This is a genomic window from Pseudomonas sp. H3_E07 (assembly GCF_054668895.1).
Genome location: NZ_CP162795.1, coordinates 1,231,791 through 1,288,543, shown reverse-complemented (window position 1 = coordinate 1,288,543; position 56,753 = coordinate 1,231,791). Strand labels below are relative to the sequence as shown.

51 protein-coding genes (2 of these 51 cut by a window edge) are annotated in these 56,753 nt (G+C 60.7%); 26 read left to right on the top strand and 25 right to left on the bottom strand.

The genetic code is table 11. The annotated features are described in order from the left end of the window. From AB4O08_RS05855 to AB4O08_RS05845, 3 genes are all read right to left on the bottom strand, one after another. Nucleotides 1-1,182, bottom strand: partial view of a high-affinity branched-chain amino acid ABC transporter permease LivM gene (locus AB4O08_RS05855; RefSeq protein ID WP_010212364.1) — the 5' portion only. 72 nt of this gene lie to the left of the window's left edge; 1,182 of the gene's 1,254 nt are visible here — the first part of the coding sequence; the start codon lies at nt 1,180-1,182; its stop codon lies off the left edge, out of view. After that, on the bottom strand, nt 1,179-2,102 hold the full coding sequence (gene livH / locus AB4O08_RS05850) for a high-affinity branched-chain amino acid ABC transporter permease LivH (protein ID WP_003172375.1): 924 nt from the start codon (nt 2,100-2,102) through the stop codon (nt 1,179-1,181). Before livH ends, AB4O08_RS05855 begins: the two co-directional genes overlap by 4 nt. Before the next feature lie 229 nt (nt 2,103-2,331). Further along, nucleotides 2,332-3,459 (bottom strand): branched-chain amino acid ABC transporter substrate-binding protein, encoded by a 1,128-nt coding sequence (locus AB4O08_RS05845; RefSeq protein ID WP_010212361.1) that lies wholly within the window; start codon nt 3,457-3,459, stop codon nt 2,332-2,334. 341 nt (nt 3,460-3,800) lie between these two features. On the opposite strand from AB4O08_RS05845, the gene AB4O08_RS05840 reads away from it, so the two are divergent. After that, complete coding sequence (locus tag AB4O08_RS05840) at nt 3,801-4,103, top strand: DUF2288 domain-containing protein (RefSeq protein ID WP_010212359.1); 303 nt, start codon at nt 3,801-3,803, stop codon at nt 4,101-4,103. 309 nt (nt 4,104-4,412) lie between these two features. Here the strand turns inward: AB4O08_RS05840 and AB4O08_RS05835 are convergent, their stop codons facing one another. The 3 genes from AB4O08_RS05835 to AB4O08_RS05825 all read right to left on the bottom strand — a co-directional run bounded on the left by AB4O08_RS05835 (nt 4,413) and on the right by AB4O08_RS05825 (nt 9,565). After that, nucleotides 4,413-6,590 carry a hypothetical protein gene (locus AB4O08_RS05835; protein ID WP_021492386.1) on the bottom strand — a complete coding sequence of 726 codons (2,178 nt, stop codon included), beginning with the start codon at nt 6,588-6,590 and terminating at the stop codon, nt 4,413-4,415. Nucleotides 6,591-6,794: 204 nt separating this feature from the next. After that, the gene (locus tag AB4O08_RS05830) at nt 6,795-9,059 is read right to left on the bottom strand and encodes a putative bifunctional diguanylate cyclase/phosphodiesterase (protein WP_010212354.1); all 2,265 of its coding nucleotides are present in this window, start codon (nt 9,057-9,059) and stop codon (nt 6,795-6,797) included. 140 nt (nt 9,060-9,199) lie between these two features. After that, nucleotides 9,200-9,565 (bottom strand): YkgJ family cysteine cluster protein, encoded by a 366-nt coding sequence (locus AB4O08_RS05825; RefSeq protein ID WP_021492384.1) that lies wholly within the window; start codon nt 9,563-9,565, stop codon nt 9,200-9,202. A gap of 251 nt (nt 9,566-9,816) precedes the next feature. On the opposite strand from AB4O08_RS05825, the gene AB4O08_RS05820 reads away from it, so the two are divergent. Next, the gene (locus tag AB4O08_RS05820; RefSeq protein ID WP_021492383.1) at nt 9,817-11,163 is read left to right on the top strand and encodes a spinster family MFS transporter; all 1,347 of its coding nucleotides are present in this window, start codon (nt 9,817-9,819) and stop codon (nt 11,161-11,163) included. 179 nt (nt 11,164-11,342) lie between these two features. Here AB4O08_RS05820 and rapA read toward each other — a convergent pair whose 3' ends face one another. After that, nucleotides 11,343-14,189, bottom strand: a complete 2,847-nt coding sequence (rapA, locus tag AB4O08_RS05815) for an RNA polymerase-associated protein RapA (protein ID WP_010212351.1) — start codon at nt 14,187-14,189, stop codon at nt 11,343-11,345. A gap of 219 nt (nt 14,190-14,408) precedes the next feature. On the opposite strand from rapA, the gene AB4O08_RS05810 reads away from it, so the two are divergent. Continuing rightward, entirely contained in the window at nt 14,409-14,750 is a 342-nt protein-coding gene (locus tag AB4O08_RS05810; RefSeq protein WP_010212350.1) for a hypothetical protein, read from the top strand. On the opposite strand, the gene AB4O08_RS05805 is transcribed toward AB4O08_RS05810, so the two are convergent. From AB4O08_RS05805 to AB4O08_RS05795, 3 genes are all read right to left on the bottom strand, one after another. Next, nucleotides 14,747-15,928, bottom strand: a complete 1,182-nt coding sequence (locus AB4O08_RS05805) for an aminotransferase class V-fold PLP-dependent enzyme (RefSeq protein WP_042570686.1) — start codon at nt 15,926-15,928, stop codon at nt 14,747-14,749. The two genes, AB4O08_RS05810 and AB4O08_RS05805, sit on opposite strands and share 4 nt — an antisense overlap. Next, on the bottom strand, nt 15,925-16,395 hold the full coding sequence (locus tag AB4O08_RS05800; protein WP_010212347.1) for a RidA family protein: 471 nt from the start codon (nt 16,393-16,395) through the stop codon (nt 15,925-15,927). The genes AB4O08_RS05805 and AB4O08_RS05800 overlap by 4 nt, the downstream gene beginning before the upstream one ends. Before the next feature lie 90 nt (nt 16,396-16,485). Then, a complete protein-coding gene (locus tag AB4O08_RS05795; RefSeq protein WP_010212345.1) occupies nt 16,486-17,352 on the bottom strand; it encodes a LysR substrate-binding domain-containing protein in 867 nt (288 codons plus the stop codon). Between the two features lie 131 nt (nt 17,353-17,483). Between AB4O08_RS05795 and AB4O08_RS05790 the strand changes: the two genes are divergently transcribed. Both AB4O08_RS05790 and ccoM read left to right on the top strand, forming a co-directional pair. Beyond that, entirely contained in the window at nt 17,484-17,645 is a 162-nt protein-coding gene (locus tag AB4O08_RS05790) for a hypothetical protein (protein WP_010212343.1), read from the top strand. Nucleotides 17,646-17,788: 143 nt separating this feature from the next. Further along, the gene (ccoM, locus tag AB4O08_RS05785) at nt 17,789-17,905 is read left to right on the top strand and encodes a cytochrome c oxidase subunit CcoM (protein ID WP_010212341.1); all 117 of its coding nucleotides are present in this window, start codon (nt 17,789-17,791) and stop codon (nt 17,903-17,905) included. Between the two features lie 169 nt (nt 17,906-18,074). On the opposite strand, the gene AB4O08_RS05780 is transcribed toward ccoM, so the two are convergent. Together AB4O08_RS05780 and AB4O08_RS05775 are read right to left on the bottom strand one after the other, a co-directional pair. Beyond that, nucleotides 18,075-19,550, bottom strand: coding sequence for an inorganic phosphate transporter (locus tag AB4O08_RS05780; RefSeq protein ID WP_010212339.1), 1,476 nt, complete (start codon nt 19,548-19,550; stop codon nt 18,075-18,077). A 313-nt stretch (nt 19,551-19,863) separates the two neighbouring features. Beyond that, nucleotides 19,864-20,064: a hypothetical protein gene (locus AB4O08_RS05775; RefSeq protein ID WP_003189295.1), complete on the bottom strand. Its 201-nt coding sequence runs from the start codon at nt 20,062-20,064 to the stop codon at nt 19,864-19,866. A 547-nt stretch (nt 20,065-20,611) separates the two neighbouring features. On the opposite strand from AB4O08_RS05775, the gene pcaR reads away from it, so the two are divergent. The 11 genes from pcaR to pcaC all read left to right on the top strand — a co-directional run bounded on the left by pcaR (nt 20,612) and on the right by pcaC (nt 31,306). After that, nucleotides 20,612-21,454 (top strand): pca regulon transcriptional regulator PcaR, encoded by an 843-nt coding sequence (gene pcaR / locus AB4O08_RS05770; RefSeq protein WP_010212335.1) that lies wholly within the window; start codon nt 20,612-20,614, stop codon nt 21,452-21,454. 145 nt (nt 21,455-21,599) lie between these two features. Beyond that, nucleotides 21,600-22,940: a 4-hydroxybenzoate transporter PcaK gene (locus AB4O08_RS05765; RefSeq protein ID WP_010212334.1), complete on the top strand. Its 1,341-nt coding sequence runs from the start codon at nt 21,600-21,602 to the stop codon at nt 22,938-22,940. A gap of 227 nt (nt 22,941-23,167) precedes the next feature. Continuing rightward, entirely contained in the window at nt 23,168-24,025 is an 858-nt protein-coding gene (locus AB4O08_RS05760) for a CoA transferase subunit A (RefSeq protein WP_010212331.1), read from the top strand. Then, complete coding sequence (locus AB4O08_RS05755) at nt 24,022-24,804, top strand: CoA-transferase subunit beta (protein ID WP_175439627.1); 783 nt, start codon at nt 24,022-24,024, stop codon at nt 24,802-24,804. Before AB4O08_RS05760 ends, AB4O08_RS05755 begins: the two co-directional genes overlap by 4 nt. Further along, nucleotides 24,801-26,006: a 3-oxoadipyl-CoA thiolase gene (gene pcaF, locus AB4O08_RS05750; protein WP_175439626.1), complete on the top strand. Its 1,206-nt coding sequence runs from the start codon at nt 24,801-24,803 to the stop codon at nt 26,004-26,006. The genes AB4O08_RS05755 and pcaF overlap by 4 nt, the downstream gene beginning before the upstream one ends. Before the next feature lie 17 nt (nt 26,007-26,023). Next, nucleotides 26,024-26,728 carry a protocatechuate 3,4-dioxygenase subunit beta gene (gene pcaH, locus AB4O08_RS05745; protein ID WP_010212326.1) on the top strand — a complete coding sequence of 235 codons (705 nt, stop codon included), beginning with the start codon at nt 26,024-26,026 and terminating at the stop codon, nt 26,726-26,728. 1 nt (nt 26,729) lies between these two features. Then, nucleotides 26,730-27,296 (top strand): protocatechuate 3,4-dioxygenase subunit alpha, encoded by a 567-nt coding sequence (gene pcaG, locus AB4O08_RS05740; RefSeq protein WP_021492379.1) that lies wholly within the window; start codon nt 26,730-26,732, stop codon nt 27,294-27,296. Nucleotides 27,297-27,433: 137 nt separating this feature from the next. Further along, nucleotides 27,434-28,729: an MFS family transporter gene (locus tag AB4O08_RS05735; RefSeq protein ID WP_010212323.1), complete on the top strand. Its 1,296-nt coding sequence runs from the start codon at nt 27,434-27,436 to the stop codon at nt 28,727-28,729. A gap of 10 nt (nt 28,730-28,739) precedes the next feature. Further along, nucleotides 28,740-30,095 carry a 3-carboxy-cis,cis-muconate cycloisomerase gene (locus AB4O08_RS05730; RefSeq protein ID WP_042570688.1) on the top strand — a complete coding sequence of 452 codons (1,356 nt, stop codon included), beginning with the start codon at nt 28,740-28,742 and terminating at the stop codon, nt 30,093-30,095. A gap of 10 nt (nt 30,096-30,105) precedes the next feature. Further along, nucleotides 30,106-30,897 (top strand): 3-oxoadipate enol-lactonase, encoded by a 792-nt coding sequence (pcaD, locus tag AB4O08_RS05725; RefSeq protein WP_137206105.1) that lies wholly within the window; start codon nt 30,106-30,108, stop codon nt 30,895-30,897. Nucleotides 30,898-30,907: 10 nt separating this feature from the next. Next, on the top strand, nt 30,908-31,306 hold the full coding sequence (gene pcaC, locus AB4O08_RS05720) for a 4-carboxymuconolactone decarboxylase (RefSeq protein WP_010212318.1): 399 nt from the start codon (nt 30,908-30,910) through the stop codon (nt 31,304-31,306). Nucleotides 31,307-31,439: 133 nt separating this feature from the next. Here pcaC and AB4O08_RS05715 read toward each other — a convergent pair whose 3' ends face one another. The 6 genes from AB4O08_RS05715 to AB4O08_RS05690 all read right to left on the bottom strand — a co-directional run bounded on the left by AB4O08_RS05715 (nt 31,440) and on the right by AB4O08_RS05690 (nt 41,274). After that, on the bottom strand, nt 31,440-32,339 hold the full coding sequence (locus AB4O08_RS05715) for a polysaccharide deacetylase family protein (protein WP_021492377.1): 900 nt from the start codon (nt 32,337-32,339) through the stop codon (nt 31,440-31,442). Between the two features lie 118 nt (nt 32,340-32,457). Then, entirely contained in the window at nt 32,458-33,960 is a 1,503-nt protein-coding gene (locus AB4O08_RS05710; RefSeq protein WP_256454756.1) for a M91 family zinc metallopeptidase, read from the bottom strand. Between the two features lie 90 nt (nt 33,961-34,050). Beyond that, nucleotides 34,051-35,301 carry an OprD family porin gene (locus AB4O08_RS05705; RefSeq protein ID WP_047541414.1) on the bottom strand — a complete coding sequence of 417 codons (1,251 nt, stop codon included), beginning with the start codon at nt 35,299-35,301 and terminating at the stop codon, nt 34,051-34,053. 199 nt (nt 35,302-35,500) lie between these two features. Next, nucleotides 35,501-36,958, bottom strand: a complete 1,458-nt coding sequence (adeC, locus tag AB4O08_RS05700) for an AdeC/AdeK/OprM family multidrug efflux complex outer membrane factor (RefSeq protein ID WP_010212314.1) — start codon at nt 36,956-36,958, stop codon at nt 35,501-35,503. Next, nucleotides 36,955-40,116, bottom strand: a complete 3,162-nt coding sequence (locus AB4O08_RS05695; RefSeq protein ID WP_010212313.1) for an efflux RND transporter permease subunit — start codon at nt 40,114-40,116, stop codon at nt 36,955-36,957. Before AB4O08_RS05695 ends, adeC begins: the two co-directional genes overlap by 4 nt. 3 nt (nt 40,117-40,119) lie before the next feature. Next, nucleotides 40,120-41,274, bottom strand: a complete 1,155-nt coding sequence (locus AB4O08_RS05690; RefSeq protein ID WP_010212312.1) for an efflux RND transporter periplasmic adaptor subunit — start codon at nt 41,272-41,274, stop codon at nt 40,120-40,122. Nucleotides 41,275-41,560: 286 nt separating this feature from the next. On the opposite strand from AB4O08_RS05690, the gene AB4O08_RS05685 reads away from it, so the two are divergent. After that, the gene (locus tag AB4O08_RS05685) at nt 41,561-42,193 is read left to right on the top strand and encodes a TetR family transcriptional regulator (protein ID WP_010212311.1); all 633 of its coding nucleotides are present in this window, start codon (nt 41,561-41,563) and stop codon (nt 42,191-42,193) included. Between the two features lie 256 nt (nt 42,194-42,449). Here AB4O08_RS05685 and AB4O08_RS05680 read toward each other — a convergent pair whose 3' ends face one another. Genes AB4O08_RS05680 through AB4O08_RS05670 form a run of 3 tightly spaced genes read right to left on the bottom strand, consistent with a single transcriptional unit; the run spans nt 42,450 to nt 45,041 of the window. After that, entirely contained in the window at nt 42,450-43,505 is a 1,056-nt protein-coding gene (locus AB4O08_RS05680) for an alkene reductase (protein WP_010212309.1), read from the bottom strand. 29 nt (nt 43,506-43,534) lie between these two features. Beyond that, nucleotides 43,535-44,701, bottom strand: coding sequence for an MFS transporter (locus tag AB4O08_RS05675; protein WP_010212307.1), 1,167 nt, complete (start codon nt 44,699-44,701; stop codon nt 43,535-43,537). A 13-nt stretch (nt 44,702-44,714) separates the two neighbouring features. After that, nucleotides 44,715-45,041 carry an ArsR/SmtB family transcription factor gene (locus AB4O08_RS05670; RefSeq protein WP_010212305.1) on the bottom strand — a complete coding sequence of 109 codons (327 nt, stop codon included), beginning with the start codon at nt 45,039-45,041 and terminating at the stop codon, nt 44,715-44,717. A 154-nt stretch (nt 45,042-45,195) separates the two neighbouring features. On the opposite strand from AB4O08_RS05670, the gene AB4O08_RS05665 reads away from it, so the two are divergent. After that, complete coding sequence (locus tag AB4O08_RS05665; RefSeq protein WP_460114750.1) at nt 45,196-45,780, top strand: acyl carrier protein phosphodiesterase; 585 nt, start codon at nt 45,196-45,198, stop codon at nt 45,778-45,780. Between the two features lie 106 nt (nt 45,781-45,886). Here AB4O08_RS05665 and AB4O08_RS05660 read toward each other — a convergent pair whose 3' ends face one another. After that, nucleotides 45,887-46,678 (bottom strand): lysophospholipid acyltransferase family protein, encoded by a 792-nt coding sequence (locus tag AB4O08_RS05660; RefSeq protein ID WP_010212301.1) that lies wholly within the window; start codon nt 46,676-46,678, stop codon nt 45,887-45,889. Next, complete coding sequence (gene olsB, locus AB4O08_RS05655; protein ID WP_003172415.1) at nt 46,678-47,433, bottom strand: L-ornithine N(alpha)-acyltransferase; 756 nt, start codon at nt 47,431-47,433, stop codon at nt 46,678-46,680. The genes AB4O08_RS05660 and olsB overlap by 1 nt, the downstream gene beginning before the upstream one ends. A 186-nt stretch (nt 47,434-47,619) precedes the next feature. On the opposite strand from olsB, the gene AB4O08_RS05650 reads away from it, so the two are divergent. Both AB4O08_RS05650 and AB4O08_RS05645 read left to right on the top strand, forming a co-directional pair. After that, complete coding sequence (locus AB4O08_RS05650) at nt 47,620-48,693, top strand: serine hydrolase domain-containing protein (protein ID WP_183701301.1); 1,074 nt, start codon at nt 47,620-47,622, stop codon at nt 48,691-48,693. Then, the gene (locus AB4O08_RS05645) at nt 48,690-49,004 is read left to right on the top strand and encodes a hypothetical protein (RefSeq protein WP_010212295.1); all 315 of its coding nucleotides are present in this window, start codon (nt 48,690-48,692) and stop codon (nt 49,002-49,004) included. The genes AB4O08_RS05650 and AB4O08_RS05645 overlap by 4 nt, the downstream gene beginning before the upstream one ends. Nucleotides 49,005-49,187: 183 nt before the next feature. On the opposite strand, the gene AB4O08_RS05640 is transcribed toward AB4O08_RS05645, so the two are convergent. Continuing rightward, the gene (locus AB4O08_RS05640; RefSeq protein WP_187516977.1) at nt 49,188-49,478 is read right to left on the bottom strand and encodes a DUF3077 domain-containing protein; all 291 of its coding nucleotides are present in this window, start codon (nt 49,476-49,478) and stop codon (nt 49,188-49,190) included. Between the two features lie 288 nt (nt 49,479-49,766). On the opposite strand from AB4O08_RS05640, the gene AB4O08_RS05635 reads away from it, so the two are divergent. Then, a complete protein-coding gene (locus AB4O08_RS05635; protein ID WP_010212292.1) occupies nt 49,767-50,357 on the top strand; it encodes a YceI family protein in 591 nt (196 codons plus the stop codon). 1 nt (nt 50,358) lies between these two features. Then, nucleotides 50,359-51,516: a phospholipase D-like domain-containing protein gene (locus AB4O08_RS05630; protein WP_010212290.1), complete on the top strand. Its 1,158-nt coding sequence runs from the start codon at nt 50,359-50,361 to the stop codon at nt 51,514-51,516. Between the two features lie 130 nt (nt 51,517-51,646). Here the strand turns inward: AB4O08_RS05630 and bglX are convergent, their stop codons facing one another. After that, the gene (gene bglX, locus AB4O08_RS05625) at nt 51,647-53,938 is read right to left on the bottom strand and encodes a beta-glucosidase BglX (protein WP_010212288.1); all 2,292 of its coding nucleotides are present in this window, start codon (nt 53,936-53,938) and stop codon (nt 51,647-51,649) included. 238 nt (nt 53,939-54,176) lie between these two features. Here bglX and AB4O08_RS05620 point away from each other — a divergent pair, with 238 nt between their 5' ends. The 4 genes from AB4O08_RS05620 to AB4O08_RS05605 all read left to right on the top strand — a co-directional run. Continuing rightward, nucleotides 54,177-54,788 (top strand): LemA family protein, encoded by a 612-nt coding sequence (locus AB4O08_RS05620; protein ID WP_010212287.1) that lies wholly within the window; start codon nt 54,177-54,179, stop codon nt 54,786-54,788. 18 nt (nt 54,789-54,806) lie between these two features. Continuing rightward, nucleotides 54,807-55,535, top strand: coding sequence for a TPM domain-containing protein (locus AB4O08_RS05615; RefSeq protein ID WP_010212285.1), 729 nt, complete (start codon nt 54,807-54,809; stop codon nt 55,533-55,535). A 28-nt stretch (nt 55,536-55,563) separates the two neighbouring features. Further along, nucleotides 55,564-56,181: a TPM domain-containing protein gene (locus AB4O08_RS05610; protein WP_010212282.1), complete on the top strand. Its 618-nt coding sequence runs from the start codon at nt 55,564-55,566 to the stop codon at nt 56,179-56,181. 130 nt (nt 56,182-56,311) lie between these two features. Next, nucleotides 56,312-56,753: the start of a class I SAM-dependent methyltransferase gene (locus AB4O08_RS05605; RefSeq protein WP_010212281.1), read on the top strand. Its footprint extends 776 nt past the window's final position; the window shows 442 of its 1,218 coding nt (coding positions 1-442); the start codon lies at nt 56,312-56,314; its stop codon lies beyond the right edge, outside the window.

The window sequence follows — 56,753 nt, the reverse complement described above, 5'->3', positions numbered from 1 at the left end:
CATCATGGCGCCGAACATCAACATGCGGTATTCGCTGAACTCACGCATCATTTCCGGCAGCAGGATCATCACGATCGCCGCCAGGATCACGCCCAGTTGCGAGCCCATGCCACCCAATACCACGATGGCGAGGATGATCGCCGACTCGATGAAGGTGAACGACTCCGGGGTCACCAGGCCTTGGCGAGCGGCGAAGAAGCTGCCGGCGAAACCGGCGAACGCAGCCCCCAGGGTGAACGCGGAGAGTTTGATGATGGTCGGGTTCAGGCCCAGTGCGCGGCAGGCGATCTCATCTTCGCGCAACGCTTCCCACGCGCGGCCGATCGGCATGCGCAGCAGGCGGTTGATCACGAACAAGGCGGCCAATGCCAGTAACAGCGCCACCAGGTACAGGAACACCACTTTGCTCACGGGGTTGTAGTCGATCCCGAAGTATTCGTGGAAGGTCTGCATGCCTTCAGCGGCGGTACGGTCGAACGACAGCCCGAAGAACGTCGGCTTGGGGATGCTGCTGATACCGTTGGGGCCGCCGGTGATGTCGGTGAGGTTACGCAGGAACAGACGGATGATTTCACCGAAGCCCAGGGTCACGATCGCCAGGTAGTCACCGCGCAGGCGCAGTACCGGGAAGCCCAGCAGGAAGCCGAACGTGGCCGCCGCCATGCCCGCCAATGGCAGGCAGATCCAGAAACTCCAGCCCAGGTAATGCGAGAGCAGTGCGTAGGTGTAGGCACCCACGGCATAGAAGCCCACGTAACCCAGATCGAGCAGGCCGGCCAGGCCGACCACGATGTTCAGGCCAAGGCCCAGCAACACGTAGATCAGGATCAGGGTGGCGATATCGACCGCGCCGCGCGAGCCGAAGAACGGCCAAATGAGTGCGGCGATGATCAGGGCAATGATGATGTAGCGCTGCGTGCGTGGCAGGGTCAGGAATTGGCTGACCTTGGGCGACACCAACGGACCACGGTTGCTCTTGAACAGGGCACCGACCTGCTGGGTGAACAGCACGCGCAGGAACATCAGCACCGAGCAGAGGGCAATGATGGTCAGGGTCACGGGACCGGTGCCATGCACTTCCAGATTGATGCCGACAATGCTCAGCTTGAGACCGAGTACCGGAAAGGCCACGGCCCATACCAGCAAGGCGCTGAAGAACGCCGATTTAAGATATCTGCTCATACTTTCTCAACCTCCGGACGGCCCAGGATTCCGGTCGGACGGAACAACAGCACCAGAACCAACAGGCCGAACGCCACGACGTCCTTGTACTGGTCGCCGAAGATATCGGCGCCAAAGGCTTCGGCCACACCCAGCACCAGGCCACCGAGCATCGCGCCCGGAATACTGCCGATGCCGCCCAATACCGCCGCGGTAAAGGCCTTGAGGCCTACCAGGAAACCGGCGTTAGGGTTGATCACGCCGTACTGCATGCTCAGCAGCACCGCTGCAACGGCGGCCAGCGCGGCGCCGATCACGAAGGTCAGGGCGATGATGTTGTTGGTGTTGATGCCCAGCAGGTTGGCCATCTTGATGTCTTCGGCGCAGGCCCGACAGGCGCGCCCCAGACGGGAGCGGGAGATGAACAGGGTCAGGCCCAGCATCGCCACTAGGGTGACGACGAAAACCAGGATCTGCATGTAGGAAATCAGGACTTCTTCCGCACCACCCGGACCGAAGGAGAAGCTCCCCGGGATCAGGTTGGGAATGGACTTGTCCTTGGAATCCTGGGACAGCAATACGGTGTTCTGTAGGAAAATCGACATGCCAATGGCGGAAATCAGCGGGATCAAACGGTTGCTGCCACGCAAGGGGCGATAGGCAACGCGCTCGATACTGTAGCCATAGGCACTGGTTACGACGATCGACGCAAGGAACGCAGCGGTCATCAACAGCGGCAGGGAGTGGATACCCATCATGGCCAACCCGGCAAGGGCGATAAAGGCCACGTAGGAACCAATCATGTAGACCTCGCCATGGGCGAAGTTGATCATTCCAATGATGCCGTAAACCATTGTGTAGCCAATGGCTATCAAGGCATAGGTGCTGCCAATGGTCAGGCCATTAACCAGCTGTTGGAAAAAATGATAGATCTCAGGCATTACAGCGCTCCTAAAAACCCGATACGCATTTCACTGGTGGAGTCATGTTCCGGCCCCGTGCTGTGTTCTGTGAGCACATTTGCACAAAGCGTTTGCCAGCGAACCGCTGGTGACGGTTTTAAGATTTTCAGGTGAGCCAGCGCCCGGATCGCGGGTGTCAGGCCCATAAACCTCGTAAAACAAAGCCCACTGCTCTCACAGTGGGCTTGTTGGACCAGTAATGCCTGGCTTACTGAGGGGAAACTTCGGTTTTTGGTTTACCGAAGTGCCATTCGTAGACCACGAACTTGAAGTCCTTCAGGTCGCCCTTGGCGTCGAAGCTCAGGTCGCCGGTAGGGGTCTTGAAGGTGCCCGCGTGGATGGCTTCGGCCACCTTGGCGGTGTCTTCGCTCTTCGCAGCCTTGATACCGCCGGCGATCACTTCAATGGCCGAGTAGGCTGGGAACACGAATGGACCGGTTGGGTCCTGCTTGTTCTTGGCGAACTCTTCAACGATGGCTTTGTTGGCCGGGTCGGTGTCGAAGGATTTAGGCAGGGTCACCAGCAGGCCTTCGGAAGCGCCCTGGGCGATTTGCGAGATGGAGTCGTTGCCGACGCCTTCTGGCCCCATGAACTTGGCGTTCAGGCCTTTTTCCTTGGCTTGGCGCAGGATCAGGCCCAGCTCTGGGTGGTAGCCGCCGTAGTAGACGAAGTCGACGTTGGCTTGCTTGAGTTTCTGGATGATCGAGGAGAAGTCTTTGTCGCCGGCGTTCAGGCCTTCGAAGACGGCAACCTTGGTGCCTTTCTTCTCGAGGGTCTGTTTGACGGCGGTGGCGATGCCTTCACCGTATTGCTGCTTGTCGTGCAGTACGGCCACGATCTTCGGCTTCACGTGGTCGGCGATGTAGTTGCCGGCGGCTGGGCCTTGAGCGCTGTCCAGGCCGATGGTGCGGAAGATCAGCTTGTAGCCACGCGCGGTGATTTCCGGGCTGGTGGCAGCCGGGGTAATCATGATCACGCCTTCATCTTCATAGATGTCGGAGGCAGGTTGAGTGGAGCTGGAGCAGAGGTGACCGACCACGAACTTGACGCCGTCGTTGACCACTTTGTTGGCGACGGCAACGGCTTGTTTAGGATCGCAAGCGTCGTCGTATTCCTTGGCTTCAAGCATTTTTCCGTCGACGCCGCCTTTGGCGTTGATGTCGGCGATGGCTTGCTTGGCACCCATGAATTGCATGTCGCCGTATTGCGTCACTGGACCGGTCTTAGGACCTGCGATACCGATCTTGATGGTGTCGGCTGCGAACGAATGGCCGGCAACCCCAGCCAGGACCATAGCGGCAAACAGTTTGGAAATCTGCTTAGTAGCCTTATTCATAGTGCTCCACTCTTACTGTTGTATTTTTTATAGTTCTAGCGGCCTTGTGAGCTGCAGAACCGGATCAGATATCTCGGATATCCCCCCGGCAGTGCCCTGGCAACTGTACCGGTACAGTGTAGAGCGCCGGTTGATCGCTTGAAAAGCTGGCTGCTGGGGGCAAAACCCGGGTATGTCGCTTAAATGAAAGAAAAAGACAGAATTGCGGCGGGGTTATGCCGGAGTTTCAGGCAATCCTTGGCTTTCCTGACACTTTCTATCGGTGACTCATTTGCAACTGGGTTTTTCTGCTTGAGGTGTGACGCTATGATTGCGCCGATTTTTTCCCAAGGTGAACTCCCATGACGCAAGAACCTAGCACCCTCTATGCCAAGCTGCTCGGTGAAACCGCCGAAATATCCTGGAAGGAGCTTGAGCCGTTCTTTGCCAAGGGTGCCCTATTGTGGGTCGACGCCGGCCTGGATTTGATCGAGGCCGCCGAAGGCATGGCCGAAGATAATCGCGACAAAGTCGCTGCCTGGCTGGCTGCCGGGAGCCTTGGCGAAGTGTCTGCGACGCGGGCATTGGACCTGGTTGAGCGTGATCCGAGCCTGTGGGCGGTGGTGGTATCGCCGTGGATTCTGATCCAGGAAAGGGCAGTGTAAGAAAAGATTGCACGAAAAAGGTGCGTGGTTTTTGCTGTCTTAAGTGTGTAGCGGAGTAACTGCTGACGCCGTGATGGCACGTTGCCGTAGAGAAAGGTCACAGGTGAGGGTGACGTGCACGTCATGGGAACAGTTAGGGCGCTGGCCGAATCGCTGCGCAATTGTTTCCAGGTGTGCCAGGACTGAAGGTATCTGTTGTCTGGACTGCCGCATTCGCGAGCAAGCCCGCTCCCACATGCGACCGCATTTGTGCAGGATGCACACGGTCAACTGTGGGAGCGGGCTTGCTCGCGAAGAGGGCAACGCGGCCTAGGCGGTTTTCCCGGTATGGTTATTCAACGAAATAACCTTGGTCTTGCCAATCCGGTGACGGTAAATCTCGCGCAGGTACTTGATCGCCTTCTTCACGCAATCCCGTGACAGGCGGATGTCATTGATCGACACAAACTTCTCTTTGTCGTTGATCAACTCGCGGTACTTCTTCTCATACATCGGTTTGATCGCGTACCAGTTGGTATCGAGGATCTTCGCCGGGTTTTCGAACTCGTTGAGCAGCTCGTCGATACGGTCTTCGTCGAAGTCCTCGTGGATGATGAAGTCCAGGATCGAATTGTCCAGCGTGTCATCGAAGCGGTACGGGTTGCGCGCAAAGCAACGTTTGATGAATGCCACGATCAGCGTAAGAAAGTCGTCCGACAGGCACGGGCTCTTGGCGATCAGGGTGGTCAGCGACAAGTTGGCCGAAGCGCCGATCACCAGGGCATAGCGCTTGAGGGTGGTATTGGGGAACAGGCTGTTGAGGTGGGTCTTGAGCCGGTTCAGGTCCATGTAGGACAGCTTGTAGTCCTTGGGCAATGAAACGATCGACACCACCGACGAACAGTTTTTGAAGAAGTGCAGGTCGTGCAACGCGGCCGCGTCGTAGCCCGAATTCTTGTACTGCTCCAGCGACGCCTTGTAGCGCTTGGACTCGATCGGCAGCAGGCTGATGCCTTCGATGGCTTGGGTGACCTTGTTGAAGTGCGGCAGGTCGATGGAGCGGAAGAACAGGTCGTCGATGTTCAGGCGCTGCGGCTCTTTGTCGAATACCTTGAACTTGTCGCTCGACGGCGCCGGGGTTTCCGGGACGACGGATTCGGCATAGGCAATCGCCACCGGGCCGGCCAGGCTCATGAACAGGTCGTTGGCATCCAGGCGAATGGTTTCGCCGATGTCGATACCGGCACGACGGAAGTAGTTCTGGTCGTAGTCGGTGGTCACGGCCTGGGCCGTGAGGATGTTGAAGATCTGCTGGGAAATGTACTGGTTGGCGTGTTTTTCCATCGCATTGACGTCAATGTTCTGGATATTGCCGTCATCGCTTTCTTCGGCATAACGCATGATGTCGTTGGAGATCAGCATCATCGCGTTCCACGGCCGGATACGCCCCTTCACGCTGGCTTCGCTGCTGTCTTCGTTGGCAAAGTTGTACGAGAAATCCCATTCTTCCGACAGGTATTTGCACAGCAGTCGCCCGGCGTTGATGTGCAGCGCCTCGGACATTTCACTGCGGTGGTCGGAAATATTCGGCAGCACGCAGATGCCGCTGGTGAAGATCGGCTCGAACACAAAGGCATGGCCGCTTTTGCTGTCGTGCTCGTCGGCGGGCTTGGTGTCGAACGTTTTGTTCATGTACGAGTGCTGCTGGGCCAGGCCGAATTCGGAGGCCATGCCCGAACCGGTGCCGCCGCCGGCGCTGAAGATCGAGAAGTACAGGCGCGACTGGTTGGCTTTGATACCGCAAGAGTCGATCAGGTACGAGTGGATCATCTTCCAATCGGGGCTGGAAAAGCGCTGGGTGTCTTTGTTGAGGATGATCTTGGCCAGGTACTGGCCGAGGATCGGCGCGTTACCGGCACCACCGGCATGGACCTCCGACAAGTCCATGATCTTCATTTTGCTGTAGTCGCGCAGGAAGCCGCTTTTTTCGCCCTTGCGCGAGAAACGGATGCGCCCGGCGATGTCCTTGTCCAGGTCGCCGAGCATGACCAGCGGCTCCACCAGGAACACAGGTTTGCTGGCCTTGCCGCCGCCCAGGCGCAGATTGTTGCGGATCCACTGGGCCGGGCTGTAGCCCTTGTCCTGCGATTTGTCTTCGTTGCTGAATTCGTTCAGGTAGAACTTGCGCGCGTTGTACACCAACTCCGCCACGTCCAGTGCGATGTTCGAACCGCAGCGGCCCAGGCCGATCAGGCATACCGAGGGAAATTCCTGCTCGTTGCGCGGGTCGGTATCGCCTTCCAAGTGGGGCGGGCGCGGGAACACCATGTCGCGCAGGCCGTCGAGGTTGTCGAGAATGCGGTCGGTATTGGTTTCGGTGAAGTACAGGTATTGCTGGGTGGCCGACGGGCGGGTGGTGCTCAATGACGTTGAACCTGAGGGTTTGTCCGCAGGCGCTGGGGGCAACACGTCGGATACCAGGGTGGCAGAGTTATTTTTAGAGGTCATTGTGCGCCATGTGCCTGGGCGGACGGCTAAAGAGTATCAAGTAGCCATCACGGAGTGGGAGTTCGCGACTTTACTGCGCGTCCTTGTCCTGGGCGAGTGGGCTAAACCCGAGTGTTTTCAGGGAAAACCTGGCCGGACTCTGATGAATCGGCCGTTTGTCGGGGTTCTTTAGGCAAATGATGGCTAAATGCCAAGGATTCGACGTCAACGAATTGGCCTGACGATCGACGTGGAGCTGCCACGGTTTGGGGAGGGGTCTTTCGTCGAACTGCTGTCCTTGCTGCCCACCCCTCTGTGCGCAGGGAGAGGGTTGCGCTGGTTGATGCCCTGCATCACGCCGATGATCTCACTGGCCGGCACCGCCGGACTTAGCAGGTAACCCTGCACGAAATCGCAGCCATGCTTGAGTAGCACCTCGAATTGGGCCTGGGTTTCCACGCCTTCGGTCACCACCTGCAAGTGCAGGGTGTGAGCCATGCCGATCACCGCCTGGACGATCTCGATATCGGCGGTGGACTTGGGAATGTCCTGGATAAACGAGCGGTCTATCTTCAGGGTGTTGAGTGGCAAGCGTTTGAGATAAGCGAGGGACGAGTAGCCCGTGCCGAAGTCGTCGATGGCCAGCGACACGCCCAGCGCGCGGATCTGCCGCAGCAACGCCAAGGTGCTGCTGATGTTGCCCATCAGTGCGTTTTCGGTGACTTCCAGCTCCAGGCGGTTGGCGCCGATCCCGCTGAAGCGCAACGCGTCTTCGATTTCATCCGCCAGCTCATCGCGCGCCAGGTTAAGGGCCGAGCAGTTCACTGACATGGTCAAGTCGGTGTAGCCGCGGTCAGCCAGCAGGCTCAGGTCATGACAGGCTTGGCGCAACACCCAATGGTCCAGTTCGGCAATCAGGCCGTTGCTTTCGGCGATGCCGATAAAGCGGTCCGGGGCCAGCAAGCCGTGCTGTGGATGTTGCCAGCGCACTAGGGCTTCGAGCCGCGTGACCTTGCCCAATTTCATGTCGAAGATCGGTTGATAGAACAACACCAGTTGGTTATGGGTGCGCAGCGCTCCGCGTAATTCCTCTTCCAGTTGCAGTTCGAGGAAGGCGCGAGTTTTCAGGTTGGAACTGAAAAAGTTGAGATTGTTGCGCCCGGCATCCTTGGACTGGTACAGCGCCAGATCGGCGGTTTTCAGCAGTTCTTCGCAAGTCAGGCCGTCGTCGGGGAACAGGCTGATACCAATGCTAGTGGTCATCACCATGCGTCGGCCGGCCAATTCGATGGGCTCTTTCATCTGTTGCATGATGCGCTGGGCCAGGTGCCGGGCTTCGTCGCGGTGGTGAATGCTGATCAGGATGCAAAACTCATCGCCGCCAAACCGTGCGACCACATCCGCGTGGCTGCGCACCGAGCCCTTGATATGCCCGGCCAGCACGCTGAGTAACTGGTCGCCGGCGTCATGCCCGAGGCTGTCATTGATGCGCTTGAAGTGATCAATATCGAGGAATATCACGGCCATCATGCCGTTGGAGGCGGTTTTTTCGGCGAGCTTCTCCGCAAAAATCTGGTTGAACCCTCGGCGATTGAGCAGGCTGGTCAGGGCGTCGTAATGGGCTACTTGTTGCAGCGAGGCGCGAGCCTGGTCCAGTTCGCTGAGCAGTGCATTGACCCGGCGCAGGTCACGTTCCTTGTGCTGCAGTTTCTTGTCGGCCAGAGCGGCGCTGATGCTGCTGCCGATCACCAGCAGGGTGATGACGGCCACCGACAGGCCCAGTTGAATGGGGTTGTTATCCACTGCCAGTGAGAGGTCAGCGCCGGTGGGGACGATTAATTGCAGAGCGGCCATGCCCGTAAAATGCATGCTCAGGATCCCCGCGCCCAAGACCAGGCTGGCGGCGTATTTGAGCAGTTGATGGAACACGCCCGTGCCCGTGCGCAGGTAACTCGACAGCAACAACGCCGCGAGGCTGGCACCCATGGCAATGCCAACCGAGGCCAGGAACAGTCCCGAATCGAAATACATCTGGGCCTGGGAGCGCATGGCCGACATGCCAACGTAATGCATCAAGGCGATGCCGATGCCCATCCAGATGGACGCCAGCAAATACTGGTGAAAGCGCAGGTTGGAGTGACTGAGGGTTTGCATGGCGATCAACGACGCGATCAGCGCGATCAGCAAGGATGCGAACGTCATGAACAGTTCGTAATGGATCACAATCGGGGCCTGGAAGGCCAGCATGCTGATGAAATGGGTGGACCAGATCCCGCCTGCCAGGCAACCGGCACCGAGCCAGCGCCAATGGCGCCGCGCGGTAGGGTCTTCGACATGGCCGACGCGTTCGGCCATGTCCAGTGTGCCAAAGCCCGCCGCACACGCAACCAGGTAGGCGAGCAACACCAGGAAGGGGTTATGACTGCAATTGAGTAATAAGTGCCCGCTCGCTGGAAGTTCGGTAAAAAAATGCAGACCCAGCCATTCCATAGCATGTCCCGTCATAGCGTCACGTCACTGCCTACGGCGATGACCAATGAGGACGAGTGTAGACGGCTAGGAGAATTCGCCAAGGAGTAATGGCACTTTGATTCTCTACGATTTTGGCATGCCACCCATAGCGTTTGATGCTAAGCGCTGATGGGCAGGTCCAGTTCGAACGGTGCTTCCAGAGGCGCCAGGCCAAACGCGGCGCGGGCTGCATCGCAATCGGCGTTGTGTTCGCCCCCATACCAGGAGGCCTCGAATTCGCGGCACACACTGGAGCGTTGTTCGTAAATCGTGCAGCGGGTGCCTTGGCCCACTTCTCCTTCAAGGCTGCAGCAGCGCGCCGGCTTCTGATCGGTGCCGATCATCGCCACGCGGGTGGGGTTGATCTGCACCACCAGGTCATCGGGCACCGTGCCCCCCGACGAGGCGCACTCTCCCCAAAAGAAAGACACACGAAAGTGTGAACAGCAGGCACCGCAATTCAGACACGGACTGGCTTCGGACATGGGCGTCATCGATAAGAAAAGTAGGGTTGGGGTGTTACGGAAGGCTCGCCATTCTATCCGGGCCATGGCCGTTGGGAAGGGGGGCAGGCACTTATATTTTTGTGGGCGAAGTCCCGTGCTGCCGGGCGAAATCATGCCCTATCAGCTTTACGAATCATTACAGACAACCGGGTGCTGTCTGACTATGTTGCAGGTACCGGGCAGGATGCATCGGGCATCGCAGCTCTCATAACAATAAAAGAGACGGACCCATGCAGAACTCGACCCAAGCGGCGAATGCCTGGCGCATTCTGTTCCTGCTGTTCCTCGCCAACCTGTTCAATTTCTTCGATCGCACGATTCCGGCGATCATCATCGAGCCAATCCGCATGGAATGGCACCTGAGCGACTTCCAGCTCGGCATCATCGGCACCGCCTTCACCATCGTCTACGCCATTGCCGGCTTGCCCCTCGGGCGCCTGGCCGATACCGGCTCGCGCAGCAAACTGATGGGCTGGGGCTTGTTCGCCTGGAGCGGGCTGACGGCGGTCAATGGCATGGTCGGCAGTTTCTGGACGTTTCTGTTGGTGCGCATGGGCATCGGCATTGGCGAAGCCAGCTATGCACCGGCGGCCAACTCGCTGATTGGCGACCTGTTTCCGGCGCACCGTCGCGCGCGGGCCATGGGCATTTTCATGCTGGGCCTGCCGTTGGGGCTGTTGCTGGCATTCTTTACCATCGGCTGGATGGTCAAGGCGTTCGACAGCTGGCGCGCACCGTTCTTTATTGCGGCGGTACCGGGCATGATCCTGGCGGTGTTCATGTTCTATATCAAGGAGCCCAAGCGCGGCGCCGCCGAAACCGTGCAGGTGTCCCAAGAACGCGTCGACCGCCCGATCCGCCGTGTGTTGGCGGTGCCGACCTTTCTGTGGCTGGTGCTGGCCGGGTTGTGCTTCAACTTTGCGACCTATGCCTGCAACTCGTTCCTGGTGCCGATGCTGCAGCGTTATTTCCTGATGCCGTTGCAGGAAGCCGCCGTCGCCACTGGCGTGATCGTCGGTTTGACCGGCCTGGTGGGCCTGACGTTGGGGGGCTGGGTCGCCGACAAGATCCATCAGCGGGTTGCCAATGGTCGGCTGTTGTTCGCCGCGTTCAGCCTGATTATCTCCACCGTGACCACCGCCTGGGCGTTGCACGCCGGGCGCATTGAGATTGGTGTGTTCGTGGCGCTGTTCAGCGTGGGCTGGTTGTTTGCCTATAACTTCTACACCTGCGTGTACACGGCGATTCAGGACGTGGTCGAACCGCGCCTGCGCGCCACGGCGATGGCGCTGTTTTTTGCCGGGTTGTACTTGTTGGGGGGTGGAATGGGGCCGATCGTGGTGGGCGGGCTCTCCGATCATTTTGCCCATTCGGCGATGTACGCAGCGGGGGCGGAGCAGATGACCGAAGCGTATAAAGCGGTGGGGTTGCATGACGCCATGTACCTGATCCCGGTGGCGCTGTTCTTGACCATGCTGTTTCTGTTCCAGGCGTCGCGCAGCTTTGTGCGCGATGCCAAGAAGATGAAGGAAGGATTGGGGGACGTGCAGGTGCCGGCTGCCGGGGTTCCCGCCTGAGATCGGGTTGACCCCTTCGCAGGCGAGCCAGCTCCCACATTGAACGGTTATCGACATGGCAACTCGGTCAAATGTGGGAGCTGGCTTGCTTGCGAAGAGGCCGGCACCCACAACACCGGGGCCGCGACAAACGAAAAAGGCCCGCATTGCGCGGGCCTTTTTTGTGCTTCAAACCACGATTAACCTGCTACCAGAACCCGAATCGCTTCCAGTCGCAGCGCCGCCTTATCCAGCATGGCCAGGCCTTGCTCGCGTTGGGTGCGCAGGGCCACCAGCTCGCTGTCGCGCACAGTCGGGTTGACCGCTTGCAAGGCGGTCAGGCGTGCCAGTTCTTCGTCGGTGTCCGCCGCCAGGCGACGCTTGGCCTCGGCCACGCGCTCGGCATGTTGCGGGGTGATCTTCTCTTCGCCCGCGTTGATCCGTGGCGTCAGCTGGTCGCGCTGGGCCTGGATGAACTTGTTGGCGCTGGCCCGTGGCACGCTTTCCAATTGGTCGTTGAGGGTCACGAAAGACACACGGCTCGACAGGTCGTTGCCATTGGCATCCAGCAGGCAGCGCAGGGCTGCCGGCGGCAGGTAACGGCCCAGTTGCAGCGAGCGCGGGGCAACCACTTCGCTGACGTAGAGCAGTTCCAGCAACACGGTGCCAGGCTTCAGCGCCTTGTTCTTGATCAGCGCCACGGCGGTGTTGCCCATGGAACCGGACAACACCAGGTCCATGCCGCCCTGCACCATCGGGTGTTCCCAGGTGATGAACTGCATGTCTTCACGGGACAGCGCCTGGTTACGGTCGTAGGTGATGGTCACACCTTCGTCGTCACCCAGGGGGAAACTGGCGTCGAGCATCTTTTCGCTGGGCTTGAGGATCAGCGCGTTTTCCGAATGGTCTTCGCTGTCGATGCCGAAGGCGTCGAACAGGGTTTCCATGTAGATCGGCAGGGCGAATTGGTCGTCTTGCTCAAGGATGTCTTCCACCAGTGCATCGCCTTCACCCGCGCCGCCGGAGTTGAGTTCCAGCAGGCGGTCGCGACCGGTGTGCAGTTCTTCTTCCAGGCGCTCACGCTCGGCGCGGGCCTCGTCGATCAAGGCTTGCCACTCGCCGTCATCGGCGTTTTCCAGCAGCGGCAGCAGGCGTGGGCCGAACTGATGCTGCAAGGCGTTGCCGGTCGGGCAGGTGTTGAGGAAGGCGTTGAGCGCTTCGTGGTACCACTGGAACAGGCGCTCTTGCGGGCTGGTTTCCAGGTACGGCACGTGCAGTTCGATCACGTGTTTCTGGCCGATCCGGTCCAGTCGGCCGATGCGCTGTTCCAGCAAATCGGGGTGGGACGGCAGGTCGAACAGCACCAGGTGGTGGGAGAACTGGAAGTTACGGCCTTCACTGCCGATTTCCGAACAGATCAGCACTTGGGCGCCAAACTCTTCATCGGCGAAGTAAGCGGCGGCGCGGTCACGCTCGAGGATGTTCATGCCCTCGTGGAACACCGTGGCCGGAATGCCGGAGCGCACGCGCAGGGCGTCTTCCAGGTCCATGGCGGTTTCGGCGTGGGCGCAGATCACCAGGACCTTGGTGCGCTTGAGCATTTTCAGCTGGTCGATCAGCCATTCGACGCGCGGGTCGAAGCGCCACCAGCGGTTTTCTTCTTCGATGTCCGGCTGCGACTGGAAGCTGACTTCCGGGTACAGTTCGGCGTGTTCGCCCAGCGGCAACTCGAGGTATTCGTCCGGGTTCGGCAGCGGGTAGGCGTGCAGTTTGCGCTCTGGGAAACCTTGCACAGCGGCACGGGTGTTGCGAAACAGCACGCGGCCCGTGCCGTGGCGGTCGAGCAGCTCGCGTACCAGGCGTGCGCTGGCTTCGGTGTCGCCATCGTTGACGGCGGTCAGCAGCGCTTCACCTTCGTTGCCGAGGAAACCCTGGATGGTCTTGTGCGCGGCAGGGGAGAGACGACCTTTGTCCAGCAGCTCCTGCACGGCTTCGGCGACCGGGCGATAGTTCTCGCTCTCGGCGCGGAAGGCTTGCAGGTCGTGGAAGCGATTCGGGTCGAGCAGGCGCAGACGCGCGAAGTGGCTGTCCTGGCCCAATTGCTCCGGGGTGGCGGTGAGCAGCAATACGCCAGGGATCACTTCGGCCAGTTGCTCGACCAGCGCGTATTCCGGGCTGACCTTGTCTTCATGCCATACCAGATGGTGAGCTTCATCGACCACCAACAGGTCCCAACCGGCGGCGAACAGCGCGTCCTGGGCCTTTTCGTCGTCCACCAGCCATTCCAGCGCAACCAGAGCCAGTTGGGTGTCTTCGAACGGGTTGGTGGCATCGCTTTCGATAAAGCGTTCTTCGTCGAACAGCGCAACCTGCAGGTTGAAGCGGCGGCGCATTTCCACCAGCCATTGGTGCTGCAGGTTTTCCGGGACCAGGATCAGCACGCGGTTGGCGCGGCCCGACAGCAGTTGGCGATGGATCACCAGGCCGGCTTCGATGGTCTTGCCCAAGCCCACTTCGTCAGCCAGCAATACCCGTGGCGCGATACGGTCAGCGACCTCACGGGCGATGTGCAACTGGTGCGCGATCGGTTGTGCACGCACGCCACCCAAGCCCCACAACGAGGACTGCAATTGGCGGCTGGTGTGTTCCAGGGTGTGGTAGCGCAGCGAGAACCAGGCCAGCGGGTCGATCTGCCCGGCGAACAGGCGGTCGCTGGCCAGGCGGAACTGGATGAAGTTCGAGAGTTGGGTTTCCGGCAGGGTGACCTGCTCGTTCTGCCCATTGAGGCCGTGGTACACCAGCAAGCCGTCGACATCGTCGACTTCCTGAACGGTCATTTTCCAGCCTTCGAAGTGGGTGATGCTGTCACCCGGCGAAAACCTCACGCGAGTGAGGGGCGCATTCCGTAGCGCATACTGGCGAGTGTCGCCAGTGGCCGGATAGAGCACGGTCAATAAGCGGCCGTCCTGTGCCAGAACGGTGCCTAACCCCAGCTCTGCTTCGCTGTCACTAATCCAGCGTTGCCCCGGTTGATACTGCTGCGCCATGCTGCCTGACTCCCGCCGTGAAAAAGCCGACTATCTTAACGGAACAAGCCCCCACGCCCAAGGACTCTGAGAAAAACTACTCCGTTGGCGCGGCGTATCGGAAGTCGAATCGACGGGTGGCGGGCACTTGACAGTGTCGACTGGGTCACAGGTTGGCGAGCCTGCGCTCAAGTCGCCCGGCAACCCGCCGACAGCCTGTTGATCAGGAGAATAATCACTATGCTGCCACCCATGCTGCCCGTCAGCGTTGTGCCGGTCACGTCACAACTCGATCCGGTGCGACAGAAGCCGGATATCCCGCCCGTGGTGCCAGTTCAACCCGGCTCCAACGAGAGCACCATCGACCTGAAAAAAGGCGACGCCGAGACGTCGACCTTTTTGCTGCGCGAAGAACAACGCCGCCAGCAGGAACAACAGAAACGCCGGCGTGAGGCCGATGAAGACCCGGAGCAGCACCTGGCCATTCCGGGGGATGTGCTCAATGCCGACAACACCGTGCCGGTGGTGCCGCTGATCGAAGATGCCCCGCGCCAGGGCTTGTGGGTGGACGTCGAGGTTTAGTCGCACAACTCGCGCAGGGCCGCGATCAACAACTCGATATCGTGCTCGGTGTTGAGCGGGCTGACCGAGACCCGCGCCACGCTTTCCAGGCCCCGCGCCTGCATATCCAGTGGCGTGTAGGCCACGCCGTTGGCGCCGATATTGATGCGCTTCAAGCCCAGTCGCCGTTTCAGTTCGAAGGCATCCCACCCCGCCAGGTTGAAGGCGATCAAGCCTGATTGATGGGTGCCCAGGTCATGCAGGGTAATACCCGCAATCCCACGCAATGCGTCGCGGATTTGCTCGGCGGTTTGCGACACCCTTTCCCAGACGCGCTCGATGCCCAGACGATTCATCTCTTGCAATGCGTTGCCCAGGCCAGCCAGTAAGGCGAAGGAGGTCTCGCTGGTTTCGAAGCGACGGGCGTCATTGCGCAGGTCAAACCCCCGGGCAGTCCATGGCGCTGAAAATACGTCACGCTGGGCCGGGTTCAACTGTTCAAGAAAATCCGGCCGCACATACAGCAGTGCGGTGCCCCGTGGGCCGCGCAGGTGTTTGCGTCCGGCCGACTTGAGCACGTCGCACTGCAACGCCTGCACATCCACGGGCACCTGGCCGACGGCTTGGCCGGCGTCGATGAAGTAGGGGATGGCATGACGTCTCGCCACTTCACCGATGGCCTGGGCGGGGTTGATCAGGCCGCCATTGGCCGGGAGCCAAGTGAGGTCGATCAGCTTGACGTGTGTATCGATCATCGATTCCAGCGCCAGCGGGCAGACCGCGCCGCTGTCATCGCAGGGGATGGTTTCCACTCGGGCACCGGCTTGTACAGCCAGCTCCATGCTGGCCAGATTGCCACCCCATTCATGGCGGCCCACCAGAATACGATCGCCCGCCTGCCAAGGCCCCAAGGCCTGAAACGCCAGGCTCCAGGCGGTCGAGCCACTGCTGGCAAACGCGATTGATGAAGCGGGGGCGTTGAGCAATTGCGCGGCGGCGCGACGGGCTTTTTCCACCAGCACGGCGCCATGTTCACCGGCTTCCATCGGGCCGTCCCGGGCTTCGCGTTGCAGGTGTTCGATGATCGCATCGAGGGTTGCCTGGCTGGGCAGGGAGGCGCCGGCAGGGTTGAAGTGCACGATGCCGGATTGGCAACCCGGCGTGTCATCTCGCAGGCGCTGGACTTCGAGCGGGCTCACGGACGCAGCTCGAAAATGGCATCAACCTCCACCGCCACGCCGGCCGGCAGGCTTGAAACACCCACGGCGGTGCGCACATGTCGGCCTTTTTCGCCCAGTGCGTTGACCAGTAGATTGGACGCGCCGTTGGCGACCACGCTTTGTTGTTTGAAATCAGCGCTGCTGGCGATAAACACACCCAGGCGCACGGTGCGTACCAGGCGTGACAAGTCATCACCCAAGGCATCGCTCAATTGGCCCAGCAGGCCCAGGGCTGCCAGTTCCGCCGCGTGTGCGCCTTCTTCATCGCTGACGGACTCGCCCAAGCGGCCGACGTAGGCTGGTTTGCCATCTACCAGCGGAATCTGCCCGGAGACGAACAGCTGGTTCTGGCTGATGACATGATTGACGTAGTTGGCAATCGGCTGGCTGGGGGTGGGCAGCGTGAGGCCCAAGGCTTGCACGCGTTGGCGGATGGAGTCGCTCATGATCAATCCTCTCTGTTCAGGAGGTTTCAGCATGTGCGTTGCCTGGGTGAGCGACAAACGGATAGATCTCACGCAACGTATCGAAATAACTCACCCGTCGGCGCAGACTTCCTTCAGCCACCGGCTGAAGCACGCGGCGGCTTCGTTGGTGCTGCCCTGGGGAGCGATGAGCCAATAGCCGATGTCGCTGTGATAGGGCGGCCAGTCGAAGGCCTCCACCAGGCTGCCGTCCTGCAGCCGGCGTTCGATCAGGCGATGCCGGCCCATCGCGATACCTTGGCCAGCCACGGCGGCTTCGACCACGATGTTGTAGTCGTGCAGCATCACGCGGGGGTGGTGGGCGAGGTCGACCTGGTAGTGCGCGGACCAGTCGGTCCACTCGAACGGCCGGTGCGAAGTGGCCATTAATAGTGGGCTGTCCTGCATGGCTTTGAATGTAGGGCTGCACACCGGGGAGATGACTTCCTGCATCAGTCGCGTGGCCTGGACATCAGGCCAATCTCCCTTGCCGTATCGGATGGCGAGGTCGACCTCGGCCGCAGCGACGTTGGCCAGTTGAATAGACGGCAACAACTCAACCTGGATATGCGGGTAACGGGTTAGAAACCCGGCCAGACGCGGCGCCAGCCACAGCGTGGCAAAGGAGGCCAACAAGCCGATGCGCAAGACAGTGGCGCGGGGGGCAACCCGTTGGGTGCGAGTGGCGGCAGCGATGGCATCGAGGGCAGGGCGGATTTCGTCGTAGTACTGTTGGCCGTCGGCGGTCAGATCGATCGCGCGGGTGCGTCGGATAAACAGTGGTTTGCCCAGGTGCTGCTCAAGTTTTTGCACCTGGTGGCTGAGGGCGCTCTGGGTCACCGACAACTCGCTGGCGGCCTTGATAAAACTCAGATGCCGCGCCACGGCTTCAAAGGCACGCAGTGCCAGCAACGGCGGAAGGTCCTTGTGCAGTGCCACCTGAGGGCGTCTCCGGGTTTGGGAAAGGCCTCGATTTTGTGCGATGCCTTGCCTTTTGTCGCCCGCTGATTTGCCGTTGGCCGCTTGAGCCCGCATTATTGGGCCATTCCCTCCACGACGTAAGCCAAGCCATGAGTGAAGACGACAAGCTGATCGACCTGAATGCCGAACGTGCCAAGCGCGTGCATGACCTCAATGACAAGCGCCTGAATGAAGTGCGCCAGGCATTCGAACAGGCAATGCCGCTCAGCAAAGTGAAGAAAAAACCGAAGAACAAACCAAAAAAGCGTTGAAACAGCCTGCATCTGCTGATGCAGGTCAGTTATTGCCCTTCTTTATGCCCCGTCGCGGGCAACATTGATCCCCGTCAATTTTCCAATCCGCGTTCTCCATTAACTTAGCCCTATCGCAACAGGGCAAGCACAGGAGGCCGGTCATGTTTATCGATAATGTGGTGTTTGCCGGAGTGCTGACTGTAAGCCTCATGGTGATGTTTTTTGTAGGATTTGGAATTTTTATCTGGAAAGACGCGAACAAGCGTAAAAAACCATAGGTCTTTCCAGATTACATGAGCACGCAAGGCATTTTGGGCGACTTCGGTCGCCCTTTTTTTTGCGTTCGAATTAACGCCATTTCCTGTAGGAGCCGGCTTCTGCAGAAGTACGAACATAAAAAAAGGTGCGATCCTCGCGGATCGCACCTTTTTTATGACAGGCAGGTTATCAACTACCCAGCGCTTTGGATGCCAACCAGAACAACCCGGCCGACAAGGCCACGGTGGCCGGAAGGGTCAGGACCCAGGCCATCAGGATGGTCTTCACCGTGCCACCTTGCAGACCGCTTTTATTCGCGACCATGGTGCCGGCCACGCCGGAAGACAGCACGTGGGTGGTGGAGACCGGCAGCGCAAAGATGTTGGCGAAGCCAATCATGGTCGCGGTGGTGATCTGCGCCGACATGCCCTGGGCATAGGTCATGCCTTGCTTGCCGATCTTCTCACCGATGGTCAGTACGACGCGCTTCCAGCCCACCATGGTGCCCAGGCCCAGGGCCAGTGCAACGGCGAGGATGACCCAGAACGGGGCGTACTCGGTGGTGGCGGTCAAGTCTTTGCGCAGCTTGTCGAGGTCGGACTTTTCACGTGCATCCAAGCCTGGCAGCTTGCCGACTTTTTTCGCGGTGTCATCCAGGCAGAGCAAATAGCGACGCACTTCAATACGCTGGTCAGAGGTCAGCGAATGATAGTCGGACACGCCTTTCAAGGTGTCGACCAGCGCGTTGATGGTGGGCTCGGTCTGTTGCGGGTTGCACTGGAACTTGCCCGGCAGATCATTTTTCACGCTTTTGCCCAGGGCCAGGAACTCACCGAGCGTGGCGTTATTGCGCTGGTAGAACTGGCTCAGATGCACGGTCGCATCGCGGGTACGTTCGATCTGGTATGTGGTGCTGCCCAGGTCGAGGACGAACTGCGCCGGTACGATACCGATCAGCACCAGCATGATCAGGCCGATGCCTTTCTGGCCGTCGTTGGAACCGTGTACGAAACTCACGGCCATGGCGGAAATCACCAGTACCAAGCGGTTCCAGAACGGCGGGTGTTTCTTGTCGTCGAGCTTGCGGCGCTGGTCCGGGGTCTTGTGCATCTTCGACAGCGGACGCCACCACTTCAGGCCGATCAGCACCAGGGCTGCGACCAGGAAGCCGGCCATTGGCGAGAACACCAGCGAGGCGCCGATATCCACGGCTTTCTGCCAGTTCACACCGTCAGCCAGGGGAATATCGTTGATCAGGGCATTGGCCAGGCCGACACCGAGGATCGAACCGATCAGGGTGTGGGAGCTGGAAGCCGGGATACCGAAGTACCAGGTGCCCAGGTTCCAGGTGATCGCCGCCGCCAATAAAGAGAAGACCATCGCCAAGCCATGGCCGGTGTTCACATTGATCAGCAACTCCACCGGCAGCAAGTGCACGATGGCGTAGGCGACGCCGACACCACCGAGCAACACGCCGAGGAAGTTGAACACCCCGGAGAAGAACACGGCCAAGTGCGGCGGCATGGCTTTGGTATAGATGACTGTGGCCACCGCGTTAGCGGTGTCATGAAAGCCATTGATGAACTCGAAGGCGAGGACAAAGGCCAGGGCGAGCAACAGGCTCACGAGAACCCAAGCATCCAGTCCGCTGAATAAATCGATCATGAAGGTTTTCTGACCCGGTCGTAAGGGGGCGCGATTATGCCAGAAAACCTCAGTAATCGATGCACTAGCTGCTCATCGGTAACAATCTTCACCGAAAAAAACACCGTGAAAGGCGTGCATCCCAGGGTTTTCGGGGCTTTGGCAAGTCTTTGATTTATAAAGCGCAGAGGCCTCAGGGCGGGGTTTTGTCACAAAAACGTCACGCCTGAAACATTTGTATGAAATTTTACCGGTGGTGGTGGGATTCAAGGTTGCCGGCTGCTGGCTATGTGCCGGCAGCCGAGGCAGAACCTTGTGGCTCAGACCGGATCGCTTATGGCTCTTCGGTTTTCAGCTCTTGTTCAATCTTTTGGATTTCCTGGGCAAATGCCTGGTCGAGCAGGCTGGCTCGCTTGCGCCAGGGTTTGCGTTCAGGCTCAGGCTGGGCGGCGTAGGTGGTGACTTCCCCGCCGTAAACGTCCTTGTAACGTTGCTCCTGGCGCTCAAGTTCCGCGCGCAGTTCATCTTTCGTCACATTGCTACCTAATTGAGTTGAGTGTTAATACGTTGCAGCTTTATGCCGGCATGCGTCCTCGCGTGTTCCAAGTTGAAACGTTCAAGTTTGGAATAAGCACACGCGGCCACTTGTTTAGTGGGGGCATTCAAGGCATGTAGTTTCGACCATGCACAGCGGGTGCATCATCTGGCGTGGTCCCGACCTGATAAACAAACCAGGTGAACCTGCGCATAGCGCACATTATAGCGGCGCGTTCGAATAACACTATCAGCTTAAAGTTAAAAACCGTCAACTTTGTGTGAGCGTTTTGTTACACCGTCGCGCGGGTAATTGCGTGAATTCTGGCGTCATAAATTCTACCCAACTTAACAGGTTAATAAGCACCGTTTGCTTTTACCCAATCCTGCGGGCTGGCCTACGGCGCGAACCGGAAAATTGCGATAATCGAATGATCGTCCGATAATCGCACAATGTTGTCAGCGCTGCCTTGTGCATCCCGGCTGACGCGGCTTGTAATAGCAGCCGAACCTCCCTTGCGGTCGACAATAAGAGAAAGGATCCCGATATGAACGATCAATTGCGCAACTCTTTCGCGTCAGTAGCGCCGCCGATCGTTGCCTCTCCGGCCAAGCGTATCCAGGCATTTACCGGTGATCCGGACTTCATGACGTCCCTGGCCCGCGGCTTGGCCGTGGTGCAGGCATTCCAGGAACGCAAGCGCCACCTCACCATCGCCCAGATCAGCCACCGCACGGAAATCCCCCGCGCCGCCGTGCGACGTTGCCTGCATACCCTGATCAAGCTCGGCTACGCCACTACCGACGGGCGGACCTATTCGCTGCTGCCCAAAGTCCTGACCCTCGGCCATGCCTATTTGTCTTCCACGCCGTTGGCCGTGTCGGCCCAGCCCTATCTGGACCGCATGAGCGAGCAGCTCCACGAAGCCTGCAACATGGCCACCCTCGAAGGCGACGACATTCTGTACATTGCCCGTTCGGCCACTACCCAGCGCCTGATTTCCGTAGACCTGTCGGTGGGTGGGCGCCTGCCGGCCTATTGCACGTCCATGGGACGCATCCTGCTTGCCGCGCTGGACGACGCCTCGCTGCAGGATTACCTCGACCATGCCGACCTGCAAACCAAGACCAGCCGCACCCTGACCACACCCGCGGCGCTGTTCGAATGCCTGCAACAAGTGCGTCAGCAGGGCTGGTGCATCGTCGACCAGGAGTTGGAGCAAGGCCTGCGATCCATCGCGGTGCCGGTGTATGACGCATCGGGTCAGGTGCTGGCCGCGCTGAACGTCAGCACCCATGCCGGACGCGTCAGCCGCAGTGAGCTGGAACAGCGCTTCCTGCCGAACATGCTCAGCGCCAGCCGTGAGTTGAGCGCGCAACTGTTCGCCTAAGCTGTTCGGTCACCGCACAGATCCCGGTTTGCTCAATTGACGGTGTTTCCCCCGGCTTATTAATGTGCGGCAGCGCTGTTCAAGCGCACCAATAATAATGACGACCCCAGGTCGTCAGCCCGCCATCGGTGTGGAAATAAAAACAATGAATCAGCCTTCTGTCGGTACCCCGTTGGACGTTCAGTCCTTCATCAACGCTCAGCCACTGTCACGTTATCAGTGGCGCGTGGTGATCCTGTGTTTCCTGATTGTGTTCCTCGATGGCCTCGACACCGCCGCCATGGGCTTTATCGCGCCGGCGCTGTCTCAGGACTGGGGCATCGACCGCGCCAGCCTCGGCCCGGTGATGAGTGCCGCGTTGATCGGCATGGTGTTTGGTGCCCTGGGTTCCGGACCATTGGCCGACCGCTTCGGCCGTAAAGTGGTGCTGGTGGGCGCGGTACTGGTGTTTGGCGCGTTCAGCTTGGCGTCCGCCTACAGCAGCAACGTCGATCAGTTGTTGGTGCTGCGTTTTCTCACTGGACTGGGGCTGGGCGCCGGCATGCCGAATGCCACGACGCTGCTGTCCGAATACACGCCGGAACGCCACAAGTCGCTGTTGGTGACCAGTATGTTCTGCGGCTTCAACCTGGGCATGGCCGGTGGCGGGTTTATCTCGGCCAAGTTGATCCCGGCGTTTGGCTGGCATGCCTTGTTGCTGATCGGCGGCATCCTGCCATTGATCCTGGTGGTGGTGCTGATGCTGTGGCTACCGGAGTCGGCACGCTACCTGGTGGTACGCAATCGCGGCACCGACAAGGTGCGCAAAACCCTGTCTCCCATTGATCCCGTTATCGTCGGCCAAGCCACCAGCTTCAGCGTACCCGAGCAAAAAACCGTCAAGGCACGCAACGTGTTTGCGGTGATCTTCTCCGGCACCTACAGCGCCGGTACGTTGCTGCTGTGGCTCACCTACTTCATGGGCTTGGTGATCGTCTATCTGCTCACCAGTTGGTTGCCGACCCTGATGCGTGACAGCGGGGCCAGCCTGGAACAGGCCGCATTCATCGGCGCCTTGTTCCAGTTTGGTGGCGTGCTGAGTGCGGTGGGCGTGGGCTGGGCGATGGACAGGTTCAATCCGCACAAGGTCATCGGCAGCTTCTACCTGCTGGCCGGGGTGTTTGCCTACGCGGTAGGCCAGAGCCTGGGCAATATCACCCTACTGGCAACCCTGGTGCTGATTGCCGGGATGTGCGTCAACGGTGCCCAGTCGGCAATGCCTTCATTGGCTGCACGTTTCTATCCGACCCAGGGCCGCGCCACGGGCGTGTCGTGGATGCTTGGCATCGGTCGCTTCGGCGCGATTCTCGGCGCCTGGATGGGGGCGACCTTACTGGGCCTGGGCTGGAACTTCGAACAAGTGCTAACGGCGTTGGTGATCCCCGCTGCGTTGGCAACCGCCGCTGTCGTCATCAAAGGCATGGTCAGCCACGCCGACGCTACCTGAGGATACCGCTGCCCCTGTGGGAGCTGGCTGGCCGGCGATGCTGTTGCAGGCAAGCTAGCTCCCACATTTACCGCGTTCCTCCAGATGATTAGCCAGGCAACAATCCGTTCGATAATCGAACGCTGAGTCGATTATCGGATTGTTTGGCCCATTTCCCCGGCTTAATCTTCAAGCACTTCGGCGCCACCTCAGCGCCTTTTTCGATCCATACCGGGAGCCCGAACCCCATGGCTGAAATCCTCGCGCTGCGTGACGCGGTGAAGCAATTTGTGAACGACGGCGACACCGTCGCACTGGAAGGCTTCACCCATCTGATCCCTACGGCAGCGGGTCATGAAATCATTCGTCAGGGCAAGAAAGACCTGACGCTGGTGCGTATGACGCCTGACCTGATCTACGACCAGTTGATCGGTGCCGGCTGCGCCCGCAAGCTGATTTTCTCCTGGGGCGGAAACCCTGGCGTGGGCTCCCTGCATCGCCTGCGGGACGCGGTCGAGAAGCAATGGCCGCAACCGCTGGAAATCGAAGAACACAGCCATGCCGACCTGGCCAATGCCTACGTCGCCGGTGCCTCGGGCCTGCCGTTCGCGGTACTGCGCGCCTACGCCGGCTCCGACTTGCCCAAGGTCAACCCGCTGATCAAGACCGTCACCTGCCCGTTCACGGGCGAAGTGCTGGCGGCGGTGCCGTCGGTGCGTCCGGATGTCACCGTAATCCACGCACAAAAGGCCGACCGCAAGGGCAATGTGTTGCTGTGGGGCATTCTCGGTGTGCAGAAAGAAGCGGCCCTGGCCGCCAAGCGCTGCATCGTCACCGTTGAAGAAATTGTCGATGACCTGAATGCGCCGATGAACAGCTGCGTGCTGCCGACCTGGGCGCTGACCGCGGTGTGCCATGTGCCGGGTGGCGCGCATCCGTCCTACGCCCATGGCTACAACGAGCGTGATAACCGCTTCTACCAGGCGTGGGACCCGATCGCCCGCGACCGTGGGACTTTCACCGCCTGGATCAACGAATACATCCACGGCACTGCCGACTTCACCGAATTCCAGGCCAAGCTGGCCACCGCGCAGGAGGCCAAATAATGGCTTACTCGACCAATGAAATGATGACCGTCGCTGCTGCGCGCCGCCTCAAGAACGGTTCCGTGTGCTTTGTCGGCATCGGCCTGCCGTCCAAGGCGGCCAACTTGGCGCGCCTGACCTCGTCGCCAGACGTGGTGTTGATCTACGAGTCTGGCCCGATTGGCGCCAAGCCGTCGGTACTGCCACTGTCCATCGGTGATGGCGAGCTGGCGGAAACCGCCGACACCGTCGTACCGACCGGTGAGATCTTTCGCTATTGGCTGCAAGGCGGGCGCATCGACGTGGGCTTTCTCGGCGCGGCCCAGGTCGATCGTTTCGGCAACATCAACACTACCGTGGTCGGTGACTATCATCAGCCTAAAGTACGCCTGCCGGGTGCCGGTGGCGCGCCGGAAATCGCCGGTTCGGCCAAGAGCGTGCTGATCATCCTCAAGCAGTCGGCGCGTTCGTTTGTCGACAAGCTCGACTTCATCACCTCGGTCGGCCATGGCGAAGGCGGCGATTCGCGCAAACGCCTGGGTCTGCCAGGGGCGGGGCCTGTAGGGATCATTACCGACCTGTGCATCATGGAGCCGGAAGCGGGCACCCATGAATTTGTGGTCACCGCGTTGCACCCTGGCGTGACCCGTGAGCAAGTGGTGGCCGCCACCGGTTGGGCGATTCGTTTTGCCGACCAGGTCGACACCACCGCCGAACCGACAGACGTAGAGCTGACCGCCCTGCGTGACCTTGAAGCACGCACCGCGGCCGCCCATGGCCAAGCGCCGGGAGAAGCCTGATGCGCGATGTATTTATCTGTGATGCCATCCGCACTCCCATCGGTCGTTTCGGCGGTGGCCTGTCCACCGTGCGTGCCGATGACCTGGCTGCGTTGCCGATCAAGGCGCTGATTGAGCGCAATCCTTCGGTGGATTGGACGGCAGTCGACGAGGTTTTCCTCGGCTGCGCCAACCAGGCCGGTGAAGACAACCGCAACGTGGCGCGCATGGCGCTGTTGCTGGCGGGCCTGCCGGAAAGCATTCCCGGCGTGACCCTCAACCGCTTGTGCGCCTCGGGCATGGACGCGATCGGTACCGCCTTCCGCGCCATCGCCAGCGGCGAAATGGAGCTGGCGATTGCCGGTGGCGTCGAGTCGATGTCCCGCGCGCCGTTCGTGATGGGCAAGGCCGACGCAGCGTTTTCGCGCACTATGAAGCTGGAGGACACCACCATCGGCTGGCGTTTTATCAACCCGTTGATGAAGGCGCAGTACGGCGTGGATGCCATGCCGCAGACCGCCGATAATGTCGCCGACGATTACCACGTGTCCCGCGCCGACCAGGACGCCTTTGCCCTGCGCAGCCAGCAACGCACCGCAGCGGCCCAGGCCGCTGGCTTTTTCGCCGAAGAAATTGTGCCGGTACGGGTCGCCCATAAAAAAGGCGAAACCGTCGTCGAACAGGATGAACACCCGCGCGCGGACACCACCCTGGAAGCCCTGACCAAGCTCAAACCGGTCAATGGCCCCGACAAGACCGTCACCGCCGGCAATGCCTCGGGCGTGAACGACGGTGCGGCGGCGCTGATCCTGGCCTCCGCCGAAGCCGTCAAGAAACACGGCCTGACCGCCCGCGCCCGTGTATTGGGCATGGCCAGCGCCGGTGTCGCACCGCGAGTGATGGGCATCGGCCCGGTGCCGGCCGTGCGCAAGCTGGTCGAGCGCCTCGGCCTGGCGGTCACCGATTTTGACGTCATCGAACTCAACGAAGCCTTCGCCAGCCAAGGCCTGGCCGTGCTGCGTGAACTGGGCATCGCTGACGACGCACCCCAGGTCAACCCGAACGGCGGCGCCATCGCCCTCGGCCACCCGCTGGGCATGAGCGGCGCGCGTCTGGTGCTGACAGCCCTGCACCAACTCGAAAAAACCGGCGGCAGCAAAGGCCTGGCGACCATGTGCGTGGGCGTCGGCCAAGGCTTGGCCCTGGCGATTGAACGCATCTAATAAGAGAGGACTGCACCATGAGTGACAAGCCTGGATACCGGCGCCCGCAAGCGGGCACTCAACCTGATTACCTGCACCCGGCCTACCAGTCGACGAACCTGCGTTCGCCGTCCCAGCCGTTGGTGTTCCTGCCCCATTCCTTGTCGGAAATCACCGGCCCGACCATCGGCGCCGAGCGTGTCAACGCCAAGGACAACGACCTCACTGCCCAGCATGACGGCGAGCCTCAAGGCGAACGCATCATCATTCATGGCCGCGTACTGGACGAAAACGGTTTGCCGGTGCCGGGCATTCTGGTGGAAATCTGGCAGGCCAACGCTGCCGGCCGCTACAACCACAAGCGCGACCTGCACGACGCGCCGCTGGACCCGAACTTCACCGGCACCGGTCGCACCGTCACCGACGCCGATGGCTGGTACCAGTTCCAGACCATCAAGCCCGGCGCCTACCCGTGGGGAAACCACCACAACGCGTGGCGCCCGGCGCATATCCACTTTTCGCTGTTCGGCCCGAGTGTGCTGACGCGACTGGTCACACAGATGTACTTCCCCGGCGACCCGCTGCTGGAATACGACCCGATCTACAACTGCGTTCCGGACACCTCGGCCAAGGAACGCTTGATCGCTCGTTTCGACCTGGAAAAAACCATTCCTTCCTATGCCCTCGGCTACCGCTGGGACATCGTCCTGCGCGGCCGCGACGCCACGCCGATGGAGAAATGAGATGACACTCAACGCGACCACGTCCCACACCGTCGGGCCGTACTACCACATCGGCCTGACCTGGCTGAACCGCGAAGACCTGACCGTGAGCGCCACCCTCGGCGAACGCGTGGCGATCAGCGGGCAAGTGGTGGATGGCAACGGTGATGTCGTCAATGACGCCATGCTCGAAGTCTGGCAGGCCAATGCCGCCGGCAAATATGACCATCCGGAAGACGAGCAGGACAAAGCCGTCGATCCTAACTTCGAAGGTTTCGGCCGGGTGCCGGTGGACGCCGAAGGGCGGTTTCGCTTTACCACCATCAAGCCGGGTGCCGTGCCGGGCTTGAAGGGCACTACCCAGGCGCCGCACCTGGTGGTGCTGGTGTTTGCCCGGGGTTTGGTGAAACACCTGCTGACGCGGATTTATTTCGAGGGCGAGGCGCTGAACGGTGATGACCCGTTGCTGGCATGTGTGCCAGCCGAGCGTCGCAGTACCTTGATTGCCCAGCAGGATGCGGCGGGGGTGTATCAGTGGAATGTGATTTTGCAGGGGACAGAGAAGGAAACGGTGTTCTTCGATTATTGAGTTGACCTTAGGGCCCTATCGGAGGAAAGCCCACCGATAGGGCTCTACCAGGCAACACATATCCAAAAGTCCGCTTGCATGACATGGTTGTTGCAAAGTATGTCTAGGCTATAACCGTTCCCACTGAGTGAAAAAACATGACAACAACAACGAGCCACTACACCGGAGAAGAACGCAGCAAACGGATTTTTGCGATCGTAGGGGCATCCTCCGGCAACCTCGTCGAATGGTTCGACTTCTACGTCTATGCCTTCTGCGCCATTTACTTTGCGCCGGCGTTCTTCCCGTCGGACGACCCCACGGTCCAACTGCTCAACACCGCCGGCGTGTTCGCCGCCGGCTTCCTGATGCGCCCGATCGGCGGCTGGCTGTTTGGCCGGGTGGCCGACAAGCACGGGCGCAAGAACTCGATGATGATCTCGGTGCTGATGATGTGCGCCGGTTCCCTGGTGATCGCCTTCCTGCCCACCTACAAAGACATCGGCGCCTGGGCCCCGGCGTTGCTGTTGGTGGCGCGGCTGTTCCAGGGCTTGTCGGTGGGTGGCGAATACGGCACCACCGCGACCTACATGAGTGAAGTCGCACTCAAGGGCCAGCGCGGCTTCTTCGCCTCGTTCCAGTACGTAACCCTGATCGGCGGGCAACTGCTGGCGGTTTTGGTGGTGGTGATCTTGCAACAGATCCTCACCGAAGAAGAATTGCGCGCCTGGGGCTGGCGGATTCCGTTCGTGATCGGCGCCATTGCGGCGGTGATCTCCCTGCTGCTGCGTCGCACCCTCAAGGAAACCACCAGCAAGGAAACCCGCCAGGACAAGGACGCCGGCAGCGTGGCTGCGTTGTTCCGCAACCACAAGGCGGCGTTTATCACGGTGCTCGGCTACACCGCCGGCGGCTCGCTGATTTTCTACACCTTTACCACGTACATGCAGAAATACCTGGTGAACACGGCCGGCATGCACGCCAAGACCGCCAGCTACATCATGACCGGCGCGCTGTTTGTGTACATGTGCATGCAGCCGCTGTTTGGCATGCTCTCGGACAAGATCGGCCGTCGTAACTCGATGCTCTGGTTCGGCGCCCTCGGCACCCTGTGCACGGTGCCGATTCTGCTGACCTTGAAAACCGTCACCAACCCATTCCTGGCCTTTGTGTTGATCTCCCTGGCCCTGGCCATTGTGAGTTTCTACACCTCCATCAGCGGCTTGGTGAAAGCGGAAATGTTCCCGCCTCACGTGCGTGCCCTGGGGGTAGGCCTGGCCTACGCGGTGGCCAACGCGATCTTCGGTGGTTCGGCGGAATACGTGGCCCTGGGCCTCAAATCCATGGGCATGGAAAACACCTTCTACTGGTACGTCACCGGCATGATGGCGGTGGCCTTCCTGTTCAGCTTGCGTCTGCCGAAACAGGCGGAGTACTTGCACCACGATCTATAAGGGACGCGTTATGACTTTGCGCACGAGCAATCAATTGTTCGACGCTTACTTCACGGCGGGCAGCATGGCCGAGGTGTTCTGCGACCAGGGACGCTTGCAGGGCATGCTGGATGTTGAAGCGGGCTTGGCCCGGGCCCAGGCCCAGGTCGGGGTGATTCCCCAGGCCGCCGTCGCACCGATTGCCCAGGCGTGCCTGGCCTCGTTGTACGACGTGGATGCCCTCGGCGCGGCGATTGCCACCGCGGGTAATTCGGCGATTCCGCTGGTGAAGGCGTTGGGCAAGTTGATTGCCAGTGAAGATGCCGGGGCTGAGCGCTACGTGCATCTGGGGGCGACCAGCCAGGATGTGATGGACACCGGCCTGGTGCTGCAACTGCGGCGGGCGGTGGAGTTGATCGAGGCGGATTTGGTGCACCTGGGGGATAGGCTTGCCGCCCAGGCCCAGCGATATGCCGACGTGCCTTTGGCCGGGCGTACCTGGTTGCAGCATGCAACGCCGGTCACCCTGGGGATGAAAATCGCCGGCTGGCTGGGCGCGGTTACCCGCAACCGCCAGCGCCTGACGGCGCTGAAACCGCGCTTGCTGGTGCTGCAATTCGGCGGCGCATCCGGAACCCTGGCAGCGCTTGGTGAGCAGGCCATGCCGGTGGCCGAAGCGCTGGCGGCTGAGTTGCAACTGAGCTTGCCCGAGCAACCCTGGCACACCCAACGGGATCGCTTGGTAGAGTTCGCCAGCGTGCTCGGCCTGATCGCCGGCAGCCTGGGCAAATTGGGCCGTGATATCAGTTTGTTGATGCAGACCGAAGCTGCCGAGGTGTTCGAGCCGTCGGCTCCGGGCAAGGGCGGCTCGTCCACCATGCCGCACAAGCGCAACCCGGTGGGTGCGGCCGTGCTGATCAGCGCCGCTACCCGAGTGCCGGGCCTGGTCTCGACGATGTTCAGCGCCATGCCCCAAGAGCACGAACGCAGCCTGGGCCTGTGGCATGCGGAATGGGAAACCCTGCCGGAGATCTGCCGTTTGGTGTCCGGCGCTTTACATCAGGCGTTGCTGGTGAGCGAAGGCCTGGAAGTCGATCCGCAGCGCATGGCGCAAAACCTCGACCTGACCCACGGCCTGGTACTGGCCGAGGCCGTCAGCATCGTGCTTGCCCAGCGCCTCGGTCGCGAAACCGCCCACCATCTGCTGGAGCAGTGCTGCAAGCGTGCCGTCGCAGAGGGGCGTCACCTGCGTGCGGTCCTGGCGGACGAGCCGCAAGTCACCGCCGAACTGTCCGCGATTGAGCTGGACCGTTTGCTTGATCCTGCCCACTACCTGGGCCAGGCCCACACCTGGGTCACCCGCGCCGTAGCCGAACACTTTGCTTGAGGAGACCACCGTGGCATTTGTACAACTCGCCGAGGGCGAACTGCATTACCAATTGGACGGGCCTGAGGGTGCGCCAGTACTGGTGCTCTCCAACTCGCTGGGCACCGACCTGCACATGTGGGACCTCCAGATCCCGGCCTTCACCCAGCATTTTCGCGTGCTGCGTTTCGATACCCGTGGCCATGGCAAATCCCTGGTTACCCCAGGCCCCTACAGCATTGAGCAACTCGGTCAGGATGTGATCGCGCTGCTGGACGCACTGGATATCCAACGCGCGCATTTTTGCGGGCTGTCCATGGGCGGCCTGATTGGCCAATGGCTTGGTATCAATGCCGGGCAGCGTTTGCAGCGCCTGGTGGTGTGCAACACCGCCGCCAAGATCGGCACGCCCGACGTGTGGAACCCGCGCATTGAAATGGTGCTGCGTGATGGCGCAGCGGCGATGGTAGCGCTGCGCGATGCATCGATTGCACGCTGGTTCACCGCGGACTTTGCGGCCGCCAACCCGTACCAGGCCAAGCAGATCACCGACATGCTGGCGGCCACGTCGCCCGAAGGTTATGCGGCCAATTGTGCAGCGGTACGTGACGCGGATTTCCGCGAGCAACTGGCTTCGATCACAGTACCGACCCTGGTCATTGCCGGCACTGAAGATGCCGTCACACCGCCTGCGGGCAGCCACTTTATCCAGAACCATGTACAGGGCGCCGAGTACGCCGAGTTCTATGCGGCGCACTTGTCCAATGTGCAGGCCGGTGCGGCATTCAGCGACTGCGTCATTGAATTCTTGTTGGGCCACTGAGGAGCTTTTCGTGGACGAGAAACAACGTTATGCCGAGGGCCTGCAGGTGCGCCGCGAAGTGCTGGGCGACGCCCATGTCGACCGCAGCCTCAATGCTCTGACCGAATTCAACAGCGAGTTCCAGGAAATGATCACCCGCCATGCCTGGGGTGACATCTGGACCCGTCCCGGTCTGCCCCGGCACACCCGTAGCCTGATCACCATCGCGATGCTGATCGGCATGAACCGCAGTGAAGAACTCAAGCTGCACCTGCGCGCCGCCGCGAGCAATGGCGTCACCCGCGCCGAGATCAAGGAAGTGCTGATGCAGAGCGCGATCTACTGCGGGATCCCGGCAGCGAACGCGACGTTTCACCTGGCGGAATCGGTGTGGGATGAGCTGGGCGTCGAGTCGCGCCAGGCTGACTGAGTTGAAATACGGTCAAAACGTGGGAGCGGGCTTGCTCGCGAAAGCGGTGGTTCAGTTAATACCTGTGCTGACTGACACATCGCATTCGCGAGCAAGCCTGCTCCCACCGCTAGTCTTTACCGGGTTTTAAACATCAGTGGGAGTCGGCGTCCCACACCCAATTCCACACGCCAGGCAGATGCACCTCTTCACTCACATCCTTGACCGTACGCGCCAGCGCCGCGCGCTGAAGCTGGGCCGTGTCGGTGTAGAAGGGCTCCGCGGACGTCTTCAGGCCGTTGATCCGGGCGCTGTCCAGCAGGATCTGCAGGTACTCCTGCATATGCCGCGCGGTGTAGCGGTTGATGTCGTGGAAGGTCACCACCACCGGTATCACACCGTCCACCGTCGGCAACTCACCCAACGCAATGCGCTCGCGCACTACCGACAACTGTCGATACAGATTGGCGCGCCTGCGCGGGCTGCCGTTGAAGCCCCAGATCTTGCCGTCATTGGCACTTAAATCCGTGAGCAGCACGTGCATGCCATGGCGCTGATAGGCGGCGAAGGTGCGGCGGTCGTAATTCCAGAACGGCGGGCGCACCAGCACCGGCAGGCTGCCGGTGATCGCGGCAATATCGGCCGCGCCTCGGGTGAGGGTGCTTTCCAGTTCCGCGTCGTTCAGCCAGCGGTGGTTGGTGTGAAACCCCGTGGCGGTGTGGAAGGCCAGGATGTGACCGGCCGCATACTCGCGCTCCATGGTCTTGCGACCCCGTGAGCTGCCGCCGGAGCGAGCCGCTTCGGTCTGCAGGAAGAACACCGCCTTGATCTGCGGCAGGACCGGGTTCTGCGCCAGGTCGGCTATCACCGACCGGCTCGGGTTGTTGTAGCCCGACGCACTCGGGCCGTCATCGAAGGTCAGCAGGAAGCGGATCGGCGCCTGGGTTTGCAGGCGCTGTTCGGTCTCTGGCGTCAGGGCGATGGGCGAGCCAATGCAACCGCTGAGGCTCAAGGCCAGGGTCAGCATGGCGGATGCGATGGCGAAGGATTTCATGGTGTGCGCGGGCTCGAATGGAAGGCCGCTGCGGGGTGGATCAGCAGCGGCAGGCGCGCACCATACAGCAAGATGGGCGGTGGGAGGTTACAGGCTGACAAACGAGCATCGCTAGGGGTCAGCCCACGTATTGTGTGCGCAGTGGCTTGCCCATCTCTTCAAGCAAGGCGTTTTCAGTGAAGGGTTTGGGGTTGGGGGTGGTCGCGGGCGTGGTGGGCAGCCCTACGGCCTGACGTTCGCTGTTGGGGACATCGTGTTGCTCGCCCTCGAATGTTTCAGTGGTCGAGCCCGATAAAGCCGTGCCGTTACCAGCGTTATAGGCATGAACCATTTCGTGATAGAGCGTCGTGATCGGTGAGTACGTGCTGGCACCCAGTACGTTCAGGGCGGAACGGTTGTAGATGATTTCAGCCCGGTCAGCCCGAGACCCCGGCACACCGTCGACCATAAACCCCCACTTGGGGTCGTCCCCCACCACGGGGGGCCGTTCGTATTGCAGCAATGCCTTAAGTTCCTGACTGCCATAAACGTAGCCGCTACCCACGTCGACCCGATCCTCCACAAGCATCACCGGTGCGCCGTTACGTAGGGCGATCGCATTCATCTCGGCCAGCATCTGTTTGCCCTGGGGGGAACTGCGCAGCAAGGCCAGATCGTCTTCGACCCTTTGAATAAAATCGGCAGAGCCCTTGATGCGAAAACCTACAAGCGACGACTGGTCGGTTGTGACGGTGGTCAACACCGAGCCGTTGAGGCGCTTGATCGTATCGCCCGCTTGAGCGTAGATCCGGTCGCCAGGGCGATTGGCAATCACCCTGTCGCAGCCACTGCCGGTGTAGAACGTGCTGCGATCGTGGCCGATCAAGCGATCGTCACCGGGCCCTCCATGCAACACGGTATGACCGTTGCCCGCGTACAGTAAATCCTTACCGTTACCGCCATCCAGGTAGCTGGTTTTGCTTTTTGCACCCGCACCGGCGTAGAGGCGGTCATTGCCGTTGTTGCCGTACATCACGTTGTCGCCCGTACCGCCGATGAGTGTGTCGTCACCGTCGTTACCTTCGGCATAGCCAAGGCCGCTACCCAGGCGCAGCACATCGTCGCCTTTACCACCGAACAGGCGGGTGTAGCCCGCGCCGGCCTGCACACGGTCATTGCCGTCGCCAGCCTCCACGATGACGGGTTGCGTCACGTTGGCGTCGATGCGGATGTTGTCGTTACCGCCGTGGGTCTTGAGATGAAAGGTGAGTGCTTTACCGTCTTTATCCTGACTGTCAAAACGATATAACTGGCCGTTGATCCGAACATCCAGTTGGCCGGAGTACGTCTGGCTGATATGGACCCGGTCGGCCTTGTCGCCGGTTTCAAGGATCAGACTGTTGTTCAGGCTGAAGGAGTTGTCTTGCTCCCACACCGACTGGCCGCTGGCTTTTAAATTGCCGTCATCCAGAAAGGGGTGTCGGTGAGCTTGGACCGGGTTGTCGGGCGTGAGTACCGGGCGGGGGCGTAATACAAGGCCATAGTGGCTATTGTTGAAGGCTGTAGGGCGCGCAGTCGTCGAACTGTGCGCCCCGGCAGGCAGGTTGGGTTGAGCGTGTGCAATACGGTTTGAAACGTCCATGTGTAATCCCTATAGGGGGCCTGGTATTGACCCTGTCTCCTGGAATTGTCCTGACGCTTCAGATGGTTCCTCCAGAAATGTAATTCGGTCTTACAGCAGGCTGATCGGGTAACTGACGATCAACCGGTTTTCATCGAACTCATTGTTGCTGTAGTCACGGCGCATGCTGGAATTACGCAGGCGCACCGTCAGGTTTTTCAGGCTGCCACTTTGCACGGTGTAGCCCAGTTCGCTTTCGCGGCCCCATTCCTTGCCGTCTGTGACGGTGCCGGTGTGCACGTTGGTGCCGCTGATGTAGCGGTTCATCAGGGTCAGGCCCGGCACACCGAGGGCGGCGAAGTTGTAGTCGTGGCGTACTTGCCAGGATTTCTCCTGGGCGTTGTCGTAGCTGGCGTTGTAGCTGTCGTTGGCCAGGGTGCCGCCGCTGGTTCCGTTAACGCGCATCCAGGCGCTGTTGCCGGTGAGTTTCTGCAGGCCGAGGTAGAAGGTGTTGCCGCCGTACTTGGCGGAGAACAGGCCCGACCAGGTCTTGTTGTCCAGCTCGCCGGCGCGGGCGCTGCCGTCGTCCTTGCCGTAGAAAAAACCGAGGTTGGCGCCCAGGGTCCAGTTGCCCAGCGGTTGGCTGTGGATCAGGTTGATGAACTGCTGGCTGTAGATGTCTTTGAGCTGGGCATTCCACAGGCCGATCTGGGTGCGCTTGTCGTTGAACGCGTACTCGGCGCCCTGGAAGTTGAAACGATCGGAGGTGAACGCGGTTTTACCGAACATCGACAGGTCGTTCATGCTGCTGTCGTCCCGCGGGCTGTTGGCACGAAACTGGCCGCCGTAGAGGGTCAGGCCATCGATTTCTTTGGAGGTGATCTGGCCGCCGCGCAGGGTTTGCGGCAGGGAGCGGCCGTCGTCTGAGCGCAGGATCGGCAGCACCGGCATCCACTCGCCGACCTTCACTTCCGTCTTGGAAATGCGCGCCTTGAACGCCACGCCCAGGCGCCCGAATTCATCCGCAGGGCGGCCATCATGATCCAACGGCAGCAGTTGGGTGCCCCCGGTGCCGCGTCCGCCATCGAGCTTCAACGAATACAACCCCAGCACATCCACGCCGAAACCTACAGTGCCCTGGGTAAAGCCGGACTTGGCGTCGAGGATGAAGCTCTGGGTCCACTCCTGCGCACCCCCCTGGGCCTTGGTGGGGTTGGTGTAATTGCGGTTGAAGAAGAAATTGCGCAGGTTGAGGTTGGCGCTGGCGTCTTCGAGAAAACCGTGTTCTTCGGCGACGACGGGCAGGGCGAGACTGGCGACAGCGGTTGCCAGCAGCAGCCGGCGCGGGTGGAAAGTGCTCATGGCGAAAGGACCTGTTGTTATTGGGTTTATGCAGGTGGCGGCCATGGTGCGGGGCGGTGCGGGGGCGAGGAAAGTGGGGAAGGGCGGGTTGTGGGCGATGATCGAACGCAAGTTATCAGGGCAAAAGTGAGGCATAAAAAAACCGCTTCCGGTGAGGGAAGCGGTTTTTTTTGCAGCGGTGCGACTTTTTACAACACCATCAGAACAACTTCAGCGCCGGTGCTTCTTCTTTCAACGGCTCGTTCTTCGCGGTCTGCTCGTTCCAGCCGCCGCCGAGGGCCTTGTACAGGTTGACCTCGCTGGTCAGCTGCGCCAGGCGGTCGGTGATCAGCGATTGCTGGGCACTGAACAGTTGGCGTTGGGCATCGAGGAACGTTAGGTTGCTGTCGACACCAATGCGGTAGCGACGCTCGGCCAGGCGGTAGTAATCCTGGTTGGCTGCGACGAATCCGCGTTGGGCATCCAGTTGCTGCTTGTAGGTTTCACGTGCGGCGAGGCCGTCGGACACTTCCTGGAAGCCGGTCTGGATCGCCTTCTCGTAGTTCGCCACATTGATCTCTTTCTGGATCTTCGAATAGTCCAGGCTGGCGCGCAGGCTGCCGGCGTTGAAGATCGGGATGTTGATCTGCGGGGCGAACGACCAGGTGCCCGAACCGCCCTTGAACAAACCGCCCAGGTTCGGGCTTGCGGTGCCGGCGCTGGCGGTCAGGGTGATGCTCGGGAAGAACGCGGCACGCGCCGCGCCGATGTTGGCGTTGGCCGCCTTGAGGTTGTACTCGGCTTGCACAATGTCGGGACGACGTTGCAGCAGGTCCGATGGCAAGCCAGCCGGCACTTCGCTGAGCAGGTCATCCGACAGCGGCTTGCTGGTGATATTCGCCGGCAGGCCGGTGCCCAGCAGCAGGGTCAGGCTGTTTTCGTCCTGGGCCACCTGGCGGGTATAGCGTGCCAGGGCAACCCGGGCGTTTTCCACCGAGGTCCGCGACTGGCTCAGGTCGAGGGCCGAGGCCACGCCGACTTCGTTGCTGCGCGAGGTGAGCTTGAAGCTCTGCTCGTAGGCATCCAGGGTGTCCTGGGTGAGCTTGAGCAGTTCCTTGTCGGCCTGCCAGGTCAGGTAGGCATTGGCCACGCTGGCCACCAGGCTGATCTGGGTGCTGCGCCGCGCTTCTTCAGTGGCGAAGTACTTTTGCAGGGCTTCTTCACTCAGGCTGCGCACGCGACCGAACAGGTCCAGCTCATAAGAACTGATCCCGAGACCGGCCGAGTATTGGCTGCTGATGGTCGACTCGCCAGTCTGCGACAGGCGGGCCGGAGTGCGCGAACGGCTGCCGCTGCCCGTGGCCGAAACGGCCGGGAACAGGTCAGCGCGCTGGATCTGGTATTGCGCGGCATACGCGTCGATGTTCAGGGCCGCGACACGCAGGTCACGGTTATTCACCAGCGCGGTCTGGATCAGCTGTTGCAGGGCAGGGTCATGGAAAAACTGCTTCCAGCCCTGCTCGGCAGCGGCCTGGCTCGGCGCCTGGGCCGACGAATACGCCGGCCCCTGCGGGAACTGTGCGGCCACCGGCGCTTCGGGGCGCTGATAGTCAGGTATCAGCGAGCAGCCACTGAGCACGAATGCCGTGACGGCTAGGGAAAGTAGCGACTTGCTCATTGGCCAGCCTCTTTAGGGGTTTCAGTTGTGTCAGTCTTTTTACGCTCGCCAGCAGCGGATACGGTTGCGAAGAACAACGGCACCCAGAAGATCGCCAATACAGTGGCCGTGATCATACCGCCGATGACACCGGTACCGATGGCGTGCTGGCTACCCGAACCTGCGCCCGAGGAGATCGCCAGCGGCAATACGCCGAGGATGAACGCCATGGAGGTCATGATGATCGGCCGCAGACGCATGCGTGACGCCTCGATGGCCGCCTCGACGATGCCTTTGCCTTGTTCGTGGAGCTCTTTGGCAAACTCCACGATCAGGATGGCGTTTTTCGCCGCCAAGCCCACCGTCACCAACAGGCCCACCTGGAAGAACACGTCGTTGGACAACCCGCGCATGCTGGTCGCTATCAACGCACCCACAACCCCCAGGGGCACTACCAGGATCACCGCGATCGGGATCGACCAGCTTTCGTACAGGGCCGCGAGGCAGAGGAACACTACCAGCAGCGACAGGGCGTACAGCGCAGGTGCCTGGGAGCCGGACAGACGTTCTTCGTACGACAGACCGGTCCACGCATAGCCAATACCTGCCGGCAGTTGCTTGGCAATACGCTCGACTTCGGCCATGGCGTCACCGGTACTGTAACCCGGTGCCGGAGTACCGAGGATTTCCATCGCCGCTACACCGTTGTAGCGCGAGAGTTTCGGCGAACCGAAGATCCACTTGCCCGACGCGATGGCGGACAACGGCACCATCTTCCCGGAGTCGCTGCGCACGTACCATTTGTTCAGGTCTTCAGGCGACATGCGGCTGGCGGCTTCACCTTGTACGTACACCTTCTTCACCCGACCGCGGTCGATGAAGTCGTTGACGTAGCTGCCACCCAGGGCAATCGCCAGGGTCTGGTTGATGCTCGACAGGGTGATGCCTTGGGCACTGGCCTTCTCGTCGTCGACGGTGAGCTCGTACTGCGGCTCATCGTTCACGCCGTTGGGGCGCACACCTGCCAGAATCTTGCTTTGTGCTGCCATACCGAGGAACTGGTTACGCGCCGCCATCAATTTATCGTGGCCGACACCGCCCTGGTCTTGCAGGAACACGTCGAAGCCCGTGGCGTTACCCAGTTCCAGTACAGACGGCGGCACGATGGCAAATACCATGGCGTCCTTGAAAGTCTGCATGAAGTAGCCCTGGGCGCGCTTGGCGATCTCGAACACCGAGGTGGAGGCGTCACGTTCGTCCCACGGCTTGAGCATCACAAAGGCCAGGCCCGAGCTTTGGCCACGACCGGCGAAGTTGAAGCCGTTTACGGTAAATACCGATTTCACGCCTTTGCCTTCGCCCGGCTCGCCTTCCTTGTCGTTGAGCAGGAAGATGCGCATATCGTCGATGACTTTTTGCGTCCGTTCAGCCGTAGAACCGACCGGCGTCTGTACCTGGGCAAAGATCACGCCCTGGTCTTCATCGGGCAGGAACGCCGCAGGGATGCGCATGAACAGCCAGATCATGCCGGCGATAACCAGTGCGTACACCAGGAACGCCGGGATCTTGTGCTTGATCATGTTACCCACGCCGCGCTCGTAGCTCAGTACGCCACGGTCGAAGGTGCGGTTGAACCAGCCGAAGAAACCACGCTTGGGTTGGCCGTGTTTTTCCGGGTCAATCGGCTTGAGCATGGTGGCGCACAAGGCCGGGGTGAAGATCAGCGCAACCAGTACCGACAACGCCATGGCCGAAACGATGGTGATGGAGAACTGTTTGTAGATCACACCGGTGGAACCACCGAAGAATGCCATCGGCAACAGTACCGCCGACAGTACCAGGGCAATACCCACCAGGGCACCCTGGATCTGGCCCATGGACTTGACCGTCGCTTCTTTGGGCGACAGGTGTTCCTCGGCCATCACCCGCTCGACGTTTTCCACCACGACGATGGCGTCATCCACCAGCAAGCCGATGGCCAGGATCATGCCGAACATGGTCAAGGTGTTGATGGTGAAACCGAACGCCGCCAGGATCCCGAAGGTACCCAACAGCACCACCGGTACGGTCATGGTGGTGATGATGGTGGCACGGAAGTTCTGCAGGAACAGGAACATCACCAGGAACACCAACACGATCGCTTCAACCAGGGTATGGACTACACCGGAGATCGATTCGGTCACGACCGGGGTGGTGTCATACGGCACCACCGCCTTCATGCCTGGCGGGAAGAACGGTTCGAGCTGCGCTACGGTGGCACGGATTGCTTTGCCGGTGTCCAGGGCGTTGGCGCCCGAAGCCAGCTTGATCGCCATACCGGAAGCCGGCTTGCCGTTGAACTGTGCAGCGATGCTGTAGTTCTGGCCACCCAGCTCAATACGCGCGACATCCTTCAGGCGTACCTGGGAGCCGTCTGTATTGACTTTCATGAGGATGTTGCCGAACTGCTCCGCCGTCTGCAGGCGCGTCTTGCCAATGATGGTCGCGTTCAACTGAGTGCCGGGCAGGGCAGGCAGGCCACCCAGTTGGCCGGTAGCCACCTGCACGTTCTGTGCGGAGATCGCGGTGCTGACATCCACTGGCGTGAGCTGGTAATTGTTCAGCTTGCTTGGGTCAAGCCAGATGCGCATGGCGTACTGCGAACCAAACACCTGGAAGTCACCGACACCTGCGGTCCGGGAAATCGGGTCCTGGATGTTCGACACGATGTAGTTGGACAGGTCGTCCTTGGTCATGCTGCCGTCTTCCGACACCAGACCGATCACCATCAGGAAGTTCTTCACCGACTTGGTCACGCGGATACCCTGCTGCTGCACTTCTTGCGGCAGCAGTGGAGTCGCCAGGTTCAGTTTGTTCTGCACCTGAACCTGGGCGATGTCCGGGTTGGTACCCTGGTTGAACGTTACGGTGATGGTCATGCTGCCGTCGGAGTTACTGTCCGAGGAAACATAACGCAGGTTGTCGATACCGTTGAGCTGTTGCTCGATGACCTGCACCACGGTGTCCTGCACGGTTTGTGCGGACGCGCCTGGGTAGGTCACCTGGATGTCGATGGCGGTCGGCGCGATGGCCGGGTATTGGTTGATGGGCAACTTCAGGATCGACAGTGCCCCGACCAGCATGATCACCAGGGCAATAACCCAGGCGAAAATGGGGCGGTCGATAAAAAATTTCGACATGGATTACTCCCCTTTGCCAGCAGCGGCAGCAGGAGCAGCAGCACTGCCGGCGTCAGCAGGTTTGGCGTTGTCGGCCGCCTTGACCTTGACCTCGGCGCCCGGCTTGACGTACTGCAAGCCTTCTGTGATCACACGGTCGCCGGCGTTCAAGCCCTTTTCCACCAGCCAGTAGGCGCCGTAAGTACGGTTGGCCACCAGTTCGCGCTGCTCGACCTTGTTGTCGGCGTTGACGACCAGCGCTGTTGGAGTGCCCTTCAGGTCACGGGTTACGCCTTGCTGCGGGGCCAGGATGGCCTTGCTGTTCACACCGGCTTGCAACTGGGCGTGGACGAACATGCCCGGCAGCAAGGTGTGGTCAGGGTTCGGGAACACGGCGCGCAGGGTCACGGAACCGGTGGTCTGGTCGACCGACACTTCGGAGAATTCCAGCTTGCCATCCACGCCATAGGCGCTGCCGTCTTCCAGGGTCAGCTTGACTTTGGCGGCGTTGTCGCCGGCTTTTTCCAGTTGGCCGCTGGCCAGGTCGCGGCGCAGTTTCAGCATTTCTGCCGAAGACTGTGTGACGTCGACGTAGATCGGGTCCAGTTGCTGGATCACGGCCATGGCATCGGCCTGGCCGTTGCTGACCAGTGCGCCTTCGGTCACCGAAGAACGACCAATACGCCCGGAGATCGGCGCGAACACTTTGGTGTAACGCACGTTGATCTGGGCGGTTTGCACGTTGGCTTCCGACGTCATGCGGTTGGCGACGGCAGTGTCGTACTCCTGACGGCTGACGGCTTGCTCATCGACCAGCTGCTTGTAGCGGTCGCTGATCGACTTGCTCTGGGTCAGGCTCGCTTGTGCACTTTTCAGGGTGGCTTCATACACCGAAGGGTCGATCTGGTAGAGCTGTTGCCCTTCCTTCACGTCGCCGCCTTCCTTGAACAGGCGCTTGAGAATGATGCCGTTGACCTGCGGTCGCACTTCCGCAATGCGGTACGCGGTGGTGCGACCCGGCAATTCGGAGGTGAGCGTAAAGGCTTGCGGTTGGATAGTGACCACGCCGACCTGAGGGATTTGAGCGGGCGGAGCCGCTTCTTCCTTTTTACATCCGCTGAGCAGCGATGCCAGGGCGACGGCAGTGACCAGAGCGGTAACAGCTGGCTTAAGTTGCATGAAGATCCTCGGGTCAGGCGCGCAGGATGCGCACAAGAAGGGTGGAAGGGTAAAAAACAAACACTGAGTAGATAAGTAGCTTGCTACGCAATATACTTACGTTCATGGTTGTTTGTAAACTCTTGACAGGCTGCGCGGAGTGTTGACAAAGCAACGCCCAAAGCCTCGATTCCATTACGTTCGGCACCCATGACGGTGTCGTCCCACAAATATTCGGATTATCGGTACTGGCGGTTAATTCTGCGTTAACGATAGTCCCAAGTGTCCTGATTGAGGTTGTACTGCCATGGTTCGTCGCACCAAAGAGGAAGCTCAGGAAACGCGCAGCCAGATTCTTCAAGCCGCCGAGCAAGCGTTCTATGAACGCGGCGTCGCGCGGACCACGCTGGCGGACATCGCCGCGCTGGCCGGCGTGACGCGGGGTGCCATCTACTGGCATTTCAGTAATAAATCCGATTTGCTGCAGGCGCTGCTCGACACGCTGCATGAGCCGCTGGACGAGTTGGCCAGGGCCAGTGAAAGCGAGGACGAACTCGACCCGCTGGGCTGCATGCGCAAACTGTTGATTCATTTGTTTCATCAAGTGGCCCTGGACCCGAAAACCCGGCGCATCAACGAGATCTTGTTTCATAAGTGCGAATTCACCGATGAAATGTGCGACATGCGTCGCCAACGTCAGACCCATAGCCTCGAATGCAACCTGCGCATCGGCCTGACCTTGCGTAACGCGGTCCACCGCGGGCAACTTCCGGAAAATCTTGATACCACCCGTGGCGCGGTGTGCATCCATGCCTACATCAACGGGCTGATCGGCCAGTGGCTGCTGGTTCCCGACAGCTTCCAGTTACATCAGGAAGCCGAACGCTGGGTGGATGCGGGGCTGGACATGCTGCGTTGGAGCCCCAGTCTGCGCAATTAAGACAAAATGCGTAATTGCATCAGGTTGTGTCAACAGTAAAGCCCAAGGACAGTCAATCGTCCTTCCGCCTGATTAGTGGGGTGACTTTATATACGGGCTGTCCAGCGGTTGATAGGTAGCCGCCTAAGTATTTTGTAGCGATTTTGTTGCACGGTTGTGAAGGAGTATTGCTCTCAGGTCCCGCGTACTCGACAAGATAGGCGTAAAAAAGCCCCGGTTCCTGCGAACCGGGGCTTTTTCATTTCAGCTTTTTACCTCACAGCGCCAGGGTCGGGTAGTCGATGTAGCCGACTGGGCCTTTGCCATAGAAGGTTTCCGGATGCGCTTCGTTCAGCGGCGCATCTGCCTTCAAGCGTGCTGGCAAGTCCGGGTTGGCAATAAACGGCACACCGAAGGCCACCGCATCCGCTTTGCCCGAAGCCAGCCAGGTGTTGGCGCTGTCCTTGGTGAAGCGTTCGTTGGCGATGTACACGCCGCCGAAGGCTTTCTTGAGTTGTGGGCCGAGGCTGTCGCCGGCTTCTTTCTCACGGGAGCAGATGAACGCAATGCCACGCTTGCCCAGTTCGCTGGCGACGTAGGTGAAGGTTTCCGCCAGGTTGTCGTCGCCCATGTCGTGGGCGTCGGCCCGCGGTGCCAGGTGCACACCCACACGGCCAGCGCCCCAGACTTCGATGGCTGCATCGGTGACTTCCAGCAACAGGCGAGCGCGGTTTTCCAGGGAGCCGCCGTACTGGTCAGTGCGCTTATTGGTGCTGCTCTGCAGGAACTGGTCGAGCAGGTATCCGTTGGCGCCGTGGATTTCCACGCCGTCGAAACCGGCGGCCTTGGCGTTCTCGGCACCGGTGCGGTAGGCGTCGACGATGTCGGCGATTTCAGCGGTTTCCAAGGCGCGGGGGGTCGGGTAGTCGGCCAATGGGCGCACCAGGCTGACGTGGCCTTTAGGCTGGATTGCGCTCGGGGCCACCGGGGTTTCGCCGTTCAGGTACGACTCATGGGAAATACGGCCCACGTGCCACAGTTGCAGGAAGATCTTGCCGCCCGCGCCATGAACCGCCTTGGTGACGTTGGCCCAGCCGCGCACCTGATCGTTGGACCAGATGCCCGGCGTGTCCGGGTAGCCTACGCCCAACGGCGTCACGGACGTGGCTTCGCTGAGGATCAGCCCGGCGGAGGCGCGTTGCACGTAGTACTCGGCCATCAGCGCGTTGGGCACGCGACCGGCGTCGGCACGGCAGCGGGTCAGCGGCGCCATGATGATGCGGTTCGACAGTTCCAGGTCGCCCAGTTTGATCGGATCGAAAATAGTCGTCATGGGGAAAGCACCTTTGTCTTTGAAGTGGATCAGTGGGTCGCAGGGGCCAGGTCGGCATCGCCGGTCTGGCGGAAAGTAATCAGGGTCACCAACAGCGCGAGAATCGCCAGGACCGCTGCGGCCAAGGGCACGCGGGTCAGGCCGAAACCGTGGGCAATCACACTGCCGCCCACCCAGGCGCCGAGGGCATTGCCGATGTTGAAAGCGCCGATGTTCAAGGTGGACACCAGGTTCGGTGCGGCCTTGCCGAAGGTCACCACGTTGATCTGCAACGCAGGCACGGCGGCGAACGACGCGGTGGCCCACAGGAACAGGGTGATTTCGGTCGGGATCACGGCGACGCTGGTCCAGGTCAGAGCCGTGGAGACCACCGCCATGCTGATGAACACGCCGATCAAGGTGGCCGCCAGGCGTTTGTCCGCCAATTTGCCGCCGATGATGTTGCCCACGGTGAGACCCAGGCCGATCAGCAGCAGGGTCCAGGTCACGCCCTTGGGCGACACGCCGGTGACATCGCCGAGCAGCGGCGCTACGTAGGTGAAGAGGGTGAACATGGACGCGGCAAACAGCGCGGTCATGCTCAGCGACAGCCAGATGCCGGCGCCCTTGAGGGCGGCCAGTTCGGCGCGCATGTCGAGTTTCTCTTCATCACGCTTGGCGGGCAGGAAGCGGATCAGGCCGATCAACGCCACCACACCAATCACCGTCACTGCCCAGAAGGTCGAGCGCCAGCCGGCTTCCTGGCCGAGTGCGGTACCCAGCGGTACGCCGAGCACGTTGGCCAGGGTCAGGCCGGTGAACATCAGGGCCACGGCCGAAGCTCGCTTGTTGGCGGGCACCAGGTTGGCGGCGACCACCGAACCAATACCAAAGAACGCACCGTGGCACAGCGCGGTGACGACACGGGCAAACATCAGCACGTTGTAATCACTGGCCAGGGCGCAGAGCAGGTTGCCGATAATGAAGATACCCATCAACGCTACCAGGGCCGCCTTGCGAGGCAGCTTGGCGGTGGCCAGCGCCATGAAGGGCGCGCCGATGGCCACGCCCAGGGCGTAGCCGGTCACCAGCCAGCCGGCGCCGGGAATTGACACACCCAGGTCCGCTGCCACATCGGGCAGCAAGCCCATGATGACGAACTCGGTGGTGCCGATGGCGAAGGCACTGAGGGCCAGTATGAGTAGCGAGAGGGGCATTATCGTTTCCTTGTTACAACGCGGCGTTGTCGTCCGCGCTGAGTTCGGTGGTGAGCGCCGCGAGGAACGCCTGGATGGTGTCCTCGTTGCGTTTGAAAAAGTGCCACTGGCCGGCCTTCTGGCTGCTGATCAACCCGGCGCGTTGGAGGGTGGCCAGGTGGGCTGACACGGTCGACTGGGACAAGCCGCAGCGTTGGTCGATCTGCCCGGCGCAGATACCGTATTCGTGGTTGTGCAATTGTTCGGGGAATTGCACTTTGGGGTCTTTCAGCCAGGTGAGGATGTCTCGTCGTACTGGGTGTGCCAGGGCTTTTATTATTTCGTCGAGGTCGATGGACATGGCAGATGCTCGGTTTTGTACAGCGTTATATCGCGATGAGGCGAACTTTATATCGGTCTATCCCGATAGACCAATATGATTTTGGTCTGAGCCTAGGCTTAATCGGTATATCGGGTTATAACGATACGTTGAGGGCAGTGATAGACTGCGCGCCATGAATTATCTCGCACATCTGCACCTGGGCGGCCAACTTCCTGCGCAACTGCTGGGCAGCCTGTATGGCGACTTCGTCAAAGGCCGCCTGCAGGGCCAGTTCAGCCCGCAAATCGAAGCGGCGATCCAGCTGCATCGTTCCATCGACCGCTTCACCGACAGCCACCCGCTGGTGGGGGAGGCGCTGTCGCGCTTCAGCCTTACCCGTAGGCGCTATGCCGGGATCGTCCTCGATGTGTTTTTCGATCACTGCCTGGCGCGGGACTGGACCTTGTATGCCGACCAGCCCCTTGAGCATTTCACGTCGCAGGTTTACCGCGTGCTGGCGGCCGAGCCGCAGTTGCCGGGGCGGCTGGCGCAGATTGCACCGTATATGGCGGCGGATGACTGGCTGGGCTCCTACCGCGAGTTTGCGGTGATGGAGCAGGTGTTGCGCGGGATCGCCCGGCGCCTGACACAGCCCGAGGAACTGGGGCATGCCATGCAGGAATTGCGCGAGTTGTATGAGCCGCTGAGTGAAGACTTCCGGTTGCTCTATCCCGAGCTGCAGGCCTTTGCACACTCCCGACTGACGCCATCGATTTAAGGTGGGAGCTGGCTTGCCTGCGATTGCAGTCTGCCAGTTGATACATGTGTTGCTGACCCACCGCTATCGCAGGCAAGTCAGCTCCCACACGTTGACCATGCCCGCTTTATGCCGCGAATGCCGGTCGAGCCGCGATCTGTTCTGCCTCGGGCAAGGGCCCAAACAACGCCTTTTGCACCGCCTGCTGCGCCTGATACGCCAGCGCCGCGCGTTCCTGCCCGGCACAGGCAATTGGCTTGAGCACATGGATTTCCACATCGCCCTGGTCGTTGGCAAATAAGCGCATCAGGTGCGACAACAAATCATCATCGCCAATAAAAGGCGCCAGCGGGTCCACTTGCCCCTCACGCAGATAACGGATCGCCACCGGTTGCAGGCATACATCCGCATCGATCGCACTGGCCAGCAAACGCCCGTGGAAAGTGCGCAGGCTGCGCCCGTCGGTGGTGGTGCCTTCGGGGAACATCAGCAGCGGGTGTTGTTGCTCCAGGTGACGGGTCATCTGCTTGCGGATCAACTGGCTATCGCCCGAACCCCGGCGGATAAACAAGCTGCCGGCTTTGGCCGCCAGCCAGCCTGCCACCGGCCAGGTACGCACTTCGGCCTTGGACAGGAACGACATCGGCGTCACCATGCCCAGCAGGGGAATGTCGGTCCAGGACACGTGATTGCTCACCCACAGCATCGGCGTTTGCGGCAACTCACCGTGCACCGTCACGCGAAAGGGCAGGGCGTTGGTCAGCCGCGCCATGAAGAACCGCGACCAGCGCTGGCGGCGCACCATCGAGTTGGCCACGCCCAACCGTTCGAACACGCCGAATACACTGGCCATGCTCAAGCCCAGTGCCACCACTAGCAGTACGCGGGCAATGCGCCCGTACACGCGCAGGCGGCTCATCACATGGCCGCCTTGAAGTGGCGTGCATAGCGCGGGCATAGCTCATCGCGCTTGAGCAGGATAAACACGTCGGCCACCTGGAAATCTTCATCCCAGCACGGCTCGCCGCAGATCTTCGCCCCCAGGCGCATGTAAGCCTTGAGCAGTGGCGGCATTTCGGCGATCACGTTGGACGGCAGGTCCAGCGCCGGCAGGGGTTTTTTCGGTTCGGCGCGCAGGTGTTCATTGCACAGGTAGCGTTCGCGCAGGCGCTGCATGATCGCGTGAGCCTGGATGCCGCCGTCGTGCATCGGGATGCTCGCGCAGCCCATCAAGTAGCTGTAGCCACCCTGGTTGAGCACTTCGGCCAACTCGCCCCACAACACGGCAATGGTGCCACCGTTGCGGTAGGCCGGATCGACGCAAGTGCGGCCGATTTCCAGGATCGGGCCTTGCAGGTGGAGCAAGCCATGCAGGCTGAATTCTTCTTCGCTGTAGAACCGACCCAAGGTGCTGGCAGCCTGGTGGTCCAGCAAGCGAGTGGTGGCCACCAGTCGACCGCTGTTCAAGTCCCGCACGCCGATGTGGCTGCAGTGAACATCATAGTCATCCATGTCCAGGCCCAGTTCCGCGCCTTTCAGCTTGGCGTTGAATTCGCCGCTGAACACGTTGAACCGCAGGGCCTGGGCTTCCTGCAACGCCTGCGCGCCAACCAGGCGTTCGGCTTGCAGACGGCGTTCATTGCCGGTGTCGCTGATGCGGGCGATCTGAGTCATGGCGAGTCTCCGAGTGCCGGCCACGATTTCGGCCGGTCGACTTTGTTGTCCAAAGTCAGGCTATGGAGGCCCGGTGTCATCTCCATGAAGTTATGGTGACGCTTGGATGACAGCCCTCCATGTCGCAAATCTGTCATCACCCTCGGCTAGGCTCGCGGGCTTGAATGCCCCCTTGAGTTTGCGTCCATGGTCAGAGGCCTGTTGTGCGTTGCCCTGTTGTTCGTCACCGTTGCCGCTTACGCCGAAACCTGGCCCGATAAGGAATGGGCCAAGGGCACACCGCTCTCGGGTCCCGCAGTTGATGCTCTGGATGCTTACGCTTTTCCGGCGCGAGACGACGCCACCCGCCAAGGCATCCGCACTGACGCATTGTTGGTGATCCGCGACGGCCAGGTCATCTACGAACGCTACGCCACGCCCACCACCGCCAGCACCCCGCACCTCACCTGGTCCGTCAGCAAAAGCCTGATGGCGACCGTGCTGGGCGTGGCCTACGGCGAAAACCGCTTCAAATTGACCGACCCCGCCGCGCGTTTTTACCCGCCAATGAAGCAGCACCCGACTGTGACCATGGCCGACTTGCTGCACTGGGCCTCGGGCCTCGACTGGCAGGAAGACTATGAATACGCGCCACTGAAATCTTCGGTGGTGGCGATGCTTTACACCCGTGGCCGCGGCGACATGGCTGACTTTGCCGCCGATACCGAGGCCGCCACTGCACCGGGCCAGGTGTTCCGGTACTCCAGCGGTGACACCAATATCCTGTCCGCCACCCTGAAAGGCATGCTCGGGCATAAGGCGTATATGAGTTACCCGTGGGATGCGTTGTTCAAGCCATTGGGGATCCGCAACGCCACCTGGGAAACCGACGCCGATGAAACCTTCGTCGCTTCCTCTTACGCCTACCTCACGGCTCGCGACCTGGCGCGTGTCGGCCTGTTGATGGCACGGGACGGCCGTTGGGGGGAACACCAGTTGCTGCCCAGAGACTGGGTTGCCTTCAACCGTCAGCCGTTCGATAACTACAAAGCCGGCCAGGACGAAGCCGTTCCCGGCGGTCACTGGTGGCTTAACCAAGGTGCGCCACGGCCCTGGCCAGACGCGCCCGCCGACACCTTTGCGGCCCTCGGCCATTGGGGTCAGGCGCTGTTTGTGATGCCTGAAGAACATCTGGTAATCGTACGCTACGGCGATGATCGCGATGGCAGCTATCGCCACAACGAACTGCTTAAACGCGTGCTTGCGGCGGTGCAGCCATGATCCGTCGTCGTCCGTTTACCAGCCTGTTTCTGCTGCTGTTGCTCGCCCTGCTGGGGTGGATCTGGCACGAGCGCGTCAACCTGCAAGCTTTCCCCGACATCATCGCGGCGTATACGGCCAAGGAGTATTGCTCGTGTCGGTATGTGGCGAACAACCCGGCGGAGTATTGCCGGGGGTATGTGAAGCAGTACGTGCCCACCAGTGCCTTTACCGATAACCCCGAGCGCAGTGAAGTCACGGCCAGCGGTTTGGGGCGTACGCACAGTGCACGGTGGTTGGGGGATCGGCAGGGCTGCCGCTTGAACCCCTGACACACCGCGACCCCATGTGGGAGCTGGCTTGCCTGCGATGATGGCGGCACAGGCGATAGTGATGTTGACTGACCTGCCGCTATCGCAGGCAAGCCAGCTCCCACAGGGGATTTGCACTAATCATTGGAAATGAGAGAAGCACTGGTAGGCGCCCGATGCACTGCATCGGGCGCGAACGACTTACTACGTGGCTGGGCTGCCAGGTTGCATAGCCAACAGCAGATCATCAATGATCGCTTTGCCCATTTCACCCAAATAGTGCGAGGCGAAAGCGAACTTCTCCGCCTTGGGGTCCATGGCGGCCTCAAGCGAGAGCATTTTTGCGTAATAAAGCACGTGCGAGGCGTCTTCAAGGGCTTCCAGCAGCGGAACCCCTGCGTTGACACGGAACACTTTCAAATGGCTTTTGTTTTCTCCGCAATCTGCAAAGGTCGCGGCGCCGATAGTTTCGGCTGAGGGTATTTCGTACGGCATAGCTTGCTCCTTTGGTACAACCAAAAAGAGCTGCCAGTCACGATTCCAAGCGTGGGGGTGGCAGCTGTACGCAGGTTGGAATCCGAGAAGAAGCAACTCGGCAGGCACAAGGCCTCCCACGTACAGTCGCCATAAAGCACAAACAGCAGGCACAAAAAAGCGCCGACTAATTGTTTGACGACGCTGTAGCGTTCTTTCCCGGGATTCCACGCCCGCTCATCACAGACTTTGCTTCCGCTCCAATGGACGGTTAAGGTTCGTTCAGGTTTTTCGCCCCGCGAGTTTTCAATGTTCAACGCTTCTGTGATCAAACCCCTGGCCTTCGCCCTCTTGGCCGCCGCCGCTGTGCCTGCCCATGCCGACTGGTATCTGGATAACGAGTCCTCGCGCCTGTCGTTCGTCACCACCAAGAACACCGAAATCGCCGAAGTGCAGCGCTTCTTGGTGTTGCACGGCAAAGTCGACAGCAAGGGCGCGGCGCAACTGGAGGTGGAGCTGGAGTCGGTCAACAGCGGCGTTCCGCTGCGCGACGAGCGCATGCGCAATCAGTTGTTCGAGATCAAGACGTTTCCAGACGCGCTGATCAACGCGCAGATCAACCTGCAACCGATCAACGATTTGGCCCCTGGTGCGCAATTGGAATTGCGCCTGCCGTTGTCCGTGACCCTGCACGGCAAAACCCAGACCTACAGCGCCGAGCTGCTGGCGACGCGCCTGGATGACCGGCGTTTCCAGGTGGTGACCCTGGAACCGCTGGTGGTGCATGCCGAGGACTTCGACCTGGCGCCGGGCGTGGCAGCGTTGCGCAAGGCGGCGGGGCTCAAGTCGATCAGTCTGTCGGTGCCGGTGGGTGCGGTGCTGATTTTCACGGCGCGCTGACATGAGCGGCGCGGTGTTCCCATGGCGCAGCGCCAACCGTTTCGAATTGCTGATCGATGGGCCGAATTTTTTTCCGCAGATGCTGGTGGGCATTGCCCGCGCCGAGCGGCAGGTCGAGCTGGAGTTGTACCTGGTGGAAGCCGGTGCCTGCGCCGAAGCGATGGTGCAGGCACTGGTCCTCGCCGCTGAGCGCGGCGTGCGGGTGCGCTGCCTCTTCGATGATTACGGCAGCCTGGCGTTTACCCTCGGGTTGCGCAAACGCTTGACGGACGCGGGTGTGGAGCTGCGTTTCTACAACCGCCTGAATTGGCGCCGCTGGATGCGCAACCTGTACCGCGATCATCGCAAACTGCTGTTGATCGACCAGGACATGGCCTTTGTCGGCGGCACCGGGGTGACCGATGAATTCTGGACGCCAGGCAACGACAGCGCCGACTGGCATGAAGTCATGGTGCAGATCAGCGGGCCGCTGGTTTTGGACTGGCAGGCGCTGTTCGATCGCCAATGGCATGCCAATGCAGCTCGTCGGGAGTGGAAACCCGCCACCCATTTCGGTTTGCCGCGGTTGCCCAAGGTGCCGGCGACGGGCCCCGGCCTGGGTCGGGTGGCCTATGCCGATGCCCGCCAGCACCGCGATATCCTGCAATCGCTGATCCGCGCCTTGAACAGCAGCCAGCAGCGTATCTGGCTGGCCACACCGTACTTCCTGCCGACCTGGAGCGTGCGCCGTGCCTTGCGCCGTGCCGCCGGGCGCGGCGTCGACGTGCGTTTGTTGCTCACCGGCCCGCGCACCGATCACCCGTCCGTGCGTTACGCCGGCCACCGTTATTACCCGCGCTTGCTGCGTTCGGGCGTGCAGATCTTTGAATACCAGCCGTGCTTCCTGCACTTGAAAATGGTGCTGGTGGACGATTGGGTAAGCATCGGCTCGTGCAACTTTGATCACTGGAATTTGCGCTTCAACCTGGAAGCCAACCTGGAAGCGCTGGACCCGGCATTGACCGAGGCCGTGGCGGGCAGTTTCGAACGGGATTTTGCCCAGAGCCAGGCGGTCAGCCTGGAGGCGTGGAAGTCGCGGCCGTTGTGGCGGCGGGTGAAGCAGCGGGTGTGGGGCTGGATTGATCGGTTGGTGGTCAACTTGCTCGACCGACGCGGCTAATCAGGTCAACTCGATCGAAATGTGGGAGCGGGCTTGCTCGCGAAGGCTGCGTGTCAGTTACTAAAATCAGCGACTGATCCACCGCATTCGCGAGCACGCCCGCTCCCACATGTTCTGACCGCGTCAGGCGTTAGAGCAGTTCGAAGGTCTGCTGCTGCACATCCTGGGAATCCAACCCGATCTGCACATTGAACTCACCCGGCTCTGCCGCGAATTTGAGCTGGGTATTGTAGAACTTCAAGTCCTCCTCGGTGATGGTGAAGTGCAGCGTGCGCTCTTCACCCGCCTTGAGCATGACCTTCTGGAAGTTCTTCAGCTCCTTGATCGGGCGGATCATCGAGCCGGCCACGTCTTGGATGTACAGCTGGACGACGGTTTCCCCATCCACCTTGCCGGTGTTTTTCACGGTGACACTGGCATCGAGCTTGCCGGTCTTGTTCAGCGTGGTGGACGACAGCGCCATGTCCGACAGGCTGAACGTGGTGTAGCTCAAGCCATATCCGAACGGGAACAGCGGCCCGGTGGTGTCATCGAAGTACTGCGAGGTGTAGTTGCCCGGCTTGCCTGGGGTGAACGGCCGGCCGATGGTCAGGTGGTTGTAGTAGGTGGGAATCTGCCCCACCGAGCGTGGGAAGGTGATCGGCAGCTTGCCTGACGGGTTGTAGTCACCAAACAGCACGTCGGCAATCGCGTTGCCGCCTTCGGTGCCGGCGAACCAGGTTTCCAGGATCGCGTCGGCCTGTTGGTTCTCTTCGAGGATCGACAGTGGACGGCCGTTCATCAGCACCAACACCAGCGGCTTGCCGGTAGCCTTCAGGGCCTTGATCAGGTCGCGCTGGCTCTGCGGGATGTTCAGGTCGGTGCGGCTCGAGGATTCGTGGGACATGCCACGGGACTCACCCACGGCGGCGACCACCACATCGGCCTCCTTGGCGGCCTTGACCGCTTCGTCGATCATCACCTGGGCAGGGCGGGTGTCATCCACCACTTCAGGGGCATCGAAGTTGAGGAAGTTCAGGTAGTCGACCACGGCCTTATCCTGGGTGATGTTGGCGCCACGGGCATAGATGATCTTGCCTTTTTCGCCAATCACCGCGTTGAGGCCGTCGAGCAGGGTGACCGATTGTTCCGGTTTGCCGGCAGCGGCCCAACTGCCCATCATGTCGATCGGCGCCTTGGCCAGCGGGCCGACCAGGGCGATGGTCGCGGATTTTTTCAGTGGCAGGGTGTTGTTCTGGTTTTTCAGCAGCACCAGGCTGCGGCGCGCGATGTCGCGGGCTTCTGCGCGGTGCAGGCGGCTTTCGGCGTAGGTGTCGGCCGGGTCGTCCTCGGCTTTGCCGATACGCAGGTAGGGGTCCTTGAACAGGCCCATGTCGTACTTGGCGCCGAGCACTTCGCGAACGGCGTTATCAATGTCGCTCTGTTCGATCTCGCCGGACTTGAGCAGCCCCGGCAATTCCTTGCCGTACAGCGAGTCGTTCATGCTCATGTCGATGCCGGCCTTGATTGCCAGCTTGGCGGCTTCGCGCCCATCCTTGGCCACGCCGTGCTTGATCAGTTCGAAGATCGCGCCATGGTCGCTCACGGCCAGGCCCTTGAAGCCCCAGTCCTTGCGCAGCAGGTCGTTCATCAGCCAGGTGTTGGCGGTGGCGGGTACGCCGTTGATCGAGTTCAGCGCCACCATCACGCCGCCGGAACCGGCCTTGATCGCCGCGTGGTACGGCGGCAGGTAGTCCTGGTACATCTTGACCGGGCTCATGTCGACCACGTTGTAATCGCGGCCGCCTTCCACCGCGCCGTACAGGGCGAAGTGCTTGACGCTGGCCATGATGCTGTCGGCATTCGCGGGGCTCACGCCCTGGAACGCCTTGACCATCACTTCGGCAATGCGCGAGACCAGGTAGGTGTCTTCACCGAAGCCCTCGGACGTACGACCCCAGCGTGGGTCGCGGGAGATGTCGACCATCGGTGCGAAGGTGATGTCGAGGCTGTCGGCGGCGGCTTCCTGGGCGGCGATCCGCCCGGAGCGGCCGATGGCGTCCATGTCCCAGCTGGAGGCAAGCGCCAGGCTGATCGGGAAAATTGTGCGGTGGCCGTGGATCACGTCGTAGGCGAAGAACATCGGGATCTTCAGGCGGCTGCGCATGGCCGCGTCCTGCATCGGACGGTTTTCCGGGCGGGTGATGGAGTTGAACGTGCCGCCGATGCGACCGGCGGCGATTTCCTTGCGGATCAGCTCACGGGGCATCTCGGGGCCGATGCTGATCAGGCGCAATTGGCCGATCTTTTCATCCAGGGTCATCTGCTTGAGCAGGTCGCTGACGAAGGCGTCCTTGTCTTTAAGCGCAGCAGGCTTTGTTTCTGCCCAGACGGGATGGGTGGCCAGAGTGGCAACGAGGCCGAGCAAACACAGCTTCTTCATGAATATCCTTTTTCGGCTCACTGCACAGCAATTACGCTGATCGGCCAAAATGTGGGGAGCGTCTATTGTTGTTCGGGTGTTGTTCAGATAAATGCAGCACACTCTGAACTCTTGTTCGCGCTGGGCATCTTTGTAGCTGATTGGTTCGATGCATTCCAGTGGTGGCGGATTATGCCCCAAGCGCGCGGTGTATAGGGTTAGTCGTAACATTCCATCAAGATTGGGCAGGAGAAACACCATGCAAGCAGCACAAGGTTACCGCTGGGGCTTGAAAGCCGCGGCGCTGCTATTGATCAGCACAGTGCTGAGCGGTTGTGGCATCAATAACATCCCGACCCTGGACGAACAGGCCAAAGCCGCCTGGGGTCAGGTGCAAAACCAATACCAACGCCGCGCCGACCTGATCCCCAACCTGGTGGAAGTGGTCAAGGGCTACGCTGCCCATGAGCAGGACACCCTCACCGCCGTGATTGAAGCACGGGCCAAGGCCACCTCGATCCAAGTGGATGCGAGCACCCTCGACAATCCGGAAAAACTCAAGCAGTTCCAACAGGCCCAGGACGGCTTGAGCGGTGCACTCAGCCGCTTGATGGTGGTGTCCGAGCGGTACCCGGACCTGAAGGCCAACCAGAACTTCCTGGCCCTGCAATCCCAGCTTGAAGGCACTGAAAACCGTATCGCCGTGGCCCGCCGCGACTTTATCCAGGCAGTGCAGGCCTACAACACCGAGATCCGCACCTTCCCGGGCCGCCTGTGGCACAGCGTGATGTACAGCGACTTGCCGATCCGCGCCACGTTTGAAGCCACCAGCGCCGATGCCGATAAAGCGCCGCAAGTGAAGTTCAAATAAGGCTGCACTGAGGTGTCGATGCGTTTATTACGGATAGGCCTGGCGCTGTGGTTGTTGGCCTGCGTGGGCGTGGCCCAGGCGGCGCTGAGCTTCCCGGCGTTGAGCGGGCGGGTGGTGGACACCGCCCAGATGATCGACCCGGCGGTGCGCGAGCAGATTACCCAGCAATTGCAGGCACTGGAGCAAACCCGTGGCGACCAGATCGTGGTGGTCACGGTGCCAGACCTGCAGGGCGTGCCCATTGAGGATTACGGTTATCAACTCGGCCGCCAATGGGGCATCGGCCAGAAGGGCAAGGACAACGGCGCGCTGTTGATCGTCGCCCGGGATGAGCGCAAATTGCGCATCGAAGTCGGCTATGGCCTCGAAGGCACGCTGACCGATGCGCAGTCCTGGGTGATCATCAACCAAGTGATCGCGCCTAAGTTCAAGGCCGGTAATTACAGCCAGGGCATCAGCGACGGCGTTTCGGCGATGGTGCAGGTGGTGGGCGGCGAGCCGCTGGCCGTGCCGGCGCATGTGGCGGATGCCAACTTTGCCAAGGATAATCCCGGGTTTTCCATTGGCCTGTTTATCCTGCTGATCGGCGTTTTGTGGCTGTGCAATCGCATGGGGCTGCCGGTGGGCGCTATCTTGCTGGCGATTCTCAGCAGCAGCGGCCGTGGCGGTGGTGGCGGGGGCGGCGGTGGTGGTTTCCGGGGCGGCGGTGGCGGCTTCGGCGGCGGCGGGGCTTCAGGCGGCTGGTGATGATAATAATGAGAGAGCAACGACAACCATGGCATTACTGACTGAACACGAGCAGCGCCAAGTCGCGGAAGCGATCGCCCGCGTCGAGAAAACCACCGACGCGGAACTGGTGACCGTGTTGGCCGCCCGCGCCGACGACTACGCCTACATCCCACTGTTGTGGGCCAGCCTGATCGCGTTGGTGGTGCCCGGTGTGGTGCATTACCTGTCGGGTTACCTGACCATGTACACCTTGTTGCTGGCGCAATGGGCGACATTCATCGTGTTGTGCCTGGTGTTCCGCCTGCCCAAGGTCACCACGCGGTTGATCCCCCGTTCGGTGCGCCACTGGCGTGCGTCCAACCTGGCGCGGCGGCAGTTCCTGGAGCAGAACCTGCACCACACGCTGGGCAGCACCGGCGTGCTGATCTTTGTCAGCGAGGCAGAGCGGTACGTGGAGATCCTGGTGGATGACGGCATTTCCAAACGCCTGGATGACAGCAGCTGGGATGTGATCGTCAAGGCGTTTACCCAGCAGGTGAAACAGGGGCAGACACTGGCTGGGTTTATCAGTTGCATCGAGGCCTGTGGCGAGTTGTTGAAGGTGCATGTGCCGGTGACGCAGACGCGTAACGAACTGCCGAATCGATTGGTCGTACTCGAGTAATCCAGACAGTGCAGTTCTAAATGTGGGTTTTGTGTCGGCAATACACTGACCGTTAGTCAAATAACCCCGTGCCCTGAACCGCTATCCCCCCTAAAATGCCCGGCATTCCCTGCCCGAGGCGTTTTAGTTCATGTCTGTCACCGCTCAACCTGCCCGTCCTGCGCCGGATCATCATGCCCAGTTCGTCGAACTGCTCAGCGCAAGCCTCGCGCAGAACGCCTTTATCAAGCTGGTGCTGGCCAAGTACGTCGGTGAGGAAGCCGAGTTGCAGCGGCTGATCATCAAGCCGGTCACGGTCAAGGAACAGGCGTGCCTGTCCTTCGTCTACCGCTACAAGACCCGCGACATCACCAAGAACTTCCTGCTGGCGGAAGGTGTGGCGGCGATTGCCGAGTTGCTGCCAACCTCGTTCAAGAATGCGCACCTGCTGTCGCTGACTGACGAAGCCCAGTTGGAATACAGCAAAAAGAACAAAAGCTCACTGTTCAAAAGCAAGCCGCAGCAACTGCGTGAAGCGCCGTCGGCTGAACATAACCGTGAGAAGAATCGATTCCTCGATCTGAGCCGACCCT

Bases quoted from the DNA above. Each gene is read 5' to 3' on its own strand.
- livH (WP_003172375.1), bottom strand. From the start codon at position 2,102: ATGCCTGAGATCTATCATTTTTTCCAACAGCTGGTTAATGGCCTGACC.
- AB4O08_RS05845 (WP_010212361.1), bottom strand. From the start codon at position 3,459: ATGAATAAGGCTACTAAGCAGATTTCCAAACTGTTTGCCGCTATGGTC.
- AB4O08_RS05840 (WP_010212359.1), top strand. From the start codon at position 3,801: ATGACGCAAGAACCTAGCACCCTCTATGCCAAGCTGCTCGGTGAAACC.
- AB4O08_RS05835 (WP_021492386.1), bottom strand. From the start codon at position 6,590: ATGACCTCTAAAAATAACTCTGCCACCCTGGTATCCGACGTGTTGCCC.
- AB4O08_RS05830 (WP_010212354.1), bottom strand. From the start codon at position 9,059: ATGGAATGGCTGGGTCTGCATTTTTTTACCGAACTTCCAGCGAGCGGG.
- AB4O08_RS05825 (WP_021492384.1), bottom strand. From the start codon at position 9,565: ATGTCCGAAGCCAGTCCGTGTCTGAATTGCGGTGCCTGCTGTTCACAC.
- AB4O08_RS05820 (WP_021492383.1), top strand. From the start codon at position 9,817: ATGCAGAACTCGACCCAAGCGGCGAATGCCTGGCGCATTCTGTTCCTG.
- rapA (WP_010212351.1), bottom strand. From the start codon at position 14,189: ATGGCGCAGCAGTATCAACCGGGGCAACGCTGGATTAGTGACAGCGAA.
- AB4O08_RS05810 (WP_010212350.1), top strand. From the start codon at position 14,409: ATGCTGCCACCCATGCTGCCCGTCAGCGTTGTGCCGGTCACGTCACAA.
- AB4O08_RS05800 (WP_010212347.1), bottom strand. From the start codon at position 16,395: ATGAGCGACTCCATCCGCCAACGCGTGCAAGCCTTGGGCCTCACGCTG.
- AB4O08_RS05790 (WP_010212343.1), top strand. From the start codon at position 17,484: ATGAGTGAAGACGACAAGCTGATCGACCTGAATGCCGAACGTGCCAAG.
- ccoM (WP_010212341.1), top strand. From the start codon at position 17,789: ATGTTTATCGATAATGTGGTGTTTGCCGGAGTGCTGACTGTAAGCCTC.
- AB4O08_RS05780 (WP_010212339.1), bottom strand. From the start codon at position 19,550: ATGATCGATTTATTCAGCGGACTGGATGCTTGGGTTCTCGTGAGCCTG.
- pcaR (WP_010212335.1), top strand. From the start codon at position 20,612: ATGAACGATCAATTGCGCAACTCTTTCGCGTCAGTAGCGCCGCCGATC.
- AB4O08_RS05765 (WP_010212334.1), top strand. From the start codon at position 21,600: ATGAATCAGCCTTCTGTCGGTACCCCGTTGGACGTTCAGTCCTTCATC.
- AB4O08_RS05760 (WP_010212331.1), top strand. From the start codon at position 23,168: ATGGCTGAAATCCTCGCGCTGCGTGACGCGGTGAAGCAATTTGTGAAC.
- pcaH (WP_010212326.1), top strand. From the start codon at position 26,024: ATGAGTGACAAGCCTGGATACCGGCGCCCGCAAGCGGGCACTCAACCT.
- pcaG (WP_021492379.1), top strand. From the start codon at position 26,730: ATGACACTCAACGCGACCACGTCCCACACCGTCGGGCCGTACTACCAC.
- AB4O08_RS05735 (WP_010212323.1), top strand. From the start codon at position 27,434: ATGACAACAACAACGAGCCACTACACCGGAGAAGAACGCAGCAAACGG.
- AB4O08_RS05730 (WP_042570688.1), top strand. From the start codon at position 28,740: ATGACTTTGCGCACGAGCAATCAATTGTTCGACGCTTACTTCACGGCG.
- AB4O08_RS05715 (WP_021492377.1), bottom strand. From the start codon at position 32,339: ATGAAATCCTTCGCCATCGCATCCGCCATGCTGACCCTGGCCTTGAGC.
- AB4O08_RS05710 (WP_256454756.1), bottom strand. From the start codon at position 33,960: ATGGACGTTTCAAACCGTATTGCACACGCTCAACCCAACCTGCCTGCC.
- AB4O08_RS05705 (WP_047541414.1), bottom strand. From the start codon at position 35,301: ATGAGCACTTTCCACCCGCGCCGGCTGCTGCTGGCAACCGCTGTCGCC.
- adeC (WP_010212314.1), bottom strand. From the start codon at position 36,958: ATGAGCAAGTCGCTACTTTCCCTAGCCGTCACGGCATTCGTGCTCAGT.
- AB4O08_RS05695 (WP_010212313.1), bottom strand. From the start codon at position 40,116: ATGTCGAAATTTTTTATCGACCGCCCCATTTTCGCCTGGGTTATTGCC.
- AB4O08_RS05690 (WP_010212312.1), bottom strand. From the start codon at position 41,274: ATGCAACTTAAGCCAGCTGTTACCGCTCTGGTCACTGCCGTCGCCCTG.
- AB4O08_RS05685 (WP_010212311.1), top strand. From the start codon at position 41,561: ATGGTTCGTCGCACCAAAGAGGAAGCTCAGGAAACGCGCAGCCAGATT.
- AB4O08_RS05680 (WP_010212309.1), bottom strand. From the start codon at position 43,505: ATGACGACTATTTTCGATCCGATCAAACTGGGCGACCTGGAACTGTCG.
- AB4O08_RS05675 (WP_010212307.1), bottom strand. From the start codon at position 44,701: ATGCCCCTCTCGCTACTCATACTGGCCCTCAGTGCCTTCGCCATCGGC.
- AB4O08_RS05670 (WP_010212305.1), bottom strand. From the start codon at position 45,041: ATGTCCATCGACCTCGACGAAATAATAAAAGCCCTGGCACACCCAGTA.
- AB4O08_RS05665 (WP_460114750.1), top strand. From the start codon at position 45,196: ATGAATTATCTCGCACATCTGCACCTGGGCGGCCAACTTCCTGCGCAA.
- AB4O08_RS05660 (WP_010212301.1), bottom strand. From the start codon at position 46,678: ATGAGCCGCCTGCGCGTGTACGGGCGCATTGCCCGCGTACTGCTAGTG.
- olsB (WP_003172415.1), bottom strand. From the start codon at position 47,433: ATGACTCAGATCGCCCGCATCAGCGACACCGGCAATGAACGCCGTCTG.
- AB4O08_RS05650 (WP_183701301.1), top strand. From the start codon at position 47,620: ATGGTCAGAGGCCTGTTGTGCGTTGCCCTGTTGTTCGTCACCGTTGCC.
- AB4O08_RS05645 (WP_010212295.1), top strand. From the start codon at position 48,690: ATGATCCGTCGTCGTCCGTTTACCAGCCTGTTTCTGCTGCTGTTGCTC.
- AB4O08_RS05640 (WP_187516977.1), bottom strand. From the start codon at position 49,478: ATGCCGTACGAAATACCCTCAGCCGAAACTATCGGCGCCGCGACCTTT.
- AB4O08_RS05635 (WP_010212292.1), top strand. From the start codon at position 49,767: ATGTTCAACGCTTCTGTGATCAAACCCCTGGCCTTCGCCCTCTTGGCC.
- AB4O08_RS05630 (WP_010212290.1), top strand. From the start codon at position 50,359: ATGAGCGGCGCGGTGTTCCCATGGCGCAGCGCCAACCGTTTCGAATTG.
- bglX (WP_010212288.1), bottom strand. From the start codon at position 53,938: ATGAAGAAGCTGTGTTTGCTCGGCCTCGTTGCCACTCTGGCCACCCAT.
- AB4O08_RS05620 (WP_010212287.1), top strand. From the start codon at position 54,177: ATGCAAGCAGCACAAGGTTACCGCTGGGGCTTGAAAGCCGCGGCGCTG.
- AB4O08_RS05615 (WP_010212285.1), top strand. From the start codon at position 54,807: ATGCGTTTATTACGGATAGGCCTGGCGCTGTGGTTGTTGGCCTGCGTG.
- AB4O08_RS05610 (WP_010212282.1), top strand. From the start codon at position 55,564: ATGGCATTACTGACTGAACACGAGCAGCGCCAAGTCGCGGAAGCGATC.